Annotated in this window: 64 protein-coding genes (2 of these 64 only partly in view); 30 read left to right on the top strand and 34 right to left on the bottom strand. The window is 44.4% G+C overall.

Annotated elements, in window-relative coordinates; genetic code table 11:
- On the bottom strand, window positions 1-150 hold the 5' portion of the coding sequence (locus AC0S1O_RS02225; protein ID WP_475394139.1) for a transcriptional regulator. 150 nt of this gene lie to the left of the window's left edge; 150 of the gene's 300 nt are visible here — the first part of the coding sequence; its start codon is at window positions 148-150; the stop codon falls past the left edge of the window.
- The gene (locus AC0S1O_RS02220) at window positions 150-749 is read right to left on the bottom strand and encodes a hypothetical protein (protein ID WP_475394138.1); all 600 of its coding nucleotides are present in this window, start codon (window positions 747-749) and stop codon (window positions 150-152) included. The genes AC0S1O_RS02225 and AC0S1O_RS02220 overlap by 1 nt, the downstream gene beginning before the upstream one ends.
- Before the next feature lie 101 nt (window positions 750-850).
- Between AC0S1O_RS02220 and pdxT the strand changes: the two genes are divergently transcribed.
- Both pdxT and gcvT read left to right on the top strand, forming a co-directional pair.
- A complete protein-coding gene (gene pdxT / locus AC0S1O_RS02215; protein ID WP_475394137.1) occupies window positions 851-1,429 on the top strand; it encodes a pyridoxal 5'-phosphate synthase glutaminase subunit PdxT in 579 nt (192 codons plus the stop codon).
- Between the two features lie 70 nt (window positions 1,430-1,499).
- Window positions 1,500-2,615 carry a glycine cleavage system aminomethyltransferase GcvT gene (gene gcvT / locus AC0S1O_RS02210; RefSeq protein ID WP_475394136.1) on the top strand — a complete coding sequence of 372 codons (1,116 nt, stop codon included), beginning with the start codon at window positions 1,500-1,502 and terminating at the stop codon, window positions 2,613-2,615.
- 27 nt (window positions 2,616-2,642) lie between these two features.
- On the opposite strand, the gene AC0S1O_RS02205 is transcribed toward gcvT, so the two are convergent.
- Together AC0S1O_RS02205 and AC0S1O_RS02200 are read right to left on the bottom strand one after the other, a co-directional pair.
- Window positions 2,643-3,272 (bottom strand): zinc metalloprotease, encoded by a 630-nt coding sequence (locus AC0S1O_RS02205; RefSeq protein WP_475394135.1) that lies wholly within the window; start codon window positions 3,270-3,272, stop codon window positions 2,643-2,645.
- The gene (locus AC0S1O_RS02200; protein ID WP_475394134.1) at window positions 3,269-7,156 is read right to left on the bottom strand and encodes a tetratricopeptide repeat protein; all 3,888 of its coding nucleotides are present in this window, start codon (window positions 7,154-7,156) and stop codon (window positions 3,269-3,271) included. The genes AC0S1O_RS02205 and AC0S1O_RS02200 overlap by 4 nt, the downstream gene beginning before the upstream one ends.
- Before the next feature lie 147 nt (window positions 7,157-7,303).
- Here AC0S1O_RS02200 and AC0S1O_RS02195 point away from each other — a divergent pair, with 147 nt between their 5' ends.
- Both AC0S1O_RS02195 and AC0S1O_RS02190 read left to right on the top strand, forming a co-directional pair.
- Window positions 7,304-7,540: an H/ACA ribonucleoprotein complex subunit GAR1/NAF1 gene (locus tag AC0S1O_RS02195; protein ID WP_475394133.1), complete on the top strand. Its 237-nt coding sequence runs from the start codon at window positions 7,304-7,306 to the stop codon at window positions 7,538-7,540.
- Window positions 7,524-8,462 (top strand): transcription initiation factor IIB, encoded by a 939-nt coding sequence (locus AC0S1O_RS02190; protein WP_475394132.1) that lies wholly within the window; start codon window positions 7,524-7,526, stop codon window positions 8,460-8,462. The genes AC0S1O_RS02195 and AC0S1O_RS02190 overlap by 17 nt, the downstream gene beginning before the upstream one ends.
- Here the strand turns inward: AC0S1O_RS02190 and AC0S1O_RS02185 are convergent, their stop codons facing one another.
- Window positions 8,463-9,107, bottom strand: coding sequence for an N-glycosylase/DNA lyase (locus AC0S1O_RS02185; protein WP_475394131.1), 645 nt, complete (start codon window positions 9,105-9,107; stop codon window positions 8,463-8,465).
- A 73-nt stretch (window positions 9,108-9,180) separates the two neighbouring features.
- Between AC0S1O_RS02185 and twy1 the strand changes: the two genes are divergently transcribed.
- From twy1 to rpe, 6 genes are read left to right on the top strand one after another with little or no spacing between them, the layout of a single operon-like run.
- Entirely contained in the window at window positions 9,181-10,110 is a 930-nt protein-coding gene (gene twy1 / locus AC0S1O_RS02180) for a 4-demethylwyosine synthase TYW1 (protein WP_475394130.1), read from the top strand.
- Window positions 10,111-10,150: 40 nt separating this feature from the next.
- A complete protein-coding gene (locus tag AC0S1O_RS02175) occupies window positions 10,151-12,658 on the top strand; it encodes an ABC transporter permease (RefSeq protein ID WP_475394129.1) in 2,508 nt (835 codons plus the stop codon).
- Window positions 12,658-13,320, top strand: coding sequence for an ABC transporter ATP-binding protein (locus tag AC0S1O_RS02170; protein WP_475394128.1), 663 nt, complete (start codon window positions 12,658-12,660; stop codon window positions 13,318-13,320). The genes AC0S1O_RS02175 and AC0S1O_RS02170 overlap by 1 nt, the downstream gene beginning before the upstream one ends.
- Entirely contained in the window at window positions 13,301-13,708 is a 408-nt protein-coding gene (locus AC0S1O_RS02165) for a GIY-YIG nuclease family protein (protein ID WP_475394127.1), read from the top strand. The genes AC0S1O_RS02170 and AC0S1O_RS02165 overlap by 20 nt, the downstream gene beginning before the upstream one ends.
- Window positions 13,709-13,728: 20 nt before the next feature.
- Window positions 13,729-14,571: a carbohydrate kinase family protein gene (locus AC0S1O_RS02160; RefSeq protein ID WP_475394126.1), complete on the top strand. Its 843-nt coding sequence runs from the start codon at window positions 13,729-13,731 to the stop codon at window positions 14,569-14,571.
- Between the two features lie 21 nt (window positions 14,572-14,592).
- A complete protein-coding gene (gene rpe, locus AC0S1O_RS02155; protein ID WP_475394125.1) occupies window positions 14,593-15,240 on the top strand; it encodes a ribulose-phosphate 3-epimerase in 648 nt (215 codons plus the stop codon).
- On the opposite strand, the gene purN is transcribed toward rpe, so the two are convergent.
- The 3 genes from purN to dph2 are packed head-to-tail and all read right to left on the bottom strand — an operon-like array spanning window position 15,237 to window position 17,433.
- Window positions 15,237-16,172 (bottom strand): phosphoribosylglycinamide formyltransferase, encoded by a 936-nt coding sequence (gene purN, locus AC0S1O_RS02150; protein WP_475394124.1) that lies wholly within the window; start codon window positions 16,170-16,172, stop codon window positions 15,237-15,239. The genes rpe and purN overlap by 4 nt on opposite strands.
- Window positions 16,169-16,462, bottom strand: a complete 294-nt coding sequence (locus AC0S1O_RS02145; protein WP_475394123.1) for a hypothetical protein — start codon at window positions 16,460-16,462, stop codon at window positions 16,169-16,171. Before AC0S1O_RS02145 ends, purN begins: the two co-directional genes overlap by 4 nt.
- Complete coding sequence (gene dph2 / locus AC0S1O_RS02140; RefSeq protein WP_475394122.1) at window positions 16,462-17,433, bottom strand: diphthamide biosynthesis enzyme Dph2; 972 nt, start codon at window positions 17,431-17,433, stop codon at window positions 16,462-16,464. Before dph2 ends, AC0S1O_RS02145 begins: the two co-directional genes overlap by 1 nt.
- Before the next feature lie 132 nt (window positions 17,434-17,565).
- Here dph2 and AC0S1O_RS02135 point away from each other — a divergent pair, with 132 nt between their 5' ends.
- Window positions 17,566-17,934 carry a hypothetical protein gene (locus tag AC0S1O_RS02135; protein ID WP_475394121.1) on the top strand — a complete coding sequence of 123 codons (369 nt, stop codon included), beginning with the start codon at window positions 17,566-17,568 and terminating at the stop codon, window positions 17,932-17,934.
- Here the strand turns inward: AC0S1O_RS02135 and guaA are convergent.
- From guaA to AC0S1O_RS02090, 9 genes are all read right to left on the bottom strand, one after another.
- On the bottom strand, window positions 17,918-18,856 hold the full coding sequence (guaA, locus tag AC0S1O_RS02130) for a glutamine-hydrolyzing GMP synthase (RefSeq protein ID WP_475394120.1): 939 nt from the start codon (window positions 18,854-18,856) through the stop codon (window positions 17,918-17,920). The genes AC0S1O_RS02135 and guaA overlap by 17 nt on opposite strands.
- A complete protein-coding gene (gene purE / locus AC0S1O_RS02125) occupies window positions 18,840-19,319 on the bottom strand; it encodes a 5-(carboxyamino)imidazole ribonucleotide mutase (protein ID WP_475394119.1) in 480 nt (159 codons plus the stop codon). Before purE ends, guaA begins: the two co-directional genes overlap by 17 nt.
- A 30-nt stretch (window positions 19,320-19,349) precedes the next feature.
- Window positions 19,350-19,673 carry a hypothetical protein gene (locus AC0S1O_RS02120; protein WP_475394118.1) on the bottom strand — a complete coding sequence of 108 codons (324 nt, stop codon included), beginning with the start codon at window positions 19,671-19,673 and terminating at the stop codon, window positions 19,350-19,352.
- A 9-nt stretch (window positions 19,674-19,682) separates the two neighbouring features.
- The gene (locus AC0S1O_RS02115) at window positions 19,683-19,916 is read right to left on the bottom strand and encodes an Lrp/AsnC ligand binding domain-containing protein (protein ID WP_475394117.1); all 234 of its coding nucleotides are present in this window, start codon (window positions 19,914-19,916) and stop codon (window positions 19,683-19,685) included.
- Between the two features lie 59 nt (window positions 19,917-19,975).
- Entirely contained in the window at window positions 19,976-20,995 is a 1,020-nt protein-coding gene (fen, locus tag AC0S1O_RS02110; RefSeq protein ID WP_475394116.1) for a flap endonuclease-1, read from the bottom strand.
- Between the two features lie 32 nt (window positions 20,996-21,027).
- A complete protein-coding gene (gene radB / locus AC0S1O_RS02105) occupies window positions 21,028-21,714 on the bottom strand; it encodes a DNA repair and recombination protein RadB (protein ID WP_475394115.1) in 687 nt (228 codons plus the stop codon).
- A gap of 142 nt (window positions 21,715-21,856) precedes the next feature.
- Window positions 21,857-22,369 (bottom strand): tRNA (cytidine(56)-2'-O)-methyltransferase, encoded by a 513-nt coding sequence (locus AC0S1O_RS02100; protein WP_475394114.1) that lies wholly within the window; start codon window positions 22,367-22,369, stop codon window positions 21,857-21,859.
- Window positions 22,366-22,851: a hypothetical protein gene (locus AC0S1O_RS02095; protein ID WP_475394113.1), complete on the bottom strand. Its 486-nt coding sequence runs from the start codon at window positions 22,849-22,851 to the stop codon at window positions 22,366-22,368. The genes AC0S1O_RS02100 and AC0S1O_RS02095 overlap by 4 nt, the downstream gene beginning before the upstream one ends.
- Window positions 22,851-23,348, bottom strand: a complete 498-nt coding sequence (locus AC0S1O_RS02090) for an ArsR family transcriptional regulator (RefSeq protein WP_475394112.1) — start codon at window positions 23,346-23,348, stop codon at window positions 22,851-22,853. The genes AC0S1O_RS02095 and AC0S1O_RS02090 overlap by 1 nt, the downstream gene beginning before the upstream one ends.
- A gap of 103 nt (window positions 23,349-23,451) precedes the next feature.
- Between AC0S1O_RS02090 and AC0S1O_RS02085 the strand changes: the two genes are divergently transcribed.
- The 6 genes from AC0S1O_RS02085 (at window position 23,452) to AC0S1O_RS02060 (ending at window position 28,699) form a co-directional block, all read left to right on the top strand.
- Complete coding sequence (locus AC0S1O_RS02085) at window positions 23,452-24,813, top strand: dihydrolipoyl dehydrogenase (RefSeq protein WP_475394111.1); 1,362 nt, start codon at window positions 23,452-23,454, stop codon at window positions 24,811-24,813.
- A gap of 241 nt (window positions 24,814-25,054) precedes the next feature.
- Complete coding sequence (gene speD, locus AC0S1O_RS02080) at window positions 25,055-25,468, top strand: adenosylmethionine decarboxylase (protein ID WP_475394110.1); 414 nt, start codon at window positions 25,055-25,057, stop codon at window positions 25,466-25,468.
- Complete coding sequence (locus tag AC0S1O_RS02075; protein ID WP_475394109.1) at window positions 25,404-26,444, top strand: bis-aminopropyl spermidine synthase family protein; 1,041 nt, start codon at window positions 25,404-25,406, stop codon at window positions 26,442-26,444. Before speD ends, AC0S1O_RS02075 begins: the two co-directional genes overlap by 65 nt.
- Window positions 26,441-26,986, top strand: coding sequence for a pyruvoyl-dependent arginine decarboxylase (locus AC0S1O_RS02070; protein ID WP_475394108.1), 546 nt, complete (start codon window positions 26,441-26,443; stop codon window positions 26,984-26,986). Before AC0S1O_RS02075 ends, AC0S1O_RS02070 begins: the two co-directional genes overlap by 4 nt.
- A gap of 106 nt (window positions 26,987-27,092) precedes the next feature.
- The gene (locus tag AC0S1O_RS02065) at window positions 27,093-28,454 is read left to right on the top strand and encodes a DEAD/DEAH box helicase (RefSeq protein ID WP_475394107.1); all 1,362 of its coding nucleotides are present in this window, start codon (window positions 27,093-27,095) and stop codon (window positions 28,452-28,454) included.
- 47 nt (window positions 28,455-28,501) lie between these two features.
- Window positions 28,502-28,699 carry a hypothetical protein gene (locus tag AC0S1O_RS02060; protein ID WP_475394106.1) on the top strand — a complete coding sequence of 66 codons (198 nt, stop codon included), beginning with the start codon at window positions 28,502-28,504 and terminating at the stop codon, window positions 28,697-28,699.
- Here the strand turns inward: AC0S1O_RS02060 and AC0S1O_RS02055 are convergent.
- The 3 genes from AC0S1O_RS02055 to AC0S1O_RS02045 all read right to left on the bottom strand — a co-directional run bounded on the left by AC0S1O_RS02055 (window position 28,696) and on the right by AC0S1O_RS02045 (window position 30,548).
- Window positions 28,696-28,938 (bottom strand): hypothetical protein, encoded by a 243-nt coding sequence (locus AC0S1O_RS02055; RefSeq protein ID WP_475394105.1) that lies wholly within the window; start codon window positions 28,936-28,938, stop codon window positions 28,696-28,698. The two genes, AC0S1O_RS02060 and AC0S1O_RS02055, sit on opposite strands and share 4 nt — an antisense overlap.
- 64 nt (window positions 28,939-29,002) lie before the next feature.
- Window positions 29,003-30,094, bottom strand: a complete 1,092-nt coding sequence (locus AC0S1O_RS02050) for an SPFH domain-containing protein (RefSeq protein WP_475394104.1) — start codon at window positions 30,092-30,094, stop codon at window positions 29,003-29,005.
- Between the two features lie 10 nt (window positions 30,095-30,104).
- On the bottom strand, window positions 30,105-30,548 hold the full coding sequence (locus AC0S1O_RS02045) for an NfeD family protein (protein WP_475394103.1): 444 nt from the start codon (window positions 30,546-30,548) through the stop codon (window positions 30,105-30,107).
- Between the two features lie 300 nt (window positions 30,549-30,848).
- On the opposite strand from AC0S1O_RS02045, the gene AC0S1O_RS02040 reads away from it, so the two are divergent.
- Window positions 30,849-32,153, top strand: coding sequence for a replication factor C large subunit (locus AC0S1O_RS02040; protein WP_475394102.1), 1,305 nt, complete (start codon window positions 30,849-30,851; stop codon window positions 32,151-32,153).
- A gap of 26 nt (window positions 32,154-32,179) precedes the next feature.
- Here AC0S1O_RS02040 and AC0S1O_RS02035 read toward each other — a convergent pair whose 3' ends face one another.
- Window positions 32,180-32,302: a hypothetical protein gene (locus AC0S1O_RS02035; protein WP_475394101.1), complete on the bottom strand. Its 123-nt coding sequence runs from the start codon at window positions 32,300-32,302 to the stop codon at window positions 32,180-32,182.
- A gap of 241 nt (window positions 32,303-32,543) precedes the next feature.
- Here AC0S1O_RS02035 and AC0S1O_RS02030 point away from each other — a divergent pair, with 241 nt between their 5' ends.
- The 5 genes from AC0S1O_RS02030 to AC0S1O_RS02010 all read left to right on the top strand — a co-directional run bounded on the left by AC0S1O_RS02030 (window position 32,544) and on the right by AC0S1O_RS02010 (window position 34,930).
- Window positions 32,544-32,750 (top strand): type II toxin-antitoxin system HicB family antitoxin, encoded by a 207-nt coding sequence (locus tag AC0S1O_RS02030; RefSeq protein ID WP_475394502.1) that lies wholly within the window; start codon window positions 32,544-32,546, stop codon window positions 32,748-32,750.
- Entirely contained in the window at window positions 32,747-32,983 is a 237-nt protein-coding gene (locus tag AC0S1O_RS02025; RefSeq protein ID WP_475394100.1) for a type II toxin-antitoxin system HicA family toxin, read from the top strand. The genes AC0S1O_RS02030 and AC0S1O_RS02025 overlap by 4 nt, the downstream gene beginning before the upstream one ends.
- A gap of 125 nt (window positions 32,984-33,108) precedes the next feature.
- Window positions 33,109-33,306: a hypothetical protein gene (locus tag AC0S1O_RS02020; RefSeq protein WP_475394099.1), complete on the top strand. Its 198-nt coding sequence runs from the start codon at window positions 33,109-33,111 to the stop codon at window positions 33,304-33,306.
- 261 nt (window positions 33,307-33,567) lie between these two features.
- Complete coding sequence (tpiA, locus tag AC0S1O_RS02015; protein ID WP_475394098.1) at window positions 33,568-34,239, top strand: triose-phosphate isomerase; 672 nt, start codon at window positions 33,568-33,570, stop codon at window positions 34,237-34,239.
- A 1-nt stretch (window position 34,240) separates the two neighbouring features.
- Window positions 34,241-34,930: a hypothetical protein gene (locus AC0S1O_RS02010; RefSeq protein WP_475394097.1), complete on the top strand. Its 690-nt coding sequence runs from the start codon at window positions 34,241-34,243 to the stop codon at window positions 34,928-34,930.
- On the opposite strand, the gene cca is transcribed toward AC0S1O_RS02010, so the two are convergent.
- Together cca and AC0S1O_RS02000 are read right to left on the bottom strand one after the other, a co-directional pair.
- Complete coding sequence (gene cca / locus AC0S1O_RS02005) at window positions 34,902-36,221, bottom strand: CCA tRNA nucleotidyltransferase (RefSeq protein ID WP_475394096.1); 1,320 nt, start codon at window positions 36,219-36,221, stop codon at window positions 34,902-34,904. The genes AC0S1O_RS02010 and cca overlap by 29 nt on opposite strands.
- The gene (locus AC0S1O_RS02000; RefSeq protein WP_475394095.1) at window positions 36,218-36,556 is read right to left on the bottom strand and encodes a nascent polypeptide-associated complex protein; all 339 of its coding nucleotides are present in this window, start codon (window positions 36,554-36,556) and stop codon (window positions 36,218-36,220) included. The genes cca and AC0S1O_RS02000 overlap by 4 nt, the downstream gene beginning before the upstream one ends.
- An 87-nt stretch (window positions 36,557-36,643) precedes the next feature.
- Between AC0S1O_RS02000 and AC0S1O_RS01995 the strand changes: the two genes are divergently transcribed.
- Genes AC0S1O_RS01995 through AC0S1O_RS01985 form a run of 3 tightly spaced genes read left to right on the top strand, consistent with a single transcriptional unit; the run spans window position 36,644 to window position 38,732 of the window.
- Entirely contained in the window at window positions 36,644-38,149 is a 1,506-nt protein-coding gene (locus tag AC0S1O_RS01995; RefSeq protein WP_475394094.1) for an MFS transporter, read from the top strand.
- 9 nt (window positions 38,150-38,158) lie between these two features.
- Window positions 38,159-38,527, top strand: a complete 369-nt coding sequence (locus tag AC0S1O_RS01990) for an ion channel (protein ID WP_475394093.1) — start codon at window positions 38,159-38,161, stop codon at window positions 38,525-38,527.
- A 34-nt stretch (window positions 38,528-38,561) separates the two neighbouring features.
- Window positions 38,562-38,732, top strand: coding sequence for a hypothetical protein (locus AC0S1O_RS01985; RefSeq protein ID WP_475394092.1), 171 nt, complete (start codon window positions 38,562-38,564; stop codon window positions 38,730-38,732).
- Between the two features lie 5 nt (window positions 38,733-38,737).
- On the opposite strand, the gene AC0S1O_RS01980 is transcribed toward AC0S1O_RS01985, so the two are convergent.
- The 10 genes from AC0S1O_RS01980 to AC0S1O_RS01935 all read right to left on the bottom strand — a co-directional run bounded on the left by AC0S1O_RS01980 (window position 38,738) and on the right by AC0S1O_RS01935 (window position 51,841).
- Complete coding sequence (locus tag AC0S1O_RS01980; RefSeq protein ID WP_475394091.1) at window positions 38,738-39,226, bottom strand: hypothetical protein; 489 nt, start codon at window positions 39,224-39,226, stop codon at window positions 38,738-38,740.
- A gap of 16 nt (window positions 39,227-39,242) precedes the next feature.
- Complete coding sequence (locus tag AC0S1O_RS01975) at window positions 39,243-39,968, bottom strand: carotenoid biosynthesis protein (RefSeq protein ID WP_475394090.1); 726 nt, start codon at window positions 39,966-39,968, stop codon at window positions 39,243-39,245.
- 1,075 nt (window positions 39,969-41,043) lie between these two features.
- Window positions 41,044-42,297, bottom strand: coding sequence for an AAA family ATPase (locus tag AC0S1O_RS01970; RefSeq protein ID WP_475394089.1), 1,254 nt, complete (start codon window positions 42,295-42,297; stop codon window positions 41,044-41,046).
- Window positions 42,298-42,461: 164 nt separating this feature from the next.
- Window positions 42,462-45,983, bottom strand: a complete 3,522-nt coding sequence (locus AC0S1O_RS01965) for a helicase-related protein (RefSeq protein WP_475394088.1) — start codon at window positions 45,981-45,983, stop codon at window positions 42,462-42,464.
- A gap of 26 nt (window positions 45,984-46,009) precedes the next feature.
- Window positions 46,010-46,144: a hypothetical protein gene (locus AC0S1O_RS01960; protein ID WP_475394087.1), complete on the bottom strand. Its 135-nt coding sequence runs from the start codon at window positions 46,142-46,144 to the stop codon at window positions 46,010-46,012.
- Window positions 46,134-47,243: a hypothetical protein gene (locus tag AC0S1O_RS01955; protein WP_475394086.1), complete on the bottom strand. Its 1,110-nt coding sequence runs from the start codon at window positions 47,241-47,243 to the stop codon at window positions 46,134-46,136. The genes AC0S1O_RS01960 and AC0S1O_RS01955 overlap by 11 nt, the downstream gene beginning before the upstream one ends.
- Window positions 47,240-50,920, bottom strand: coding sequence for an Eco57I restriction-modification methylase domain-containing protein (locus AC0S1O_RS01950; RefSeq protein WP_475394085.1), 3,681 nt, complete (start codon window positions 50,918-50,920; stop codon window positions 47,240-47,242). The genes AC0S1O_RS01955 and AC0S1O_RS01950 overlap by 4 nt, the downstream gene beginning before the upstream one ends.
- 50 nt (window positions 50,921-50,970) lie before the next feature.
- Entirely contained in the window at window positions 50,971-51,150 is a 180-nt protein-coding gene (locus AC0S1O_RS01945; RefSeq protein ID WP_475394084.1) for a hypothetical protein, read from the bottom strand.
- Between the two features lie 77 nt (window positions 51,151-51,227).
- Complete coding sequence (locus AC0S1O_RS01940) at window positions 51,228-51,545, bottom strand: hypothetical protein (protein ID WP_475394083.1); 318 nt, start codon at window positions 51,543-51,545, stop codon at window positions 51,228-51,230.
- Entirely contained in the window at window positions 51,542-51,841 is a 300-nt protein-coding gene (locus AC0S1O_RS01935; protein WP_475394082.1) for an LSm family protein, read from the bottom strand. Before AC0S1O_RS01935 ends, AC0S1O_RS01940 begins: the two co-directional genes overlap by 4 nt.
- 231 nt (window positions 51,842-52,072) lie before the next feature.
- Here AC0S1O_RS01935 and AC0S1O_RS01930 point away from each other — a divergent pair, with 231 nt between their 5' ends.
- Genes AC0S1O_RS01930 through AC0S1O_RS01915 form a run of 4 tightly spaced genes read left to right on the top strand, consistent with a single transcriptional unit; the run spans window position 52,073 to window position 55,171 of the window.
- The gene (locus AC0S1O_RS01930) at window positions 52,073-53,935 is read left to right on the top strand and encodes a ribonucleoside triphosphate reductase (RefSeq protein ID WP_475394081.1); all 1,863 of its coding nucleotides are present in this window, start codon (window positions 52,073-52,075) and stop codon (window positions 53,933-53,935) included.
- Between the two features lie 5 nt (window positions 53,936-53,940).
- Window positions 53,941-54,624: an anaerobic ribonucleoside-triphosphate reductase activating protein gene (locus AC0S1O_RS01925; RefSeq protein ID WP_475394080.1), complete on the top strand. Its 684-nt coding sequence runs from the start codon at window positions 53,941-53,943 to the stop codon at window positions 54,622-54,624.
- Between the two features lie 24 nt (window positions 54,625-54,648).
- Complete coding sequence (locus AC0S1O_RS01920) at window positions 54,649-54,816, top strand: hypothetical protein (RefSeq protein ID WP_475394079.1); 168 nt, start codon at window positions 54,649-54,651, stop codon at window positions 54,814-54,816.
- A 58-nt stretch (window positions 54,817-54,874) separates the two neighbouring features.
- Window positions 54,875-55,171, top strand: coding sequence for a hypothetical protein (locus AC0S1O_RS01915; protein WP_475394078.1), 297 nt, complete (start codon window positions 54,875-54,877; stop codon window positions 55,169-55,171).
- Between the two features lie 3 nt (window positions 55,172-55,174).
- Here the strand turns inward: AC0S1O_RS01915 and AC0S1O_RS01910 are convergent, their stop codons facing one another.
- Window positions 55,175-55,726, bottom strand: partial view of an HAD family hydrolase gene (locus tag AC0S1O_RS01910; protein ID WP_475394077.1) — the 3' portion only. 15 nt of this gene lie beyond the right edge of the window; the window shows 552 of its 567 coding nt (coding positions 16-567); its start codon lies off the right edge, out of view; its stop codon occupies window positions 55,175-55,177.

Here is a 55,726-nt window from a genome sequence, read left to right as displayed (position 1 = left end):
TTTGAGATGAGAGTCCAGATTGCCGGGAGTTGTCCCAATAGCATTCAGGAGTTCCTTAAAAAGCGCTCTTCTGCGGGGCAAAAGATAAATGAGAATTGATAATCTTATGGGATTTCCCACCACTGAATTCTTTGCAATATCCCTCAGCATCACTGTTCACCCACCAGAGTGAAAGCGCCAAAGAGATAAAGAAGAGTGGAGAGGGCATATCCAACCAGAACGAATCCTGCCGCCAGAGACCAGCCCAAGTATCCTGAACCTGCATTTACCCAGAATAACAGGGGAGCGGCCAGAGCGGATGTGAACACGGGCATTAGGGGGCGATAATCCCTTATTGCTATTGATATGCCCATGTTTCCACAGATTATGAATATCAGAAATCCGAGTATGTAAGACCTTGGATTCCAGAGAATAGGTATAATGGTCCATATTACTCCGCCAATAACCCATCCTATGAGCATAACGCTCCACATCCCTTTCCTATGATTTTCCCTCAGATGTTTCATCTTCTTCCAAACTATCGTGTTTATGTAAAATATGAACACAATGGCCAGTGCCCAGAATACGCCTATAATGTACCCAAAATATCCTGTCGTTGGGCAGCAGGAATATATTATGGTCTCCAAAGCGAGATATATTCCGAGCATTATTGTCCAAGATGCGTAATTCAATGCTCCGTAAACATAGGAACTTGCTATCAATTTCCTCTCTATCCTTTCAAGGGCCTCAACCATTTCTTCCATACCCATCACCAATTACCCATATACATCACCAAATATAACAGGTGCAGTTATTCTGAATTTCAGAACGATTATTGCAAATTTTTTATACACCATTCCCATGCTTCACTATGCGTATCGGTGTGCTTGCAATTCAGGGAGATGTCAGCGAGCATGTTGAAGGTGTTAAGAGGGCACTTGATTATTTGGATATGAAGGGTGAAGTGGATTATGTGAGAAAAAGGGAGCAAATCTCAGGTCTGGATTATCTCATCATACCTGGGGGGGAGAGCACCACAATTTCAAGGCTTATGATTCGAAGTGGAATATACGATGAGATAAAGAAAAAGACGGAAAAAGAGGATCTGGCCGTCATAGGCACCTGCGCCGGATCTATTCTTATGGCCAGGGAGGTTATTGATGATTCCCGTGTTAAAACCCTTGCTCTTATGGATATTGCCGTTAGAAGGAATTTCTTCGGCAGGCAGAGGGAAAGTTTTGAAACGGATCTTGAAATTAAGGGTCTGGGCTCCTATCACGCAGTGTTCATTCGCGCTCCCGTTATCGAGCGTTGCTGGGGGGATTGTGAGATACTTGCAAAGATAGGGGATAAAATAGCCATGGCCAGGCAGGATCGCTTCATTTCTCTGATTTTCCATCCTGAACTCACGGAGGATTATCGAATCTACAAACTTTTCTTTGAACTCTGAGACCCCCCATCATTTCCACTGGAGGATAAGTTTTAATTCTTATCAAACCTTTATCCCCCCGGTGATTATGATGAAATACACAGCCTTGCATGATGTGCACGTAAAGATGGGTGCGAAAATGACAGTGTTTGGGGGATATCACATGCCCCTTTGGTACACAAGCATTATAGAGGAGCATAGAGCCGTACGCGAAAGTGTTGGAATTTTCGATGTTTCACATATGGGAGATATCCTTGTTGAAGGGCCAGATGCCACAGAGTTTCTGAGTTACATACTTCCAACAGATTTCTCAAAGGTTAAGGTTATGAAGGCCACATACACGGCCTTTATGAATCACCGGGGTGTACTGATAGATGATACCATAGTTACAAAACTTGGCAATGATAGGTATCTCCTCGTGCCAAATGCAGCCACTGCAGAGCAGATATATCATTTCATGTACTCCATGGCCGGAGGGTATGATGTTGAGATAAAGAATTTCACCCAAGAGCTTTCATGTATGGCTGTACAGGGTAGGAACGCCCAGAATACTTTACAGAAATTAACGGATTACGATCTGAGCAGTATAGGGTTCTTCGAGGCTGCCTATATAGATTTGAAGGGTGTGAATATCAAGGATAACGAGTTGGCCGGAAAAAAGGCGTTCATATCAAGAACCGGCTACACGGGGGAGGATGGTTTTGAAATTGTGGTACCGAATGAGAATGCCGAGGAAGTATGGTACAAGATACTTGATGCTGGTGAGGAGTATGGCATTAAGCCCTGTGGGCTTGGTGCAAGGGACACTCTTCGCATGGAAAAGGGATTTCTGCTGAGTGGCCAGGATTTCCATCCACTCCACGAGCCCAGAACTCCCCTGGAAGCGGGAATATCATGGATCATAGATTGGGATCACGACTTCATGGGCAAGGAGAGATTAGTCAAGATGAATGAAGAGAAAAAATACGACCTGTTCCGGGGCATATTACTAAGGGGGAAGGGAATCCCCAGGCATGGTTATGAGATCTACAAGGATGGTGAGAAGATAGGATACCTAACAAGTGGAACCATGTCCCCCATTCTGAATGTGGGTATTGGTCTGGGCTATGTGAGGAGACCCTACATAAAGGTGGGCACAGAGGTGCAGGTGAATATACGGGGAAGAATGGTGCCTGCCGAAATAAGAAAGCCAAAATTGGTAAAATGATCTCCAGAGGAAATCATGGGGTCTCTCTCAGTGGATGAAGAAGGGAAGATAAAAGAAGCCAATTCCTGCAATGGAGAGTACGAAGAGAAACACGTACACGGGAACATTCCATCTCAATATTTTTAGTCCATCCATGGGTCCTATGGGCAGAAGGTTGAAGAATGCGAGAAAGAAATTCAGGTACGCTATTTGGAGCAGAATTTGTGTTATAAGGGAATTTTGAATCAATAGGGCTCCAGCAAATAGGGAGAAACCTGCAATTAAATTTGTTGCTGGACCTGCAGCGGAAATTTTTCCGTTCTCTTTCACAGAGGGGAATCCATATATGTAAACGGCTCCTGGAGCGGCAAAGAGAAATCCTATGAAACTGCTGAAAAAAGCTATTAGAAGCCCCGTTTTCCAAGCTTTGAATGCTGCCGGATAGCCATATTTTATGGCCACGTATTTATGTGCCATCTCATGGAGAAAGAAAGCAATGAGCACAGAAAGGAAAGCGGTTATTAAGGTTAAAAACAACACGCCATAGTTTCCATTAAGGAAAGCCCCCCTAGACATCAAAATCCAGAAGGATAGGGTTAAGATGCCCAGGGCAAGGAGAATATCCCTAAACTCGTCAGGATAGATTTTGAATTTGGGTTTTGAGTAATAATAGGTCATAGAAATTCCTCCCCATCCTCCTCGATTCTCTCCACTTTTTCCACGGGCTCTTTTTCCTCCCTATCCGGATGTTCATCCACTGGAGTTTCCGTATCCTCCTCCAGTTCTAGGAGTAAATTACGCAGGAATTTGGCGCGGCATAGGCCGATTTCTAGGTTTATCATTAGGTTCAATACTGATTTGTTTTTAAGATCCATATCCAAAACCTTGCGCAGCAGAATCTCATCTTCCTTCGTGGGTTTGCGATTCAGGTCCTTCTTGAAGCATTGCTCTATGTACCTTAACAGCCTCTTGGAGGATTTCACATCCATATTTGTATTTGCCACAATTTCGGCAAGGGTCAGATCCTTTATTCTTTTCAATTTTTTTGCCAGTGTATAGGTTTTTCTCTCTAAGTCTTCCATCTCCTTCTCTGTGAGTTTATCGATGTTCAGAGGCTCCTCCAATTTTATGTAGTCAAACACCTTGGATACCATGGCAAGTGGAACGTTTAGATCCTTGAAAGCCTCCTTCTTTGTAACCCTCTTTCCCGTTCTATATTCGTGAAGCAGAATTTTTCTAGCGTATTTTTCAAGTTCTCTGTTCTCTATTATTCTCTCACACTCCATTTTACCCTCCTGTGCTGAGCTCAACTCGGGATTTATCTCAAGAGCCTTTTCAAAGGATTTTAAGGCTCTCTCAAGATCATCCATTTTTATGAGAACAAATCCCCTTGAGGTCCACATATGGGCATCGTCAGGGGCTATCTCAATGCCCTTATTCAGGTACTCAAGGGCCTTTTTGTAATCACCCGCACTCTGGTACGCGAATGCCAGGGACTTGTAGGTTTCTGGGTCCTTTGGATCGAGGAGATGGGCGCGCTCGTAGGCCTTTATTGCATTTTCATAATCCTTTAGGGCAAGGGAGCATCTCGCTATACCGAGCCAGGAGTTTTTGTCCCTCTTGTCAATATTAACAACCCTCTGATAGGTCTTCAGGGCATCCTCAAATCGACCATCTGCCTCTAGGGCCCTTCCCAAAACCCGCAGGGCATTTATGTTGTTTTCCTTGGCCAGTGGTTTTAAAAGTTTGATTATTTCATCGTACTTCTCCATCTCCAGCAGAATGTTTGCAAGGTTAATTCTTGTGTCTTCACTGTCCTCAATCTCAAAGGCCTTCTTGGCATGCTCATAGGCCATGTCAAGGTTATCAATTCCCAGATAGATACGGGATGCCAGAAGATAGAACCTTGCCTCTTTACCCAGCTGGATCGCCTTCTGTATGGAGTTTATGGCCTCATCAATGTCTCCATTTCTATAGTACGCCTTTGCCAATTTATGGTACAATTCTGGCCTCTCCTCAAGATTTATGGCCTCAATGTAGTTTTCTATGGCCTCATCGTATTTTTTCAAATTATAATTTGCATCGCCAAGAAGCTCCAGAACTCTAGAATTCTTGTTTAATTGTGCAGAACGAAGAAGGTACTCCTTCGCATCTTCATACTTTTTGAGATTTATAAGCGCCTTGCCCAGGTCCATAAGGTTTTTGTAATCTTCAGGTGATACGCTTAGTATGTTTTTACATATTTCAACGGCATCAGCATATCTCTCATGCTTCATTAGCAGATCCTTCAACTCGTAGAGGAGAACCTCATTATCGGGGTATATTTCCAGGGCCTCCCGGTAGGTGGCAATTGCACTGTCTATTTTCCCCACATGATCGTACGCGTAGGCAAGGTCTCTCCAGGCGGCGAGGTTTTTCTTGTTCATTGTTATAATTTCCTTGGCAGTTTCAATCACGCAATCAAAGTCCTTCTGTGCTTTGCAAATATCCTTCTTCAACTCCATGTACCGCTCCCTTCTCTCATAGTTGAGGGCAAGATTCACATCCTTTAATGCTGCCTCATATTCCTTCTTTCTGAATCTTGCATAGGCCCTTTTGTATATGTATTTTGAGTTTGTTGGCTCTATCTTCACAAGGGTATTGAAAATTTTAATGGCATCTTCGTATCTTTTCATCTGTAGAAGAACATCTCCCTTCTCAAACATGGCCTTTGTGAAATTCTCGTTGATCTTCAGGGCCGAATCAAAACTCTCCAGAGCATCCTCATATCTCTTTATTTTTTTCAAACAGAGCCCACGCTCGTACCAAAGTCGCATATCATTTGGATCAAGTTTAAGCGCCTCATCATAGTATTCCACGGCCTCATCAAATTTATCAAGTTTTTCCATTGTCCAGGCGAGGTTTTTCCAGTATTTCTTCTCGTTGGGATTGATCTCTGTGGCCTTCTTGAATGAGTATCTCGCGTTCTCAAGATCTCCCAGTTTGTAGTATATCATTCCAAGGAGGTTCCAACCCTCGTCATCATCCTCCTTCATCTTCAATCCTTTTTCAAGGGTCTTCTTGGCCTCATCGTACCTGCTTGAAGTGTAGTAGGCCCGTGCAAGATCCCTGTAGGTCTCAAAATCTCCACCCATGGATATGATCTGGGTTGATGCGGTTATAATCTCCTGGGGCTTGTTGAGTTCCTTTGCAATCTCCTTCCTCAATTTCCACAACTCTATGTTTGCCCCCTCAATTTCGGTTGCTCTGATTATAAAATTCAGAGAACTCTCCAGTTTTCCCAGATTCCTGTATGCAATTGCTTCATTCACAAGGGATTCAACATCATTTGGCTCAATTTTCAGAATCTCCTCACAAACGGAGATAACCCGATCCCACTGCTCCTCCTTCTTAAGAATATCTCTTTGCAATTTCAAACTTGGAAGATGTTTTGGAAATTCCTTCAGTATATTTTGCGCGATTTCGAAGGCCCTGTCAAGTTTATCAAGTTTGAAATACGCGTATGCAAGATCATACATAATGTCCAGATCGTTATTTCCCAAATCCAGGAGACCAACGCAGGCATCTGCCAGATCGGCGTGATTCTTCAATTTTTTTGCCAGTTCCCTTTTAAGGGCAAGGGCATCCAGATACCTTTTGTCGTGCTCGAGGGCCCTGTTGACCGCCTTGAGAGCCTCCGCATCCCTCTCCATAAGGTGGAGAATGGAAGATTCGAGGTACCATGATTTCTTATCATTGGGATCTATCTTAATGGCCTCTCTTATGCACCTTAGGGCCTCCTCGTACTCACCCCTCTTCTTGTGCAGTATGGACAGGTTTATCCAGGAGCGTTTATCATTTGGATCTATGCTTATCGCCTTTTTGAGTGCGTTTATTGCATCAACCATCCTGTCCATCTTCGCATACGCGGCGCCAAGGTAAACCCACGCCTGCTGGTACTCTGCATTTATGTTGACAACATCCTTCATAACCCTTACACATTCGGCATAACTCTGAATTTTGTACAATTGCACGCCCATCTTGAAGAGAATTTCTATATCCTTGGGCCTGTATTCAAGGTATTTTTCATAGTATTTCAATTCCTCCGGGTATAGATTTATGAGTTTTTTGTATATATCCAGGGCCTCATCTATATCGCCCTTCAACTGATAGATCTCTGCCTTTGTCTCCCAGGCGTTCCTGTTCTGCAAGTCAATCTGAAGGGCTTTTTCCACGAGAAATATGGCCTTTTTGTAGTCCTTCTGCAGAGCGCGGATCATTGCATAATTAGTGTAGGCATCCACGTTCTCCCTATCCATATTTATGGCCATCTTGAATGCATCTGCCGCATTTTTTATATCTCCTGCTTTTTGAAATGTGAGCCCTATATTTACAAGAAGTTTTGAGAACTCATCATTTTTTAACTTAACCAATCCCTTATTTTCCCTTATATTTTGAAGGGCCTTGAGCAGATACTCCTTCCCCTCAGGGTCACCTTTGTTTATGAGTTTCAAACCCTTTTCGTACAATTTTTCGGAACGACGATACACCTTTGATTCCTTATTTCCAAACTGTAGGGCCACAGCCTCTCACCCATTCAGTATTCTCAAAGGTATTATTAAAATTTTCTAAACCCACGGGGCTCTGCAGCGAAATCTATAAAAATTTTACACAGAAAAATTTTTAATGTTTACGAAAAGTTTAAATAGTGTGATGTGCATTTCATTTTTATGAGCAGAATTAAGGGAGATGTGGTCTGCATTAGGGGCGATTACCTAATAGCCCGGGCCCCTTTGCGAGGAGGTAGGTACAAGGTCTACACGCCTTCAGGTAAGTATGTGGGCCATGTGGTTAGGGTATTTGGCCCCGTTGAGCGACCTTACATAAAGGTAAAAATTGAAAGAAAATGGGGAAGGAAGGTTGGGGAGATTGTAATAAGAGGTGATAGAGGTGGCAGAAAAAGATAAGAAGAAGTGGATTGATGAGATAACTCGGTGCCCTGAATGCGGCTCCACGCACCTTGTTAGGGATTATGAGCGTGGGGAACTGGTATGTATGGATTGTGGACTCGTTATTGATGAGGCCTATATCGATCAGGGGCCAGAGTGGAGGGCCTTTGATTCTGAGCAGAGGGATTCCAGGTCAAGAACGGGTGCGCCAATGACCTACACGATTCACGATAAGGGCCTGAGCACTGAGATTTCGTGGAAAAATAAGGATTCCTATGGCAAGAGCATTCCCACGAGAAGCAGGGCTCAGCTTTACAGGCTTCGCAAGTGGCAGAAGAGGATACGGGTGAGCAACTCGGCAGAGAGGAATTTGAGCCAGGCATTGCAGGAACTTGAGAGAATGGCATCCAATTTGGGATTGCCAAAGGACGTGCGTGAAACTGCCGCTGTAATATATCGCAAGGCTGTTAAGGAGAATATGATCCGTGGGCGCAGCATTGAGGGGGTGGTAGCGGCCAGCATATACGCTGCCTGCAGGATGCTGGGAATACCCCGCACCCTTGAAGAAATATCCACGGTCACAAGAATAAAGAAGAGGGAGATAGGTAGGGTTTACAGGATAATGAGCAGAACATTGAAACTCAACATATATCCCACAAAACCTGAGGACTATATAGATCGTTTCTGTTCAAAATTGAAGTTGAGTGGTGAGGTTAAATCCAAGGCCTACGAAATTATCAAGATGGCCAGGGAGAGGGATATAATCTCCGGCCGCGGTCCAACTGGTGTGGCGGCGGCTGCAATTTACATAGCGGCCATCCTCATGGGAGAGCGCAGAACCCAGAGGGAAGTTGCCGATGTTGCCGGCGTGACGGAGGTTACCATAAGAAATCGTTACAAGGAACTCGTGGAGAAGTTAAATTTGCCTGTGGAGGTTTAATCATTTGAACACGAAACCCGTCTGTCTGTACCAGAGCACCAGGTCTAGATGAGCCATTGGTATGCCCATGGCCCTTGAGAACTCTTTCATCCTCTCCTCTATTTCCAGATACCTTCTTTTCGTCAGCCCCTTTGGAATCTCATCTATCACTCCCAGCCAGAGCAGGTTTTTTAGAATGTGTCTGTCAAGGATGGCGAGACCCTCTCCGAGCCCCACATTTCTTAGAAAATGGCTTGCCTCCTTGTAGCCCATACCCCTGACATTTCTGACCAAAAAATCTCTCATATCCTGTGGATCTGAGAATTGGGACAGTGTTTCCCTTATTTTGAGTTCCCCATTTATGGTGAAGAAGTCCCTTGCCCTGACAATGTTCTGGGCCTTTGTGTATTTGAAACGTACGCCTTTAAGATAATCTGTGATACTTTCCGCATTTCCAAACCACAGAACTCCAGAGTCACGCAGATTTTCAATGGCTCTCCAGCAAATGGTGGCCTTTGACTGAGGGGTTAGAAGGCAAAAGGCTAGTTCTGCAAATATTTCCTCCTCCGAGCCATCTTCCCACAATTTTTTGAACTCCTTTAAGCGTGAATCTATGGTGTCTCTCTGCTCCTTCCATATTTCCCTTATCTCAGCAACGGGATCCATGATGCATAATGGCTTTCACGATATAAAAATGCCCCTGGAGTATTTTTATATGATATCTTCCTTAGGGTTTCGTATGGATCCAGAGATTGAGAGAATTCTACGCAAGCAGGGCTACGCCATCGTGGGAAAGCACAGCGCCGTTAAACTATGTCACTGGCTTCGCGAATCCCTGCTTCACAACAGGCCGTGCTACAAGCAAACCTTCTACGGCATAAGAACCCACAGATGCCTTCAGATGACCCCGGCGGTGAACAACTGCACCCAGAACTGCCTCTTCTGCTGGAGATTTCAGGGATTCAGCGAGGTTTATATGAAGGATGTGGACGAGCCAGAGTTCATAGTTGAGGAGAGCATAAGGCAGCAGAGAAGATTGCTCACGGGGTACAAGGGGGATCCAAGGGTTGATCTTGGGAAGTGGAAGGAAGCAATGGAACCAAGGCATGTGGCCATATCCCTTACAGGGGAACCCACCCTTTACCCGAGATTGGGGGAACTCATTGAGGAGTACCACAAGAGGGGATTCACCACATTCCTCGTTACCAACGGTACTATGCCCGAGGTACTTGAAAATTTAGATCCCCTGCCCACACAACTCTACGTGACCGTGGCGGCTCCCAACGAGGAAATATACAAGAAATTGCTGGTTCCCCTGATAAGAAATGGATGGGAAAGGCTCAGGAGAACTCTGGAACTTTTACCCTCTCTCAACACCCGCAAGGTCATAAGGCACACCCTGGTAAAGGGGTGGAATATGGGATATGAGGAAGAGTATGCCAAACTTGATTTGCTGGCCGAGCCGGATTTCATTGAGCCAAAGGCCTACGTGTTCGTGGGCTACTCCAGGGAGAGGCTCACCATAGAGAACATGCCGAGACACGAGGAGATAAGGGAATTTGCAAAGAGGATGGCAGATATTACAGGTTATAGATATGAGGATGAGCGGGAGGATAGCCGTGTTGTTCTTCTTATGAAGGAAAACGCGCAGAGATTTTTATCTTATTAATTCAAAAATTTTTTATATTCATTTACCCTACAAGAAATTGATGATTCCCGTATCCAAGAGAAGACTTATAACCACTACGGTTGGAATAATTCTGGCCATAGCCATAATTTTCACCTCCTACACTCTTGGGAATAACATGGCCAAGATGCAATTTTATTATGAGATTGAGAAAAATCCTTACGCGATCGCAAGGGGTGTTAGCGGTAATTTTAGTAATATGATGAGGGCCTACAATCAGATTGAAAACCTTACCCACGTTAGAAGTGTGGTTTTTTCCATAATGGCCTTTGGGAGGTATGGGGGAAATTATACCGCACCATCGATACCTGTGCTCTACATGAAGGGATACAAACTCACCCTGCTCAACGGCACAACTCCAAAAAATTCTAAGGAGGTGCTTGTAGGAGCCTATTATTCTAAGATGTTAAACCTGAGCCTTGGTGAAAATCTGAGTATTTTGTTTTACACGCCCGGGGGAATATTGAGGGAGAACTATACAATAGTGGGCGTTGCAAATGTAAAGATACCCCTTGGAAATTTTGAAGAAGCAGGTAATGGGGTAGGCAGGGGCATTTTTGTGAGTGAGGAGGAAATGCAATATTTGAACAGATCGGGCGTTGAGATTAATGGATACTTGGGTGTGGCACTTGATCCAAAATATCTGCTGAATTCTGCAGATTACAATGAAGCATACAGAAAAATTATGGCCGTTGGAAACGAGATTAATTTCATACTTTACGATGATAACCTTTCTATAACGGAAAACCAAGAGAGCTTTTACGGAACCTTCGGGCCATCCTACCTTTTAGAGGCCATATTCTTTTCCCTGCCCGTTATCATAATGGGTATATATCTGAGCAAGGTGGGTATAGAGATAGAATTTTTGGAAAGAAGGAGAGAGTTTGGTATATTGAAAATAAGGGGCTTTACGGGTAGGAGTTTGAGCAAGTTCATATTCATTGAGGCGGTGGTGTACTCTCTGATAGGGGGTGCAGTTGGTTATGCCCTGGGGGAAGCCCTTGCCTCTCTATCCAACGTGGTGTTTTTTAAAATACCATATTTCTTCCTAGACTGGAACGTATGGAATCTTATTGCATCAATAATCATAGCCAATCTTTTATTTTTGGTAGCCCTTTACTCTCCCTGGAAGAAGATAAAAAAAGAACCCATAATAAACCTGATATCCCATTACAGCCAGGCGTTTAAGAAAACAGAGTACACGGGAGGTATGAAGGATCTGATAATCTCCGCACTTTTCTGGGTCTATCTCGCCCTTGTGATATGGCTTTCAAGGAGTGTGAACATAAGTGGTGGATTTAACATTCTGGTTATCATCGCCTACATTCTTCTAAGCACGATAATCTTCTTCTTTCCCGTGGTTCTCATAGTACTTCCATTGACGATGAGTCGCCTGCTCACCATGGGCACCACAAGGATTTACAGATTCGTTGCCTCATGGATTGCAAAATTATTCAAAACCTCAGGTGAACTGGCAGAAAGAGGCATAGAGAGAAGCCCCAAGAGGGCGGCATATCTCGCATTCATACTGGCATTTATTCTTACTCTTTCCTCTTTCCTTGCGGTGGCCATGGAAAGCGCAAATCAGCTTGGTGAGATTGAGAGAGAGGCGGATGTTGGAGGAGATCTGGAAATTGTTGTGGATAATCTAAAAATTCCCTGGAAAATATTGAACAATAGCAAAAATGTGGCCAGCTACGTGATCGTTTACAGAACCAACATATCGGGATACGGAGAATTCGGTGTGCCCGACTATGGGGTGGATATGGAAAAATATATAAAAACAATATACAACGGCAATCTGTTTCTGAAAGATGGAAGATTAAATCATATGGGGATTGTTGTAACCACATCCTATGCGAGAAGTAACAATATACAGGTGGGTGACATAATACAGATAGATTCAAAGAGCGGATTGAAGGCGTATCCCGTGGAGGCGATAATGTACTCATTTCCAGGCATAGGCGATGCTGATCTTCTTTTTGATCTCAAAAACCCTAGGGGAATGCCCCATATTGTTATTGTGAGAGCAAAAAATCTTGGCGCTCTGGAAAGTGAGTTGAACGATAGCGGATACAATTACAATGTTAAGCCACCAAGGGATGAGATGGAAGAGCAGCAAATCTCCCTCATAAACACCCTGCTCATCTATCTTGTAATACTTGGGGCAGCGTCAATATTCATAGTTCAGTACTCTTCCCTGTTGAATAGGCGCGGTGAGATTGCCCTTTACAAGGTTCGTGGTGCAAGAAACAGCCAGATAGCGGCAATGCTTATGACAGAGGGGCTAACGGTAATTGTCATATCCCTCTCCATTGGTGTGACAGTTGGCATAATTCTCGCCTATGCTATGTCTTCCTTGGTCATGCTCTCAGGCACCACGCCACCCGTGTTTGTTATAGGTTCGGCATTTGCCCTCTACACGGCGATTCTGGTTGTGGCATATATTCTTTCTCAGTATGTCCTATCCTACATTTTTGCCAGAACGAAGCCCAGCGAGGTTATAAGAGGATTGGGAGGTGAGATGTGATGATTGAAGTGGAACATTTGATAAAGGTTTACAGAAGAGGTGAAATTGAGGTTATTGCAATAAGGGATGTAAGCCTGAAAATTGATAGGGGTGAGTTTGCCCTTCTGATAGGTCCAAGCGGATCAGGTAAAACTACATTTCTCCATCTTCTTGGTGGAATTGACAGACCAACGGCTGGTAAGATATTGGTGGAGGGCAGAAACATAGCCCTTTTCAACGATAAGCAATTAACAGAGTATAGAAGAAAGGAGGTGGGAATGGTATTTCAATTCTTCAATCTCGTGCCCACATTGACTGCCCTTGAGAACGTTATGCTTCCAATGCAGTTTAAGGGAATGGGCAAGGCGGAGAGGAAAAAGAGAGCGGAGAAACTTCTGGAAGAGGTTGGTATGTTGGAGCGCGAGAACCATTATCCAGATGAGATGAGCGGTGGAGAGCAACAGCGCGTTGCGATAGCGGTTGCCATGGCCAACGATCCCCCAATAATTCTTGCAGACGAGCCCACAGGAGAACTTGATACGGAAACAGGGATGGAGATCATAAAACTCTTCAAGAAACTAAACGAAGAGGGTAAAACGGTTATTATAGCAACCCATGATATGCGGTTGAAGGAATATGCCACCAGAATACTCGAGATCAGAGATGGAAAAATTACCGGATAGTGGAGTTTATCTCCTCCTCATAAATAATTTGGAGAGAAGGGAAATTGAAGTGGGGGCACTGGGCAACGTGCTTTTTTCCCCTGGATACTACGTTTATGTGGGATCCGCCCAGAGAAATTTGAGAAGTAGAATTGAGAGACACATGAGGAAGGAGAAGAAACTGAAATGGCACATTGATTATTTCCTTCAATATTCTCGTGTGGAGGAGGTTATTGCATATTCTTTACCGAAATCATACGAGGGGAAAATAGCCAGGATACTCTCTCAAAAGTATCCCTTCGTACCCAACTTCGGTTCAAGTGATACCAAAGCACGCTCACATTTATTTTACATAGGGGTGCTGGGTGAATGGGAGCGAATCAAGGAAATTTTGAAAGAGGTTAAATAAAATAAGGGTATAGTGAGTTTATGTCCTTCCTTCTTTACTTCGGCCACGTGAACATGGACATCTTCCTGAGTGTTGAAGATTTTGGAAATGTGGGCGAGAGCAGGGAAGTGCATTCCCATTTTGCAAGGATCGGTGGCACCGCCTATAATGCATATAAAGGACTTCGTGCCTTAAACGTACCTGCGGAGATATTCTCGGTTGTAGGCCCCGATTTTGAGGAGGATATAGAGGGTCATCTTGTGAGGGATGATCGCACCCCAACATGCTGGATAATAACCAACGGTCAGGAGCAGATGGCATACGTGTATCAGGGATTGTGGAAGGAACTGCACAAAATGAATATTGATTTACCCCTTGAAAAATATGAATATCTGCACTTTTCCACGGGCAATCCAGAATTTTATATGAAAATTGCAAGAGAGGCCAGGGATCTTGGCAAGAAAATTGCATTTGACCCATCTCAGGAAATACACTACATTTACACACGAGAAATCTTTGAAAATATGTTGCGTCTCTCCGACATGTTTTTCTGCAACCTTCAGGAATATCAGAGGGCGAGGGAGTATGCTCCATCTCTTTTGGAAGAAAAGATTATTGTTAGAACTGAAGGTTCCCGGGGAGCAAGTTTTTACACACCCCAGAATGGATGGGTTCATGTACCCACATCTCCTGCAAGGGTTGTTGATACCACGGGGGCAGGAGATACCTTTAGGGCAGGATTTTATGCAGCCCTTTACAGGGGATACGACATTCTTGATGCGGTGAAATATGGGAACCTGGCCGCCCGTAGAGTTGTGGAATCATCAAAAACGTATTATGATGGCACATGGGAATCTCTTGAAAATATGGGAAATAAGATATAGGGGAATGGGTTATGGGCAAGCATGGTAAGGATATCACCTTCAATACTGTCAGCAGATTTTTCAAGATTGTGCGATGAGATCAAGTTCTGTGAGAAGGGTGGAGCCGATATGCTGCATCTGGATGTTATGGACGGGCATTTTGTACCAAACATAACATTTGGGCCTGTGGTGATAAAGAGCATAAGAAAATGTACAAAACTGCCCTTTGATGCGCATCTGATGATCGAGCGTCCGGACAAATACATTAAGGATTTTGTAAATGCGGGAAGTGATATAATAACCGTTCACAGGGAGATCAAGATCTCCATAAAGAATGTTCTGCGTAAAATACACAATTACGGGGCGGAGGCAGGCATTGCCATAAATCCGGAAACGCCCTTTGAAAGGGTGAAGGATTATATGGATCGGGTGGAGTACATTCTCATAATGAGCGTGCACCCCGGCTTCTCCGGCCAGAGTTTCATAGAGGACACTCTTGATAAAATAAGAGAGGCCAGGGAATACATAGATTCTGAGGGTCTTGAAGTTAGAATAGCAGTGGACGGTGGTGTAAAGCAGCACAATGCAAAGAGGATAATAGATGCTGGAGCGGATATACTCGTGGCCGCAAGCGCCATATTTAGAGGAAATGTGGAGGACAATATACGCAAATTCAAGGAAATATCTTAGGTTCTTATCACTCTCCTTCCCTCAATTTTTATTGAATTTGTGGAAATTAATTTTATTGCCTCAACAAGGGCCTCGTGCTCCCTTTCAAGAACCCTCTCTGCCAAGGATTCAGGAGTATCGTCGTCCTTCACCTCAACACACTTCTGAACTATTATGGGGCCATGATCAACCTCCTCGTCCACAAAATGCACGGTGCAACCGGAGACCTTGCATCCGTAATCTATGACTGCCCTGTGTACCCTCTCCCCGTATAAACCGCCGAAACTTGGAAGCAGGGCTGGATGTATGTTTATTATCCTGTTTTTGTATTTTCTAACAAACCAGGGGCTCAGAATTCTCAGAAATCCTGCCAGAACGATGAGATCCGGTGTGAAATTGTCAATTATTTCTGCAAGTCTTCTATCGTAACTCTCCCTTTTCTCTCCCTTCTTTGGTGGAAGTGCTATGGCCTCTATTCCATTTTCCTCTGCACGTTTCAGTGCGTAGGCATTTTTCTTGTTGGATATGACAGCCACGATATCCACATGCAACTCTCCGCTCCTCACTGCATCTATTATTGCCTGAAGATTTGTACCCCTGCCTGAGACGAGAACCACAATTTTGAAAATTTTCTTTTTGAAGGAACCCTCCTCGTAGTACACTCCCAATTTCTGGAGGTCCTCCTTGAACATGGACAAACTACCCAAATTCAGAATATCATTTAGTACGTTGAGAAAATGGTGCAGTTTTCTCTCCTCGTAAAATCTCAGGAATATGTAGTACCAGACCTCCCTGCTTATGGGTGCGTTTAATTGATATAATTTTTCAATGCTCTCATCAACTATGTTCAAATCCCTCATAACCCTGCGAACCCATTCTATATTTACCCTAGATCCGGGCCCCAGGGCTTTCAAATACGAGAAATCGGCAATTTTTTTGAGTTCTTCCCTCATTTATCCACCTCCAGAGGTATGTGCTCTTCCAAAAATTTTAGAATTTCATCCACTGCATCCTCATCCTCAGTTTCTGGAGTTATCTTGTGTATCCTTGTGGGAGTGAGGAGCATAACGTAATGCACGATTTTTCTCCCCTTCGGGTGATGATTTTTCCAGTAGCCACGGATCTCCTCCCTTGATATTTTTCCGTCCCAGTACTCAATATCACCCCTCCTTTTATCCACCACCAGTTTTTTGAATGCATTGAATCTGAATATCACCCTATCCTCCTGCTCCTCAACCTTCATCAATCCACCTCCACAATCTCGTCAAAGGGTATGTTTTCCATACTTCTCTTTCCAATGGCCATTAAAGCCTCCATGGGGGTCAATATTACTTTGTTGAATCTTGAAAAATCGTCGTAGGTGATTCTTGGGCATGCTGTGTTCACATAGGCATCCACCTTGTAGTAAAACTGCTCGGGCACAATGTTGTTTGTCATTATGAAATAGGCCCTCCTTCCCGAACTCTCAATCTCTTTAGCAACCATTTTTGCAAGTTTCCACCTCCTCTGACCAATCTTTGTGCTCAGAATTATTCCGAAGTTCTCTGCATCTCTCGCCCTCGCTATGGCTGCATACCTCTGCCTTATGAACCTATCAGCGTCGATTTCTGTCACCCTTTCCGAGTATGGATCAAGGACGTAAACATCCTTTCCTGTTGCAATTTTCACGCCTATTCCGTGGAATTCTCCTGTGCCAAGAAACACAAAACAATCCACATCACCAACCTCTCTGGCCGCTGAGAAATTGCAGCCCAAAACCTGTCCTGGATAGGTTATGCGGGAATCCCCGCGGCCAACTTTAACCATAAAACCACGATCTTCAAGGAATTTCTTTGCAGTTTCAATTGCCCTTACATGCTGAATTGAAGCCACCAATCCTATTTTTTTGCAGGATGTGCTTCGGGCAAAGGAATCAAGCACATTTTCAAAGGAAACACTGGAGAAAGATTCAACAAAAATAACATTTTCTGGATAATTTATGTTAGGTATCCTGCTGTGTCCAAATTGCACGGTGAGCATTCCCTCGTATGTTTCCACATCGCATGCTCCGTAGCATGGATTCGCGGATATAAACACTTCAAAATCACCAAGCGTATCCGCTATTTCCTGCGCGTATATCTGCATTCCCTCCGGCAATTGCAATAGGATCTTGGAGAAACCCATATTCCTTATTTTTCTGGATAGTGCGTTGAAATCTATGCTGTATGGAATCATTGGAGAAATAAGGGAATGGTGGTATAAAAATTTAGCCCACCGTGTGGTTCCCTCCTCATGGGTCGGAGGGTGCATGGCTAGTGGGCATCTATGCATGGAAACAATCTTATAAAAATTCTCCCTTCTAACCCCATGGACGCTCTGCTCTATCTATACCTAATCATCCTCTTTGCCATATTTCTCATTGCTTGGATGGTTTACCTTATAATCTCCAAGGGAACGCAGAAGAGGAGAATTCGTGAAGAGATAAGACATATCTTCAAGGCCAGGGATTATGAAGATGCCCTCAAATTTGAGTACAGGGGTTATACCATGCTGGCCACATTCAGACCTGAGGTGAAGATAAGCATATTTCACGAAAAGCAGGTGGAGGGCATAAAGCCCCCAAGGGGGATGAAACTCACGCCCATGTTCCTCATAATCAAAATAAAGCGCAGGGAAGAGATAAAGGAAAAGGTGGATGTGGCTGTTGATTTTCTCAACTCTATTCCCACTCAATAGTGGCAGGAGGTTTGTTTGTTATGTCGTAAACAACACGATTTACTTCTTTTATCTCCGTTGTGATTCTTGTGGCGATCCTGTCCAATAAATTATGCTCAGCGCGGAAATAGGCGGCGCTCATCCCATCAAGGCTATCAACCATGCGCACTGCCACAGTGTATCCGTAGGCACGCTTATCCCCGTGCACGCCCACGGAGCGAATGGGAAGAAGAACGGCAAAGTACTGCCAAGGCCGCATCTCAAAGGGATAGTGGCTTTCAACCTCTTCCTCAACAATGGCGTTTGCCCTTCGCACGATTTTCAACTTTTCCTCATCCACGGGACCAATTATGCGTATTGCAAGTCCGGGTCCTGGAAACGGCTGTCTCTCTTTAATGTCAAGGTTCAGGTACTCTGCAATCTCTCGAACCTCATCCTTGTAGAGATCGCGTAAAGGTTCCACAAGTTTGAGGTTCATCCTCTCCGGCAGTCCTCCAACGTTGTGATGGGATTTTATGGTATCCCGCAACCCTCCACCACTTTCAATCCAGTCAGGTGCAATGGTGCCCTGGATGAGATACTCTGCCCCGAAATTTTTTGCCTCCCTTTCAAAAACCTCTATGAATTTTGCCCCTATTATTTTTCTTTTCCTCTCAGGATCTTCAACATCTCGCAGGGCATCTATGAACTCTCTGGATGCATCAACTATCCTGTAATTGAAATTCAATTTGGAAAACAGCGCCTCTATGTTTTTTGCCTCATTTTCACGCATGAACCCCGTATCAACAAATACGGCCAGAAGGGCATCTCCTATGGCCATATGCGTGAGCACAGCTGCAGTGGTGCTATCCACCCCGCCTGAGCAGGCGATTATTGCCCTTCCCTTTATTGTTTTTTTGAGCTCTTCCACCTTCTCCTCCACGAATTTATCTGCCCTGAACATATTTACGAACCTCCTCATCATCCTTGGCAACCTTCTCTCTCATCTTTTTCCTGTAGTCCTCAATTTTTTTGCGCATATCCTCATCCCTCACACCCAAGATTTGAATGCACATGAGCGCTCCGTTTACCACATTGTCTACACCCACCACAGCAACGGGCACACCCTTTGGCATCTGAACCATGCTCAGGAGGGAGTCAAAGGGTACCCTGCCCGAGAGCGGTACGCCTATGACCGGCTTTGTGGTGAGTGCGGCCACGGCACCCGGCAGGGCTGCGGAGAGGCCTGCAAAGACGAGGAAGACATCATGTTCTGAGCTCTCCACGATCTCCTTCACCCTATCCGGTGTTCTGTGGGCTGAGGCTATGCGCACATCAAAATCCACACGAAATTCTCTAAAAATGCCAAAGGCCTTCTCTGCTTTTTCCAGATCACTCTTACTTCCCAGAAGAACGCAAACTCCCATAAAAAGAGATGGAAAAAGAATATAAAAAATTTAGGTCTTCATTATTATTCCCAGAAACACCAGGAATCCTATAATTATGCCTATCAGCGCTCCACCGATGTAGAGGAGCCCTGGAATCAGTATGTTGTTTGTGAAGTATCCTGCCTGGCATCTCCATTTTACAAAGTACATTATTATGGGTATTATGATGCCCACTATGAAGAGGGTTATGCCTGCAGCCCTGCTCTTCCCGCTTCCGAAGTATGCAGTCAGTGCCCCCAATACAAGGAAGGTCAGAGCAAGGAGGGATAGAATGATCTCTAGGAATATAGTCCAAGCTCCAGCATTGCTGATCACTGTCCAAATGAAGGGCATTGAATCACCTCAGAACTTTATGCCCGTTAGAGTCTTTGTGTCTATGACTCCCTCTATCATCCTTATTTTTTCTACCACAATCTCTCCCAACTCGTTAAAGTCCTTTGTTTCGAGTTTGGCTATGAGATCAAACTCTCCGAAGAGTGGGTGAAGCTCTATGATCTCGGGGATTTTCTTGAGTTCATTGTAAACTTCGTGTTCCTTACCGGGCGCGGTGCTTATCAACACAAATCCAATTGCCATTTTTCATCACCAATTCAGTAATATCTTCCAACCTATAAAATTTTTCCGCAGAGAAAGGTCTAAAACCAAGCGTCCAGACTTCTCTGCTCTCTGTACTTTTTGAACATTTTTATCTTTTCAATCGCTCCCATAACTCGCTCCCTGCTGAAATCGTGCTCCTCACACAGGAATTCAATCAATTTCTGCTCATCCATCTCTCTCCACTCCAATCCGTAGTCCCTTGTTACGGGTGGTTCCAGGAAAATCCTGCGTATTTCCTCGTAATTTTCAATCACAATGCCCTTCTCCTCCATAACCCTCTCCAGCGATCCGAACTTCTTTATGAGTTTCAGTGCCGTTTTTGGACCTATTCCCTTAACTCCCGGATTGAAATCGGTGCCAACCAGGATACCTATATCCACAAGTTGCTCCCTTGTAATTTCCAAATTCTTCAGGGTCTCGTTTAGAACGAGCATTTCGGGCTTTACCTCCACATAAACCCTTTTTCTGGGCAACTTTCTCTTTCCCGTTGTGGCCATGTTACGCACGAGGCGCGGGGTACCGAAGAGAAGTGAGTCAAAGTCCTGGGATGCGGAGGCGTATGCATCACCCCGCTGGGCCATAAAAGCCGCCTGCGCCTCCCCCTCGCTGGGTGCCTGAACCCAAGGAACGCCCATATGGTCCAGCAATTTTTTTGCCTCATCAACCATATCCTTGGTGAGAAATGAGGCCTGCTGTGCCCTTGTTCTGGCCTCTTCCAGATCGCCCCTCTCCAGGGCCTCCTCCCACTCTTGCAGAGCACGGGTTCTTACGTGCATTCTTTCCTGGAGAGTTCTCATTTTAAGTTCTGGAGGCCTGCCATCAAAAACATATACGGGCTTGATTCCCTCAGCCATGTAGTTGGCAGTTCTGTAAAGCAAACCGGATAGGTGGGATGTCACCCTGCCCATGGAATCTCGGAGTGGTGTGCCATCGGGCTGTCTTATTATGCTTAAAAATTGATATAGGGAATTGTAGGCATCTATGGCTACAACCCTTCCCTTGAGATCCCTCAGCGAAATCTCGTGCGCCACAACAATATCCGATAGGTTTACACCCATTTTTACCCATCAAGAAATTGCACAGGGAGTATTTATTCCTTTTCATCCACGGGATAGAGGCCATCACCCTTTATGACGAATCTTGCCACGAGCCCCTCCGGCAGGGAACGGTGCTTTACGAGCACGGCCTCTCTGAATCCGTTGCCGATCTTTTTCAGAAATATTATTGTCTTTGCATTGTGGTGCAGGGTATGTCCTCCAATGGGTTTTATCTCCCTGGTTGTGGTGTCCATATACACCTGGTTTGTTATGAGCACGGCCAGATTTTTCCTTCTCGCCACACTGTTCAATATGCTCAACTGCCATGCGAGACTGCTTCTCTTCCTGGATGAGAGGTCCTCCTCCACCCCCCGCTCAGCCCTGTAAAATTCGGTCATGGAATCAACTATGAGGAGGGCAATATCGTTTCTCTTCTCCACGAGGTTTATGGCTCTCTCAATAATCTCTCCCTGCTGGGAGAATTTGTAAACCTTGTAAAAAAGAATTTTTTTTGAAAGTTCCTCATCTCCACCCAGTTGCTCAAACCTCTCCATGGACACACCCTCGGTGTCTATGTATATCACGTAGTATCCCTGGCGGGCAGTGTTTATGGCCGTTGAGAGACATATGTTGGTCTTTCCGCTTCCCGCCTCCCCGTATATTTCCGTGATGCATCCCCTTTCAAAACCTCCATTTAGCATGGAATCGATGCTCCCGCAGCCGCACATTATTCTATCCACAGATGGAAAAGTGAGCCACAATTAATAAATTTTTTCAAAGGAAAAAAGTAATGGGTGGGGTCAGCGTGATTCTTAATGGCATGCATTCTTTCTCTTGCAAATATTTAAATTGTTCCTTCTGGCTATCAAAAAAGATAAAATATCATTCCAGGCGAATTGCCTTTTTGCCCCTCTCCTGGGGCACGATCTTCACCTTTGCATTGGAGAACTCTCTCTGCAGTTCCCTTCCCTCAAAGTACCTGTCAAGAAATATTGCAAGGGCGGCCACCTCGCTGTGGGGCTGGTTACCAACCGCAACGTTGAAATCCGCAATATCGTAAACTTCCCGGGGGACCTTCTCTGCACCCACGATTATCAGCATATTCCCTTTTTTGGGAATTCTCCTCACAGCATCATCCACAGGAATCCCGTACATTGTGAGGTGCACGATAATTCCCTCAAAATCGCGCAGTACCCTTTTCATGGGCACACCAGAACGAATTCTGAAATTTCCACCGAACCTGTCTGTAACGTCCCTGACGGTCTCTTCAACCTTCCTGTCCAGGGTTGTTATTATGATCTCATCTGCGCCAAATGCCCTGGCCACCAGGGCAACATGGGTGGTTATTCTTTTATCTCTCTGGGGCCTGTGTCCTATTCTCAACACCGTTATCATAGGCGATCGATAAAATCATCATCTTCCTTAAATTCTTTCACTCCCCTCTTTACCGCTTTGCCTTTTTTATCTGGCACGAGTGGTTTGCTCTCTGGAGGTGTCAATGCAAGAATCAGAAATCCAAACCCGAAAAATGCTGAGATTAGAAGCCCCATCGTTAGCCCGGCAATCTCGCCCATCCTTGTCCAGCCCTCGGGGGGAATTAGAAATAGAAGATATCCCCAGAATATTATTGAAAGTCCGAGGGTTATTCCTCCAACGAATGTGCTTACACCCGGCCTGATTCCCCTGATCCTTGGCAGTTGGAAAAACAGGGATGTTAGCGCTGAGAACACGACAATCAATATTGCCAGAATGATGATTTCAACTGGTGGCTTCAGGATGTAAATCAGGTATGCGAACAGTCCCAGAAGCACGAAGAATATGCCTCCCACAAGTCCGAGTTTCTCCTCGTCCCACCCGTGGAAGTATTCAAAGATCATCACAGAACCTCCACACGCATACCCCTAATGTCTATCTTGGTGCTCCTCCTTATGAGTCCACGAAGCATTATCTGGCTTATTCCCAGCTTTTCAACGAGATCCCCCAGGAACATGCTCTTTTCAGGACCTATTGTTTCTATGATTTTCTTTTCCCATTTTTTGAACTCATCATCTCCCATGGTGACTACCCATATGACCTCGGCGGCTTCGAGAATAGGGAGCGAGAGGTTTATCTGAAATAAATCGTAATAGGTGTGGTACGCCTTTTTCACACCCTCGGTGCCCGTGACCCACTGGGTCTCCACCAGTTTGATTTTTTCAAGATACTTAAGGGCCTCAACGCCCTCTTCTCCGTATTTTTCCTCGATCTCCTCCAAGGTGCACCATTTCTTTGTGATCTCCATAAACACCTGCTTCTTTACCTCAGAATCACAAGCGTGAAAAACCGAGACCAGGTCCCCAATGTCCGAAATGACCTTTATCCTACTTGCTGGCATATGGAGGATATTGTTTTTCGCAAATATATATTTTTGCGTATGTGATTTCATTACACATTTTCGTGCAGTAAAATTAAATACCCACCATTATTTTTTCCCAAATATGAAAGAGTACGACATCGTGGCATTTGGCACGGGAAGCGCGATGAACATCGTTTCCGCGCTGCTAAACAATCCAAGATTAAAAGTGGCTGTGATAGAGAATGATAAAGCTGGGGGCATATGTCTCACCAGGGGCTGCATTCCAAGCAAGATGCTCGCCTATCCCGCTGAGCTCGTGGCGGATATAAATCGCGCGAAGGAATTCTTCATAGATGCAAGGATTCGCAGCATGGATGGTGATTCTCTGCTGCGCCGCGTGCAGGATGAGGTGGATAGGGAGAGCAAGATGATCGCTCAAAGTTTGCGCAGTCATCCCCGCCTGGATTACTATGAAACCACCGGAGTTTTCGTGGGGGATCACGAGATTGATGTTGGAGGCAAAGAGATATACGGGGATATGCTGCTCCTCTGCAATGGATCAAAGCCCTTCATTCCGCCCATAGATGGATTGAAGGAAACAGGATATATAACGAACCGGGAGTTCTTCTACTCCCTTAAAAAATTGCCGAAGAGCATCGCAATTATAGGCGGAGGTTATGTCGCTCTAGAACTGGGGCATTTCATGGCACGGTTCGGCACGGAGGTGCACGTCATAGAGATGCTACCAGATATAATAATGACCGAGGAACCTGAAGCTCGGGCCTTGGTGCGCAGGGAATTATCTTCCATGATGAACTTCCACCTGGGCTATAAGGCGAAGGAGGTTCGCAGGGGCATGGGTAAAAAAATTGTGGTTGCGGAAAATAAAGATGGTGAAACCATAGAAATTAAGGCGGAGGAGATAATGGTTGCCACGGGCCGTGCGCCCTGGAAGGAGACGAGATTTGAGAAGACGGGCGTGAAAACTGAAAAGGGATGGATTGTGACGGATGAGCATCTCAAAGCTGGAGACAACATCTGGGCCTGCGGAGATGCAAACGGTAAGCATCTCTTCAAGCATGTTGCAAATTATGAGAGTGAAATCGTGTATTACAACGCATTCCGCAACGCGAATGTGAAGGTTGATTACCATGCTGTCCCGCACGCGATCTTCACGCATCCCCAGGTTGCTGGCGTGGGGATGAAAGAAGAGGAGGCGAGGAAGAAGCACGATATTCTGATAGGAGAGTACAAGTACGAGAACACGGCGATGGGCGAGGCCATGCGCCTGAAGGATTACTTTGTGAAGGTGATTGTGGATCGCGATACCTATCAGATTTTGGGTGCCACCATCGTTGGACCCCAGGCCTCGATACTGATTCAGGAAATCATTAATTTGATGTACACTCGCGAACAGGCGGGAGCCATGTATCGGGCGATGCACATCCATCCGGCGATGAATGAAGTGGTGCAGAGAGCGTTTTACAACCTTCACGAACCATAGGAACCACCAGCGGGTTCCTATAACCTCCTGCAACCAGAAATGGCCACCAAGCCCTTTAAAAATGGCTTTACCTCACATGGGGTGGTGAGTTATATAAAATTTATTCCTCGTGTACATCCTTCTTAGGGAGGGGTGTAGAGAGGGGAACCGTAGGTGCCCCTTCTTGGCGTAACCTTCAAATAGGAAATGCTATTAAGCACCATCGCTTACACTCCATGGAGGTGAAAAAAGATGGAAGGTGATGAAGATGGCTGTCGGGATTCACATCATAGCGGACATGTATGGTGTGGATCCAGCGCTCCTGGCTAGGGTTGAAAGGATGAAGGAGATTTTTGAAGGTGCAGTTAAATTTGCAAAGTTGAGTAAGATTTCTTCTGATTATTATCAATTTCGCCCCGAGGGTGCCAGCGGGATTGTTTTGATAGCGGAATCCCATCTGAGTTTTCACACTTGGCCCGAGTACGGCCTCGTAACTCTGGACATTTACACCTGCGGCGACCCCCGGCAGGCGGATCTGGCCTATGAGTACATAAAGGAGAAGCTCAACCCTAGCCGTGTTGACCTTGTGCGTATGGAGAGAGGTGTGGAATTTGAGAACGAAGAATCAAATATTGAGGTACCTAAGAAGGGAAAGGAGCCCGTGGGAGTTAATTAAACTCGTGGATGCGGATCTGAACGAATTCGTGGAGACGCTGAAGACCCTTATGGATGAGGGATTAGTTGAGAGTAGAGATGGTATGCTTCATCTTACTCCCCGGGGCGTTGAAGAGCGTGAAGGTTTGAATCTCAAGGATTATGAGACCCGATGCCCGGGATGTGAGGGCCGGGGAATAATTGATGATCCCTTTGGAGTTCTGGATGAATACAAGAAAATAGCATCCAGGAGGCCCAGACCAACGGCCGATTACGATCAGGGATACATAAAGGAAGAGGATGTGATGCGCCGCATAGCGTTCATTTACGAGCGCGGAGATCTTGAGAATGCGGACATTCTCGTTGTGGGCGATGATGATCTCATAAGCCTCGGTATGGCCCTTACCGGCCTGCCGAGAAGAATCGTGGTTTTGGAGATAGATGATAGGCTCATAGATTTCATAAACGAGAATGCAAGAGAGTATGAATTTCCCGTTGAGGCGAGAAAGTTTGATGTTCGCAACGACATAGATGAGGATCTCCGTGGAAAATTTGATGTCTTCATCACCGATCCCGTGGAGACCATTGAGGGCATAACTCTCTTCCTATCCAGGGCAGCCTCCGGACTGAAAGGTAAGGGCTCCGCGGGCTATTTTGGACTCACACATCTTGAAGCCTCCCTGAAAAAGTGGCACGAGATAGAGAGAAGGCTGTTAAGCATGAATTTCGTCCTGACAGATATGCTGAGGGATTTCAACGTGTACCCCATGCGTGGGAATCTGGAGCTGGCCGCCGAGGATTACATAATTTACAGGCGTATAGCAGAACTCACGGGAAACAGGAGCATTGATGCAGATTTCTACCGTTCCACTCTCATAAGGGTGGAGGCCATTGATGAGGTTAAACCCCTTGTGCGCGGATCCGTGGAGTTGAGGGAAGAGGTTTATGTGGACGATGAATCTCTCGTGACGGCCATGGCAACGAGGCGGGGAAGATGATCGGATTCGTACCAACAAAGGTATTCTTCACAAGGGGTGTGGGCAGGCACAAGAGCAAACTCGGATCCTTTGAGCGCGCGCTTAGGGATGCCGGGATAGCCCAGTTCAATCTCGTGGAAGTGAGCTCAATTTTCCCTCCTAACGCGGAGATAATTTCCAGGGAAGAGGGTGTGAAACTCCTGAAGCCCGGGCAGATTGTTTTCGTTGTTATGGCAAAAAATTCAAGCAACGAGTTAAATCGTATGATCTCAGCCTCGGTGGGCCTTGCTGTTCCAAAGGACAGGAGTCGCTATGGATATTTGAGTGAGCACCACAGTTTTGGAGAAACGGCCAAGACCGCGGGAGATTACGCCGAGGACCTTGCCGCTGAGATGCTCGCCTCCACTCTTGGATTGCAGAGCCACTTGGAGTGGGATGAGGTAAACGAGGTCTGGAAACTCAACGACAAGATTTTGCTCACCTCAAACACAACGGCCACAGCGGTGGTTGAGAAGCCCGGTGAGTGGACCACCGTGGTGGCTGCGGCGGTTCTGGTGCCCTAAAATTCCAACCTTTTAAATACCAGAACCCATATGGGTACCCATCTGAAAGGAATGGGGCAGGTGAAAAGCACACAATGTTTTTTCAGCTGTCCAGTGCTAAAAGGAGATGATAAGTATGAAATTTGACGAGATGGATATTTCCATTGGAACAAAGAGGGTCCTTGAACTTAATGGTTTTAAGGAGCCAACAGAGGTGCAGGAACGCGTCATAGGCCCTGCAATTGATGGAAGGGATTTGATAGTGCAGTCCAAGACGGGCTCGGGAAAGACCCTGGCCTTTCTCATACCCATGTTTGAGAAGTTGAACAAGGGATTGGAAGCAATAGTGCTCGTGCCCACAAGGGAACTTGCCCAGCAGGTTGATAGGGTGGCAAGGATTCTGGCCAAGGGTCACGGAAAGAGCACGGTTGTCATTTATGGTGGAGTGAGCATGGAAAATCAGATAAGGGGCCTCAAGCATGCCTCCGTGGTCATAGGTACCCCCGGAAGGGTAATGGACCTAATGCGCAGGGGATATCTTGATCTTAGCAGGATAAAGATTTTTGTGCTCGACGAGGCTGACAGAATGCTTGATATGGGATTCATAGAGGACATTCGCTGGATTTTGAGCAAGGTCCCCAGGGAGAAGCAGATGATGCTCTTCTCAGCGACCATGCCCCAGGAGATCATAAACCTTGCCAGACATTATATGAGCAGTCCCGAGAAGATAATCTTATCGGCCGATGAGATAACAACGGAGAACGTATCCCAGTACTACGTTGAGGTGGGGGAGATAAACAAGATAGCCAAACTATCCTCACTCATAATCAACGAGGGTGGAAAGTATCTGGTTTTCTGTAACACCAAGAGAAAGACGAAGAGCGTGGCTGAGATTCTGCAGAAGTACGGTTTCAGGGCCTTTGCACTGCATGGGGATATGCGCCAGGCATCGCGTAGCAGGACAATGGACGCCTTCAAGCAGGGGAAGATAAATATACTGATCTCCACCGATGTGGCTGCCAGGGGCATTGATGTGCATGGTATAACCCATGTTGTGAACTACGATGTGCCCCAGTACCCAAAGGATTACGTGCATCGTATAGGCCGCACGGGAAGGCTGGATGCCAGAGGTAAGGCCATAACCTTCGTGAGCAGGGAAGAGATGGAGTATTTCCGCAGAATAGAGGATTTCATAGGCAAGAAAATACCAAGGATCGAGATAAGGCAGGCGGGCAAGATAAAGGAGCGCACAGATTACAGGGAAAAGAGCGACATATTTGGAATGGTCAAATTCAAATTTGAACTGAAAGACGAGCTGAGTGAGTGGGAACTGGTGAAGATAGTGAGCAATGCGGGCATACATGAGGAGAGCATAGGCAACGTGACGATTCAGGGAAGGAGCGGAGAGTTGAAGGTTCACTACAGAAGCGCACCCAAATTGCGAAAAATACGGGTTTTCAGGCGCATAAGCCTGGTGGATGCTGGGTAGTTTAAATACCCAAAAATCTTTATTTATTGGCACCATATCTTCCTCAGATGGAGAACAGGTGTCTTATTTGTGGCAAGAAACTTCACGATCCATTTGCTCTTTACTGTGCAGAGTGCGAGTACGAAATCAAGCGTGCTCGCCTTGCAGATGAGGAAACCTTGGAGGAGTACATAGAGCGGGTGCGCATAAACGAGGAGGTAAAAATAGATTTGAAAGGCGTAAAAACCCTGGACTCCTGGTTTTAATCAACTTCAAACTCCACGCCGTACATTGATTTTATATAATCCACGATGTCTTTTAGATTCTTGCTGTGATATTCAACCTCGTTCTTTTTAGTCCTGAAATAGTGTCTGAACACCTCAAACCTCTGAAAGGTCTCGTTGTACCTTATTGAAATTCTAAAATTCCGTGGTGCGTTTCCATGTGAGGTTATATCAACCTCCTTGCCCTTCCTAAGCGATTCTGCGGAGATTTTTACTGCCATTTTTTCACACCAGCCAGAGTCTTATATAAAAAGTGATGTGAAAAAGGTATAAAAAGATTTCAAATCACTCCTCATCCTGCTGGAAGAGCCTTTTCTCATCGTCCTCGCTTAGATCCAGTTTTTTCTCCTCCTCTTCCTTCTCCTTCTGCTTTTTCAGATCGCTGGCTATTTCCTCGTAGGAGGGTATGGGTCCAAGTATGTCCTTCGCACTGCCCACAATCCTCTCAATGTCCCTGTAGGATAGGGGTGAGATCTGCTCCTCCTTCTGCTCTCCAGCCAGGTACCTTGCAGTGCTCTCTATGAGTTTTGATATTTCGAACGGGAATATTATCTTTGTAGCCTGGCCGTTTGCCACCTTTGTCAGGGTATCAAGAGAGATCACGCTCAGGGCCTTGGATGTGAGTGCTGCAGAACCGAGCGATATTATGCGGTACCTCTGGGCCTCGCCCTGCGCCTGGAGTATGGTTGCGAGCCTGAGACCCTGGGCCTCCAGAATCTGTGCCTGCCTCTTACCCTCTGCCTCCAAGATTCTCGCCCTCTTCTTACCCTCAGCCTCGAGAATCTGGCTGCGCTTTATACCGTCCGCCTTGAGTATTGCCGCCCTTCTTTCCCTCTCTGCGGCTGTCTGGGCCTCCATGGCCTGCTTCACACGGGCTGCCGGATCAACCTCCTTTATTTCCACTGCCTCAACCTTAACTCCCCACTTATCTGTGGCTTCGTCGAGTATATCCCGCAGGTGGGTGTTTATGTGCTCTCTGTTGTAGAGAATCTCATCAAGGTTCATGTTACCTATGACGCTTCTCAGGGTGGTTCTTGCAAGGTTTATAGTGGCGAGTTTGTAATCCTGCACCTCGAAGAATGCCTTCTTTGCATCCACCACGCGGATGTAAATGACCGCATCCACCGCTGTGGGCGAGTTATCCCTCGTTATGACCTCCTGCTTGGGCACGTCCCATGTCTGGGTTCTCATATCCATCCTTATTACCTGCGAAAATGGCCAGACAAAATTCAGGCCCGGGTTGAGCACTCCCCTGAACCTGCCAAGGAATATGTATATGGTTCTCTCATAGGGCCTTATTATCCTTATTGCTGAGGTTAGCAGGTAGATTATTATTATGGCAATGAATATGGCCACTCCTATCAATACACCATCCATATTTTTCACCTCATTTTATCTCTCTCACCACCAGATGAACCCCCTCACCCTTAATGACCTCAACCTTCTTTCCCACATCAATTTCCCTGTCTGCCGTGGCGCTCCACACATCGCTGTCTATCCTAACCTTTCCCTTCAGGCTGTTGGGCTCAATCTTTGCTATGACTATTCCCCTCTTACCAACCATCTGGTCGATGGTACTCGTTGTGGGAAGTTGCGGTTTTGCAAGAACCCTGTAAAACAGCATAACCCCGAGAGTTGCAACAACGGCCGTTGCAAGGGTTATAACCACGGCTGGCACAACACCGATGTTTCCCAGGAAGAGGTACACGAGCCCAAGGATAACAAGCACCGTGCCAGGTACGGCGATGAAAAACCCGGGTATTGCCAGCTCTGCCAGAACGAGCATGGAGCCGAACACTATCAGTATTATGCCCAGGGTGAAGAAGTCCATACGGCAAAAGCATGGTTTTACTCTTATTTAAGTGTTTGTAAGAATTGTGATTATTTCTGGACATAATTGTACCGCAAGATTTATATTTTCATATTCTCATATATGCACTGAGGAGGTAATGGAAATGGTACCTCACAAGAAAAGGGAAGAGTATGGTTTGGAAAGAGATATTGAGAGGGAAGTTGAAGCAATTTTGAAGGGTGAGGAGGACCTGGAGTTTCCGTCTCCTGAAGAGTGAATTCTTTAAACCCTCTTTCTTTTTTTGTAAGTATTAAATAGGAATTTGCGCATGCTAATTCCATGGACATTCCCTGGGTTGAGAAGTACAGACCCCGACGTTTTCGGGACATTGTGGGAAACAACAAGGCAATAAATGAAATTTTGAAATGGGCCCAGGACTGGGAGAGGGGCAGGCCCAGGTACAAGGCCCTCGTTCTGGTTGGAAAGCCAGGATGTGGTAAGACCACGGTTGCGAAGGTTCTCGCCGAGGAGATGGATTGGGGAGTAATAGAACTCAACGCTTCTGATATACGCAATGAGCAGAAGATAAAGGAGATAGCCCTTCGCGGGGCGGTTTACGAGACATTCACCGATGATGGAGAGTTCATATCCACAAAAAAAGGGGGCAGAAAGCTCATCATATTTGACGAGGCGGATAATCTGTATGAGGGGGTTAAGGATGGAGATCGTGGTGGTAAGAAGGCAATAGTTGAGACAATAAAGAACACAAGGCAGCCCATAATCCTCATTGGCAACGATTATTACTCCCTCTTCAGCGGAACCTGGGGTAAAGCGCTCAAATCCCTGGCCTACGTTATCAGGTTCAAGGCCCTAACCCGGGCCCAGATAATGAAGGTTCTGAAGAGGATATGCATGGCCGAGGGTATAAAATGCCAGGACGCTGCCCTCGCCTACATTGCGGGAAGGTCGGGAGGAGACCTGCGCGCGGCCATAAACGATCTCCAGGCGGTTGCCCAGGGAAAGAAGATTCTGACGGAGGATGATCTTGGGGCAGTGGGATACAGGGATGTCAAGAACGAAATCTATAAATCAACCCTGGTAGTGCTTCACACGGAGTATTTCTGGGAGGCCAAGAATGCCCTCATGAATCTTGACGAAACTCCCGATTACGTTCTCTTCTGGATTGAGGAGAACATGCCTCTTGAGTACACAAAGCTCGAGGATCTTGTGAGGGCCTACGAATACCTTTCCAGGGCGGATATTTACCTCGGTAGGGTCAAAAGAAGGCAGCAGTACGCCCTGTGGGCCTACGCAATGGATATGATTGCAGCCGTTAGCGTGGGCAAGGAGGAGAAGTACAAGCACCATGCCCGCAGGTACCAGTTTCCTTCCTGGCTATCTCAAATGTCAAGGAGCAAGAAGGTTCGAGGTATTCGCGATAGCCTGGGCATGAAACTGGGAAGGATATACCACACCTCCAAAAACGAGATTCTTGATAATGTTATCCAGGATTTTTCCGTCCTGTACGATATGGATGAGGAAATCAGAAGGCTTTACACGAGCATTCTGCATCTGAGCGAGGATGAAATCTCGTATCTCACAGACAAGGATCCCCGGGAAATATTGAAGGAAATCAAAAAATAAAAAAGGGTGAAGGTGGGTCAGTGTGATTATGCAGGCGCCATGGCCATGTTCTGAGCTTCCAGCAGCACCTCATCCCCCATTATCTCCTCAAGCTCCGCGATCATGGCGTCCAGTTCTTCTATTATCTCCTCCAGATCTTTCTCGCTCATTTCCATCACTTATCAGACATATGTCTGACAATTGTCATATATAACAAGGAAGTATATAAACTTTTCTTTTCTGAGTACTATGTTACATAAATAATGGTGGGGGAGAAGGGATGATGGGGGATGAAAAAGAGGTTTAAAGTATTTGATAGATTGAAGGAAAATTTCCAGAAGGGGTTTTGCGGCGGGGTGGAATAAAAGGGAAAGCATTAAGTAAAACGAGAAACATGAGATAAATATGGAGATGAGGGAGTACACAATAATAATAGAGAGAGACGAAGATGGATATTATGTGGGGGAAGTAGTGGAATTGCCCGGGTGTTTCACGCAGGCAAAGAGCATAGATGAGTTGTTGAATCGGATAAAAGAGGCAATTGAGTTATATTTGGAAGAAGTGGGAGATATAGAAGTAAAAAATGAATTTGTGGGGATACAGAGGGTACACGCATGAGCCCAAAATTGCAGTTAGTGGATGCAGAGAGAGTAATCAAAGTATTGTGTAAATTAGGGTTTGAAGTGAAAAGGCAAAAGGGATCGCATGTAATATTGAAGAATAAAGAGGGAAAAGTGCTCGTTGTTCCTGTACACCGAGGAGAGAAGATAGGCAGGGGTTTGTTATTGAAGATCATCAGAGAGGCAGGAGTTACAAAAGAAGAATTTTTAAAATTACTTGAGGAAGTATAAGAAATTCAATATATCTCCATAGAGTTGAATATTTTGTGAAATTTTGCAAAGGCCACAGCGAAGCTCTCTGGAATGAGAGGGTTTGATAGATTGAAGGCAAATTTCCAGAAGGTGTTTCGTGGCGGATGGAGAGGTATGGATTGAGAGATCGTGTGTATTATGAAGCGACATTTGATCTTGAGATACTCAAAAAATACAAAGGTAAGAGAGATGAGTATGGCAGAGTGGTGCACATGGACAGTAAGACGCTGGGCAAGATAAAGAATGTTCTGGAAGAAGTAGGCGATTTATTACTCCCGAAGAAGTATTCGGGAGACTATTAATGGGTATGGTACACCGGGGCGTTTTTCAAGGTTTGAGGGTGATGCACTTTTTTCTACGAAATACTCTTTCATGTCTTCTACTTAATTTATGAGACAGAGCACGATCCAAAAGATTTTTATATAATTCAAATGGGTAGTGACTATCCATAGAGGCTTTTCCTGCATGTATTCCGGCTCTTCTCTTCTTAATTCTGCAAATACAAAACAAAAACCTCCGGAGTTCCAGAAAAATTTATTTAAAAGGCATCCTTACAGCCAAGTATGTGGAAACTGCCCTTGATAATTGTGAATTTCAAATTGTATCAATCTGGCTCTGGAGAAAGGGCCCTGAATCTCGCAAGGATCCTTAATAGGGTTGCTGAGGAGAGGGGTGCGAGTATTGCCATCGCCGTGAATCCTCTTGATCTCCCAAGGATTCGGGAGGAGGTGAGCATACCCGTTATGCTCCAGCACGTTGATCCCGTGGCTTATGGAGCCCACACTGGCAGGATAAATATGGAAATTGCCAGGGAAAGTGGTGCTGATGGTCTGCTGATCAACCATTCCGAGCGAAGGCTCACCATTGCGGATATAGATTATCTGATCCACAGGGCAAGGGAACTGGATATGGTTTCTGTTGTATGCACAAACAATGCCCGAGTTTCTGGAGCAATTGCATTCTTAAATCCTGATTTTGTGGCCATGGAGCCCCCGGAATTGATCGGTGGAGATGTATCTGTGTCCACAGCCAGGCCAGAGGCAATAGTTGAGACAATAGAGGCTGTAAAATCTGTTCGCGATATACCCGTGCTTGTGGGTGCGGGCATAAAGAACGGAAACGATGTGAAAAAGGCCATAGAGCTTGGAGCAAAGGGGGTTCTGGTTGCATCCGGCATAGTTAAGGCCAAGGACCCCGAAAGGGCCATAAACGATTTGGTAGATGGGATGATGTGATATGGCAAAGAGAAGAAAGACTCCTGAAGAGGAGGAAAAGGAAATATTTCAAGAGCCCGAGTTTGACGAGCGCGAGTTCTTGGTAAGTGAGATTAAGAAGGCCAAGGGCATAATTTTCATATTCTCCGTTGCCCTGATTCTTGGCCTCATATCCGGGTACCTTCAGGTCTATGTGAGTGTTTATCTTGGAGCCATTTTGGGATTCGGTTTCCTTCTGATTCTAAAGCCCATACTTGGAAAGCTGCATGCTGAGTTCAAGGACAAGAAAACCTGGTTCTATGCAATAACGATGTTCCTCCTTATCTGGTTCCTTGGATGGACTGTGGCCCTTAATCCTCCACTAAACGATGTATCTCCACCCCAGATAAGAAATGTGGAGGTTTACAATGGCACTGCATGGGTTGTGATCTACACCTATTCTCACGGTGTGTACGATAAAAACATAGATAAATTGAAGTGGGGTAATAAAATAAGTGTTCGGGCCTTCGTATCGGATAATGTGGGGGTTGATCAGGTCAAGATAAACGGGCACCTTGCCAAACGGATAAATGGATACTATGTCACGTACAACATAACCAATAACGGAAAAATCACCGTGGAGGCATGGGACGTGAATTATGTGAATTCCCCTGAGCCACAGGATCACTATTCAAAGGTTGAAATTACCGTTCCCATGGGAAAGCAGCCATGAAAAAATTGGTCAGGGCTTGCGCATCAATTTCACCCATAAAATCATAAATGGTGCCCAAAACAAGTTCCTTTTTTATTTTTTCAAATTCCTTTCCCAATTTGTATTTTTGTATATTTTTGAAAAAGACCTCGCTCACTGTGCACGCATCTCTCTCAATATCCGCATACCACCTGTTACCTCCTATGTAGGGGCCCCTGAGTGCTCTGCCTCTCCATCTTTTTATGAAATTATCCGAGTTTTCGTGCCATACGGGGGGACCCTCATGCACTCTAACTCTGGGCAGGCGATCCCTGGCCACCTCAATGATGAAATACACATGATCCTTTTGTACAATGTAAAAATGTGAAACAACATCAAAATCTGAGAGGATTTTCAGAAAGGAATCCATACTTCTCTCTATCTGGGGATAAAGATTGTCCTCTATGATATCCGGTCTTGGAGCCCTGATAACGATGAAATTTGTCCCTCTTTTTGAAATGGCATCCCTTATTTCCTGCCAATCCATTGGCCTGAGAGGTTTTGGAAAGAAAAATTCGAGTTTGGGATTTTCCATATAGGATTTTGCAGCATAGATGAATAGACTTTTCCTCTCCTCGCTGACTGCAGAGGCGGCGTTTCTCTCAGGATCCACAGGATCTATGAACACAACAGGCGCTCTGAATCTGGCGCCTCTTTCTTCAAGATAAAGGTAAACTCTCATTCTCCATTTCGCCACATTTTTCAGGGTGTTCATAAAGTCCCCGTACTTCAAAATGAGCAGTTCTGCCAGGTATCCTGAAAATCCCTGTATTTTTGCCTCTGCACCGTAGGCACCTATGCCCTTGAGAAAGGCCTTCAAGAGACGTACTTCATCCTTCTGCCAGTCCTTTATGTGGGATTTTATGTACTCCGTGTGAAATGGGGTTCTGTCCACCGCACTGATCTTCTCTTTCGGATCGTTGATTTTGTAGCAGGGCACTATGTCCACTTCGAATCCGTTGTAAGTGCCGCGCCAGTAGGGATGCTCTGCGTACTTGGCAAAGCCGTCGGGTATTATTGTCCTGCCCACCTCAATGCCCACCATTTTCAGGGTTTTTCTATCGGTATCGGGCGGAAGTCTCAGAAATATGTCTATGTCTGGATTCTTGAGGTAGGTGCCCTTGGCCACCGAGCCCACGAGAATGGCATCCTTCCCAAAGCCCCGCTTTGCAAGTTCTTCGTTGGCTCTGGAGAGCAGCTCATCTACCGTGCTCCACAACCTCTTCTCCTCATCCCTGTCGGGTTTGATTCTTCGTAGGATCTCCTCTCTCACTTCCTGCTCATTATTGATATGATCGCCTCCGCAGGCTCGCCATTTGCCTCTTCAAGTGCCTTCCTGGCCTCTTCCTCGCTGCATCCCGTTTGCTGCATTACAAGCTGCACGTCCTCGTCGGTGTATGGAAGTTCTTCCTTCTTCTCCTCCACTTCAATCTTCTTCATCTCTCCAACAACCTGGAGCATCTTCTGACCCTGAATTTCCATGTACATTACCTGGGGATCTTCAATAACGTAATCTCCGTCCCTGGCCTTGATTATGACCTCGTAGGCATCAACTTCCTTGGCCTTAAGTTGACGCATTAGCCTGCGCATTTCTCTGGGATTTATCATAATGGGCTATCTGTTTGAGGGTATTAAAATTTACCTTCTTCCGGCCTGTGGAAATTATTTATACTCCACACTCATACTTTTTTCACAATGAAGGAAGCGCACAAAACACGGGGCAGATGGGGAGTCCTCACAATGATGAGTTTTGCCATGTTCATTATGACCATTGATACAACGATGATGAACGTCTCCATATCTGCCCTTGTCCGTGATCTGAACACTACCGTGGATGGGATACAGCTCGCCATTGCCCTTTACGCTCTTGTTATGGCGGCGTTTATGATCATTGGGGCCAGAATTGCGGATTTCTGGGGCACGAAAAAGACCTTCACAGTGGGATTGATCATATACGGGGTGGGCACAACAACGGCTACACTGGCGCCCAATTTACCCGTTCTTCTGATAGGCTGGTCAATTCTTGAGGGCATAGGAGGGGCCCTGATGATGCCCGTGACGGTTACGTATCTAACCAAGGAGTATTCTGGCAGAGACAGGGCCTATGCCTTTGGAGTTTGGGGCGGAATTGCAGGAGCTGCTGCGGCCTTTGGTCCCATAATTGGAGGATTTTTCACCACCTACATAACCTGGAGGATGGGGTTTGGAATGGAGGCATTCATAGTGGCGGGCATGATCGCTAAGATAGGCATACTGCGTGATTATCCTCCCACGAAGAAACTGAAATTTGATATTGTGGGGGCTATTCTATCGGCCACAGGTCTGTTTCTCGTGACCCTCTCGGTGCTTCTCATAGATCCCCTGGGAGATTCTCCTGTTGTGGGTATACTTGCGCTTGGTGTGCTCATACTCGTGGTATTTGTGTGGTACGAGAGGAAGTTGGTGAGGGAGTTCAAGGCGCCCCTGGTGAATATGAACCTCTTCAAATCAAGGGTTTTCACTGTGGGGAACCTTGTGAGCATATTCTTCCAGATAACCCTGGCTGGCATAATGTTCACCATCCCTGTTTTCCTTCAAACTGTAACTGGGTACAACGCCATGGAAACGGGCATTGCCCTGATTCCCCTGTCCTTGATGATGTTTATATTCTCCGTGTCAGGCCAGAGGCTAATGAAGTACCTCTCGCCCAGGTCCATAATCCAGCTGGGCATAGTTATGGCATTCATAGGGCTTTTTCTCTTCATGCAGGAGTTTTCGGTGAGTGCAACGGGATGGGATTTGGCCCCAGGCATGCTCTTTTACGGAACTGGTTTGGGGCTGATATTTTCCCAGATCACGAATCTTGCGATGTCCGGAGCAAAGGAGGATCAGGAGGCCGAGGCCTCGGGCGTGTTCAATTCCCAGAAACAGCTTGGGATGAGTCTTGGAACAGCGTTCATAGGGGCAGTGCTCATACTGGGTATGATCAACTCCATAACCAGAATGATACAGACGAAGTTTCCAAATGTGGACAGGCACATGGTTATTGAGTGGGTTCTCAAGATAAAGCAGGGAGAGATAACCATACCTCCCGAATACATGCCCCAGATCAATCATATAATAAACGTGGCACTTGCAGAGGCCATGCGCTCGGCCATGATGTTTATGATGCTGTCCCTCATTATAGGTGGTGTGCTGACCCTGTGGCTTCCAAAAAGGTGAGTGGTGAAAATGAATGATGTGGAGAATGAGGAGATTCCGAACATAATAAGGTTCAAGGTATTTTTCAGGATATTTCTGAAGGTCATATACGTGGTGAGAAACATAATATCAACCCTGCTTCTTTTCATATTTCTGATGGGTATTCTGCTTGGCTACATTGAGGGCATAGGAATTGGAAATGGCATATACTTTGCCTTTGTGTCGGCCCTGACCCTGGGCTACGGGGATATTGTGCCCCACACCATACTCGGAAAGATAATAGCGGTGTTCATTCTCCCAATAACCGGAATGCTCATAACCGGCATTATAGTGGCCGCTGCCATAAATGCTATAGACAGGGGATTGAAGGAGTCGCAGAAACGACACAGGAACTCTTAAATACCTTGTCACCGCTGTTCATACGGTGAGAATTATGGGTGTTGAGATAGATGATGAGTATATTGACGAGCTTGTTGATTACCTTTATGAGCACGAAGTAAAGGAAAGGCCGGACCTTTTTGGTGTGGATAAGGAGGCGCTTCAGACGGTATTATACCTTGCATTTTTGAAAATGGAGAAGGATGGTCTCTTGATTGTTCGCTGATTGAATTATTTGTGAGCCTCACCTCTCTTTATTTTTGTGTGCGCAGCTCCAAGGAGAACGATGTCCAGGGTTATAAACAGCATGTAGAGCAAACCTGCCCCGCTCCACAGCACCAGATCTCCTATGAGTTTTACCGGACGCAGAATGTTTCCAGCCTCGTAGGCGAGCACAACAGTGTATGCGTAGGATACCGTGAATATGTGCAGAAGCGCAGAAGCGGTGAAAGATGCCATGGCACCAATGTCCCCCTGTCCGTGCCTGTAGAACTTCCACACGAAGAACATGCCGATGAGGAGGAACAGAAATTCAAAGGCCAGGCCGCTGCCATAGGCGAGCTTCATTCCGAATATGAATGCAGAAACAACATTCTTTGGTACGGCTATATCTTCGAATATTGCGTTGAATCCAAAGCCCGCTATGAACACTCCGAGAAGAAGGTTGATCAGAGAGATGGCCATTATGGATCTTTTGTAACTTTTCAATGAACCTTTCATACCAGGAGTTATCCTTTTAATTATATTTAAATCTGTGGAATTCTGGGTATAAGATCTTTGCCCTAAATAGTATGAACAGGGAGGATATGAAAGCAATGCCAAAAACGGTTGAGATCAGCACGGGGTACCTTGCCGCGGTTGGGGAGTAGATCAGGAAGGTGAGCATTTCTAGGATGTAGGTGGGAGGTCCAATTACGAGCATCTCTCTTTCCACATGGCCTCTCTGGAGTAGATGGTAGGAGGAAAATATGAAAAATGAGACTATGAACCACCCCGCATAGTTGGTCCAGGGTATGCCGAACCAGTTTATTGCAGTGTGGGTGCTCCAGACCCATGCCTTCCAGGAGGTCATAAGAGGATCCACTGCAAGGTCCAGAAGCACCATAAGAATGGATGCCAGCAGAACTCTTTTCCATCTGTTGTTTGTGAAGTATCCTGCTGCCAGATAGGTGAAGAACCCGAATATGCTCCAGGCAAAGGGGACAAACAGTCCCACACCCAGGATCTGGGGCTGTAAATTCACGTACCGGTAGCATCCAAATGGTATGCAGGTTCTCGTTCCGATGATCTCTGCCAGGAATCCTATTGAGAAGGCCAGGACGAAGAATTTTGGTAGATCTCTCCAGAGTCTCCAGGAGGCTATGGCCATGGCAATGAGGTAGAGGACCAGGTATATGGGGGAGGTTTTGAGTATGTTTGCAAGCACGATGAGCGCAACTACAACCCATATCTCCCTTCTCACAGTGGGTTTTTATCGTGGACATATAAAACGTTTTCTGTATTTGATTTGTCCCCTATTAGCCCCACATTTGTCCCATTAGCCCCAATTTGCACCCCTGCATTTTGAAGCGTGAGAGAATTCACGCAACTTAATGCGACTTGATGATTACCCACCTGACCTTATGAGATGACCCCCGACCGAGCACAACCAACCGAGGAGTTATGACCCATAACCCCACTTTTTGCCCCCATTTGAGGCTTCATTCGGCTTAATTCGGGTTAATTCGGCCTGATGATACCCCATGATACCTTATGTTATTAGCCCTATATTAGCCCTATTAGCCCCCTATTATCATGTATTATTAGCCCCATTAAAAACATGGGGCTAATGGGGCTAAACGGGGCTAAATGGGGCTAACGATGGGGCTAAACGGGGCTAACGATGGGGCTAACAAAAATTGGCATGGGGCTAACGGTAGGGCTAAAGATGCAAGCAGAGCCTGTGTAGTCCCATATTAGCCCCACGATTTTAGGGGGTAGGGCTAAATGGGGCTAAAGGATGTCAATTTGAACCCCAAATAGGGCTAAAGAAAAATGGCATGGGGCTAAAACAGGGCTAACGATGGGGCTAAAGATGGTCAAAACTTACAAACGGAGCCCGTGTAGAACTGGATTAGCCCCATCGTTTTGAGGCATGGGGCTAAAATGGGGCTAACAAAAATTGGCATGGGGCTAACGATGGGACTAATGGGGCTAATAGTGGTGTCAAATAGATTTGACATACAAGTTGGGGGTAAATGAGCATTAACAGGGAAAAGAGGTTAGTAGAAGTCGGAGAGATTGTGATCCGTATTACGTGACCTTCACGATAGCACGAGGTCAGATTGCAACCGCTGATGCAGGTGCTTATGCCCTTGAAGAGGGAGTTAAAATTTGCTCACTATACTGAGCATTTTTCCACAGATTTGCTCAGTTGAGTGAGTGATTTGACCTACTTGGCCATCACGACCACACTCTACTGTATGATTATAGCAGGCTGATATATCTTGCCAAACTGTCTCTACAGCACCCGTAGAAATGAGAGCAGTAAATAATTTTCACAAAAGCTCTCTTAGAAGTTCAGATTTTTCATTGCAAAGTGAGATGATGTCCCTTGCATCCAGCAAAACTGCGCCCTCTGGCTCACTTAGACCTGCCTTGTCCGGAACCACGATCACTCTTTTTGCATCAAACTTCATAAGAGTATCTCCAATCTTTCTGATTTGACCATCAGTTATATTTTTCCGCCACTTGACCTCCCCAACAAGCACCACCCTGTTGAATCGTTTGAGGGCAATATCTATCTCCGGGTTCTCAATCTTAACCTTCTTCAGCCCAAGCCTCTTGGCAAGCAAGTCCCAGATGAATTTTTCCATGTCTCTAGGAATACTCTCCTTCACAACATCATACACGTATCCCACGGGTACATCTGTCTCAACATAACCGTACTTCTCATCAAGGTAGAAGTGCAGGTTAAAAAGTGGAGAGGAATGCACATAGTAGAATCCTCTCTTTAAGGTCTCAATTTTCTCTATCAATCCCAGCCGTACCAGAACATCAAGATGTCTCTGTATTGCACCCGGATTGTCCTTTGGTATAAGTTTTCTGGAAAAGAGAAACGAGGATATCTCTCCGCTTTTACGCTTTCCAGAGGCAATGGCTCGAAGTATGCCTTCATAAACCTGTGAGATACGTCTTCCCTCTTCGGAGAATATCTCACCAATTATCTCATTCACAGTCAGCCTGTTTCCATGGAGATAGGTGGCCAGGTATCTCTCTATTGGCGCCCTGTAATTCATTGCCAGTATGGGCTCCCTTAGATATATTGCCGCCTTGAGTATATCGGCGGGGTTACCATCCAGAGATGCGATGACATCACATTCATTGGCTAACCCAAGGATGTACATGGAAAATAAACCAAGAAGCGGTGAGCCAGACCCCAAAAGCCTCTCCGATAACCAGAGTGTGGAAGATATGGCTATAAGTTCACCCTGCTTACCTGTGGAATGCAGGTAATCAAAAAACTCATCCGGAAGTCGGTGCATTTCATCAATAACTATTCTATCATGCCCAATGCTCTCCCGTACTATCTCAAAGAAAGTTTCATAACTGAGCTTTCTCCCATCTTCAGTGAACACGGTGCGGTCTCTATTCACAAAAAAGTACCTGTCATAGTGCATAAAATGCCTCACCAAGAAAGTCTTTCCCGTCTTTCTCCGACCGCAGATGTATACCCATCTCCCCAGGGTTTCTATGTTTTTAATATCATGATCTCTCTTTATTATGACCATGGTCATAATGATGACGGTCATAGATTTAAATCTTTCCCTACCGTTTAGGATGGTAAGTTACAGAGAGAGTAGGGGTTTTTCAAATAATGAATCTGGAAACAAACATGAATAGGCTTCTCCACAAAATCATTAATTTAATACCTCCGTATGTTGGTTTCAAAGCGTCCAGGAATCAATCCCATGCTTTATTTTTTGCTTTTTCCTTTAACTATTAAAGCTGCCGTGATGTGCGGTTTTAGATAGTTTTCACCCTTTTCAGTTAGCACCTTTTCTGCATCATTTTTCCTAGAGAATATAGAGTACATATCCAAAAGATATTTTACATCCTCCAAAAATTCTTCATCTTTCATTCTCCTCCAAGATCCTTTTTTAGCTATGTCATTAATTGATTTTCTAAATGGAGTTATGTTTTTATATCCCCAATTTAAAACATCATAGTAAATTGCAGCTAGTTCTCGGGTAGATTTAGGTTTATTAATGGATCTTGATATCCTTTTTAGCCTTCCTATAAAATCCTTAACATTCTTACTTTTGATATTTACCTTCTTTCCTTTTACCCCCTCTTTGCTTCTTAACATATCTTTATAATCTTTTAGTGCGATATTTAGAACTTCTCTGTACATATCCATATCACACTCCTGGAGGGGTGGTGTATCATAACTTATATCATCTCGTATAAAATAATCAAGAGATATGTACTCTCTTTTCCATTCTCCATCAAAATATTCATAAGTATAATATTGAGGTGTAATGCCATCAGAACATACTATAAATGCGATAGTTTTTGGTGATTCTACCCCCACAGCACTTCTTATACTCATGATATTTTTTAGATTTTCGTAGTCATTAGGATGCTCGTCTATAAATTTCTCAAGTGCGGTTTCTGCAGATGTTGTTATTGAAATAACACTCTTCTCTGCAAGTTTTTCAATATCCTCCACTTTACCTCCATAGATTGCCTCCATCGCTGATAAATTCACCTTATCTTCTTCTGTAACTATTTTACCATCCTCTCCCAGGGCCGTTGCAAACTCTTCCGCTCGAGCCTTAACCTTATCTATCAACTTTAAATTTTTCTCAAGACCTGTTTCTGGTAAAAAGTTAATAACATTAATGACCTCATGCTTACTCCCAATTCTATCAATTCTCCCTATTCTCTGTATTAACTTATAGGGAGTCCAGTGTATATCATAGTTTACAACATAATTTGCATCCTGAAGATTCATACCTTCACTCATAACATCGGTAGTTATTAGAATATCCAATTCTTCTTCCTCAGAGATTTGATGTGCCATCACTGAGGTCTTTGACATTGATTTGGGTGAAAATCTAGAGGCAATATACTCAACATTTTTACCCGAAGACGCATAGTCTAATTTATCCCTCCACAATTCAGGATGTTCAACTTTACCCTCTTCAATCATTTTTTTAAGTCCATTGTAAATCCATTTTACCGTATCTTCAAACTCACTAAAAACGAGGATTTTTCTTTCTTTCTCCTTATAGAGGATCTGATCTATAACATTAGCCAAAGTTCTTAGTTTTTCATCTTTCCAAGGTTCTTGAATCACGTTCTTATGCACACGCTCAACGATGTATAACATGCCCCTCATTTTTTCTATATCAAATTTTAAGTTCTGTTTAAGCTCCACAACCTTGAAGTTTCCAATTTTATATTTTCTCAAAGGCGATGTCTCATCTTTTCCAAATTCCTCAACTATTTTTTCAATTTCCTCATCAGTGAGTGGTCTGGGATTATCATCATCCACATAAAGGACATCATCAAACTCCTCTCCTATGGGAAGATATCCTCTCTCCACGAATTTAAGGAAACTTTCTGTTATGGCCAAACTCTTTTTAAGGGAAATGTAAAATGCATGAGATGAGCTTTCTAGACGCTTAAGATAATGGGTTTTCATTATACCCCTTAAATTGATTCCTGCATGCTTGAGATTCTGATATTCTACCTTGTTTTTAACATTCTCCTTCACATATCTGTATAAATCATAGCGAGTATAGAGCATAGTTCTTATACCTGCAACAAGGAGCTCGTAGATATTTTTGTAATCTCCAGGAGATTTGCTATTAAAATAAGTACCATCCGAATACCTTACTATTTCCTTTAATACACTATCTTCAATACCCTTTATTGAATATATTGAAGATATATTGTATCCTACAGTTTTAAGGACCCTTTTAGGGAAGCACTCTTTTTCTTTTCCTTTGTATATGCAATTCTCCTCTTTAGACTTCCCATAATACTTTATTATGTCCCTCCTCGTCCTTCTCACCATAATCTCCCTCAATATGTATGATGGGTCCAATAGTCCATTTTCAACCATTTTTATCACTTGACTCCATTTTGTGGGAGATATTGGAAATTTGTGGTGCTCTCCAGGCATGAAGAGCTGTATTTGGTGCACAATATCTCTAAAACTTTTTCTATAGGGCGTGGCCGTTAAAAGTATAACCTTTTTATTAGAGAGAAGAACCTGCAAATTACCATAAGAATTTGAGTTTGGATTAGAGAACTTGTGAGCCTCATCAACAAGAACAATGCCCACAGAATTCAGATACTCTTGCATCTCAGCCACCTTTGGGGATAACCTAATTTTACTCCCTTCCCTAATAACTCCAGAGAGCAATAACCCGGCAGAGAATACCTTCCCATTTAATTTAAACATTCTAAGATAGCCTTCCCACATAGGCACCAACTTGGGTGGTGCAATTATTGCAATTTTAGAGCGCCCAGTCTCAAACATCTCCATTAGGGAAAAATGCTCTAAAAGAGCCAAGCCTATGTAACTTTTTCCTAAACCCACGACATCACTTATTAGCACTCCACCATACCTGTTTATTGTAGATATTGCCCTTTTTACCGCATCTTTCTGGAAATCGTATAACTTCTCCAGGGCCGTAGGCATTAATAGCCCCTTCTCTCCCTTATCCACCTGAGGGTACAACTCCATCAATCCGCGCATAAGAGCAAAGTACGGTTTGGGAAAATTACCCGGCGTTTGGGATGCCCAACAGGAAGCAATTATTTCAAGTAATTTAGGATTGAAATCCTCCGATGCATTCCATATCTTCTCAAACCATTTCTCCAGATTGGCAAAATGAGTTGATGTTACAATTGAATTAAGTTCTGTATTTCCCCACAGACCTGCCAGAGAGAAATTTGAAGAGCCAACAGATCCTATAGGCGATACTGCACTCTCCTTAGGCTTGAAAAGATAGGCCTTGGCATGCATAAACTCCTTTGTATAAACCCTTACTTCTAGATTTCCACCCTCAATCCACTCCCTTAACTTTTTTATATATTCCTCATTTTTTGCATTTTGCTCCATAACTCCCAAAGTCTTGGCGTAGGTGTCCATCTCTTTCTCCACACCAGAATTTGAGAAAGTTCTCCTGCTTAATTCCTCTTTTAAGTCCTCCAGAGAATGATACATTGATGCCAGAACCTCATAGGTCTCTTTGTTTGTGATGCTTCCCATAACAATCCTCATCTTCCCGCCATTTTGGAAAAATTCATCCATCTCATCCACAATACTATGAAGTCCACTTAAAAATAGAAAGCCCACCGTTATGTCTATCTCTCCATAATATCCAGAGGTCATAACCTCTTTCAATACGCTCAGCAGCTGGACCTCTTGGTTGTCTATCAAGCCATATTCGTTGAATTTCTGGATCGGGCTAACGGGCATTTTTTCACCTTCTTTCTAATGAGTTTTCATAATATACTCCCATCTAAATCCACAGCAAATAAATCAATCTTCTTATTGCGTTTGCATTTTATATGTGAGATGGTGAATCTGCCTTTTATGTAGCGAACATACGCCTCAACTATCTGCTCTTCAATTCTCACCAAGAGACACCTCTTTCTTAACTAATTTGTATATGAGTTTTGTTTTTTCAATCATCTTTATTTTGTCGTATTCATCCCACACCAAACTTGAGTTGTGAATTAGCTTATTGGCTTTATCTATGATATAGTTTAAGTCATTGTAAATATTCTCTCCAAAGGAATCCTTAATAGGGGCCTCTATGCTTCTTAATAAAGAGCCTGCTGTAAAAGACTCCGGAGCATCTGCGTTTTTATACCATGAATATAACACCCGAAGCATTTCTTCTATACTTTGCCGAATTATGAGAATTGATGTTGTTTCAAAAGATCTACATGCATCCAAATCTTTAATTAAACGATTTATATTGTTTATCCTCACAGCATGATCATACAATCTTAAAAAATCAAACCGCTGATATAACCTTTTTTTAACCTCTTCTTTAATTTTTGAACTCCAATCATTGTTTATATTTTTTATTTCGTCATCACTTAGTCCAACAAAATCATGTAAGAATTCTTCAACGCTATAAATGTTCTCATACCTGTCTCTCAGAGACACTATGTCTTTCTTAAATAGATGATAAGTTATGGGTTCCACAACAGCAATGCAATTTTTATGATTGTTGAATATTTTCTCTATTTTATCATTTAAATTCTTATAAATCAATTTTCTCTCATATACAGACAATGGTAAAGGTATAACCCTTATCACACACACTGTTATTTGCTCCCCTGTTGCAATATTCGTGTATTCGTCACAATCACCAGCAGGTTCTTTATCCATAGACTCCAATAAATAGTCTATAAATCCCTTTGCTATATCTTCAGGGGATTCCGACTCGTGATCTTCATAAAACGCAGAAAGCACATACTTGTTGTGGCCACTCAACAAAGCAAACGACAAATAGGCCTGGAATGCATTATGAAATAAAGCTTCAACATACCTGTAAAATAGAGAGACCTCCATTAGAGTTCCATATGGCAAATACTTTGCATCCATAGTTAGCCACTTGAGAATTTCTCCATAGATGGGGTAGGATCTTCTTAGTTCTTCCAAGTATTTATCCAACGATATTTCATTTATATCAATAAATGGTCCTGCATCAACCTCTCCACTCATTTCTTCCACCTCCCAAACTTCTTGGCCTTCACCAGCCGCTCTTTCACCAAACTCACCACGGCGCGGTAAACCTCCAGCTGCTCCTCCTCAGTCAGGCCGAGTGCTTCAAAAATTATCCTGTCCAGTTCTCTTCTATCGGGCATCACACCCTCCAGCGTAACATCCTCGGGCTTGATGTTGCTGAAATCTTTGTTTGGCTTCGGCAGGCCGAGTTCTTCGAAGATGGACTTGATTTCGCGGTTGGCAATTAAATTAAGTGCATTCTTTAGTTTGTGGGACCGAATATAATTATCTAAAATTTTGGGATTTAACAATATTTGATTCTTGAGTTCGTATACCATGATACTTCTTGGTCCACCGCCTCCGCCTAACTGGCGTGCTAACATTTCATCAATAAAGTAAGAAAGACTAGAATTTAGAATACCTTTCAATTTGATACTGGTTGAAGAAACATACAATCTACAATCTGCAAATAATTTTTCATCTGAAAAGAATACTGCAATACGTTGTCTTAGTTCTTTACCCCAAAATGTGTCGCCCATTTCCTTAGGGACTTCCCACCATAATTTCCGCCCAGTTATGGATGCATTATTATGATATTTCCTCTTCTCACCCCATTCAATATACTTCAAAGCATGCTTTTTATCTTGATTTTTCAACTCTTTCTTGGATAGATTGCACAAAAACACCTCATACTTCAAATCTTCAAGCCTTATCTTGTATGTTTTTATCTCCTGCGGGCTCTTCACCACAGGCCTCAAAAACTCCTCCTCAATGTATCCTTCCCACCCCGCCTTGTTCTTCACAGCCACGAGCCCTTCATCTGGCCTGTGCACCCTTCCGCAAATCTCGCACACGGGCCACTCATCAGGGTTCTTTATTGGCTCAAGGTAAAAGAACTCATTGGCACCAGTTTTAATTCCAAATCTAACCTCAGCAATCTCCCCAAGCCTCACAAGTTTTCCTTCGCCCTTTTTAAGTATTGTATAAAATATGGGCGGTGCTCTTATCAATATCCCACCCCATTTGGCACCCTCGTATCCGGGAATTATTATCTTATCTCGCTTTTGTTCTGTTCTTGTCTCAGTGGCACCGCCCAACTTTGCCAGATTGACCTCATCCACCACCCGATACCTTGCGGCTCTGCCATCAACGGAAACAACCGTTGCTCCAAATACCTTCACCTCGGTGCCATCTCTAATATCTCCAAGAATCTCGGCAAAATCCTCATACTTCAACTCTCCAATGCTCTTCTTCAATTTTGTGAACTTGACCTTTGCGTTGGAATCAAGCATAATGTCTCCCTTTCTCTCCATCACGGTGATTATCGTGTTTACATCCGCCTCCTCAAAAGTCCTGTGAGGATAGTCAATCACGAACTTAAGGTGCGTCTTCTTCAAGAACTCCTCCTGCATCCAGGCACCATAATCCACATCAAGCCAAGAATTGGATGTGATAAACACAAGCGTACCGCCCCCTTTCAGTATATCAATACCTTTCATAAAGAAATACGCATATATGTCTGAGCGCTTACTTATCTTAGTATCCACAATCTTTGCAGTATTTTCAATCACCGCTTTTTTGTAAGCGTCTTTCAATTTATCCCTGTCCACAGATAGAAGCTCCAGTTCATCTGGATCAAAGAACTCGGGATATATATTCTCCTGCCTGACATAGGGTGGATTGGCAATAACAATATCAAAACCGCCGCTTCTCATAACATCCGCAAAATCAATATTCCAGAAAAACGGGATCTTTATCTCCTTTCCCTCATTGTATGCATCAATAATTTTCTTTATCTCCACATCCTTTATTTGGTCACTATCTATATAGCTTTGAAGTCCATATTCTTTCAGTGCTTTTATAAATATATCAACAAGTTTATTTTCCAACTCAACAACACCCTTGCTGCCAGTGAACACTTCTTTCTTTATTTTCTCTATTTCCCCACTATACTTTTTCAAATTCACAAAAAATTTATCCTTGAGCTCCAGGGCCACAGGCGTACCTTCTATGCGAACTCCTCCCACCACAAAATCGCCTATCTTAATTCCCTCAGAAACTAAAGAGTCACCAACCCGCAAATTTGGAGTTAGATTAGGCAGTAATGGAACAAAATTCGGAGGATTGTCTTCATCTTCAATAAGAGCAAGCCACAACCTTAACTCAGCCACTCTAACTGCCCACTCCTTCACATCAACCCCGTGCAAATTTTCAAGAATTATCCTTCTCTTTCTCTCAAAATCCACCCGGATTCCCGCTTTTTCATAAATTTCCCTGATCACATTGAACATCCCAACCAAGAAAGCCCCAGATCCGCTTGCAGGATCTATAATTTTAATTTTTTCAAGTTCGTCTAGTATTTGGTGAGGAACCCTAAGATTTCCATCCAGCTCTCTAAATAGAATATCCATAACAATCCCTTTATCAAATCGCTTGGACAAGTGATTGAATAGAGCCATCCTGCACATAAAATCAACTTCTTCCCTAGGAGTGTAGAATATACCTGCAGAACCTCTCTCCTGCTCTGCAATTAGGGATTCGTAGATATAGCCTAGCATTGCAGGATCAACTGCAACTTCCACCTCAAATGGAGACTCCTCCGTTATTGTGAAATTATAACTGTGTAAGAACTCCATTATTTCCCCTATAATCTGTCTGCCATTATCATCTTCAAATGATGTTATAATCTCATCGATATCAACCCCAAACTCCCTAAGATGATTGAAAAGGCCACCATTAAAGTACATTATTTCCTTATAAATCTCTTTAACTTCTGGAGGCAGGGACAAGTTTTCCACAATTTCTTCTTTCTCATTTTTGGGCCTATTCATGACCTCCAAGAACAAGGGCCTCAGGTACTCTCCATAGAAATCAGAAGAATATTTCCCATAATTCTCATAGAGCCAGGCAAGAAAATCTTTTTTCCCACCAATCCATCCTTTCTTCTGAAGGAAAATGGTAAATATCAACCTGTTTAGAAGAGTGTGAGCAAAACTCTTGGCACTTCTATGCACAAACAAGTTTATATCAACTCCTGCTGGAGCATGCATTTCCAAATCTTTGCGATACTTACTTTTCAAATAATCAATAAGATGATCGATCACTTCCTTGTACTTCTCATAGAATTCCTTAGTTACAGGCTCTACATTGAAAACCTCTTCAATCAATCCTGCAACTTCAGTTCTGGTGATATTCGGAGACTCTAGATTAAGCTTTGAGAGATTCTCTGATATTGTTCTGTGTGATTCTCCAGGACCTACTCTGAATATCTTGAGTTGCAACTTACCAAATAATGAAGCGTAAGTTATAATTTCCCAAATCTTTAATTTCCTATCTTCTAATATTAGGATAAAAGAAGCCTCCTCAAAGGGAGATAACTCCTCTGTGATTTTCTTTACAATTTTTCTTCTAGCTGTTTTTCTTATCCTCTCCATTGAGCCGTAAAATATGTAAAAACCCTCTCCTAGTGGGGGAGTGGTCTTGGCAATGGCGACAAGTGGCTCATCAAGTAATTCATCCACACCCTCTATTGAAAATATCTGATTTGCATAATCAAAATTCAATATGCTGCAAAACAATTTTCTGAAAACATCCTTGGGTTCCTTTTTGCCCAACTCCTTCTCCAGCAACTCCTTAATCTCAGCTGAAACATCTCTTAAAATAGGAGGGTTCATAGAAAAAGATTAGTGAATGGGTGAATATATATTTTTTGTCGAAATGATGTTTATGCTCTAACATACCAGCTTTTCTTTTCACCCATTGAATCCACATACAAATTGAATTTACTTCCACACTCTGGACATTGAAACCTGGATACGTTCCACCTGCCAAATTTCCAAGTCTTCAATGGTTCAGCATTTATCTCTGCACCACATATCGGGCATTTTACCTTATTTTCTCCCATTCATATCACCTTGTTTAGATACTTTAAATAAATATTTAAAGGTTTATCCCGAAGATTTGTTAAATCACCAAATCAACCTACCCAAGCCCAAACCAAAACAAAAGAATTGCCGCCCCAAAGAAAGCTCCGATAATTAGAGTGAAGTAATCATACGTCCTTCTCTCAACGGCAATCTCACGGACCTCCTCGGGTTCGGAATTCTCAACGCTCTTTATTTTATCCTTCCTCAATACAGTTCTTCCGTGTGAGTATGTCTTTCCATCTGGAGTGACTTCAAGTGAGTTCTCAATGAGTATGAATCCAGAATCTTCCTCCTCTATCTTTCCATATATAAGCGTGGAATCATCAAGCTCTACAAGCACCTTTGCACTGGAAAACTTCTCCATGTATTTCAAGATAACCACCTCACCACGAGTCCAATCAGAGCACCGCAGGCCATGATCGCCAGGCACGTTGCAGCATAAACGAGTTTGACGTGCCTCAGCTCCCTCCGCAGCTCCTCGTCCTTGTACTCCTTCCTATTCTCCGCTATGAACAGTACCGTATCCCAGGGAATGATGTACTTCTCTCCATCTTCCTCCACAAAAAGTGCCTCTTCATCAAGGTCCGAAATTCTCCCAGTGTAAAGGGCATCCCTCGTGCTGACCTTCACCTTCCGACCCATGAGAGTTTGAGGAATCACATTTCTCATTTTCACAGGCAGGTGTATAAAATCATCTCCGAACAATAGGTAATTTCCCTTTTTCCACGGAAAAAATATCTTACCGCATAGCAGGTAGATCAGCACGAAGCTATAATCCGCAACATCCAGCAGTCCTGAAGAATTAAAGTAAACTTGATTTTTTTAAAGTTTATTTTACCATGTTTCTTATCATCTCTGTTCAAAAAAATTAATTTATATTGCAGGGGTATGCATTATTTTATGCAGGTGAAGGATGTTGTTGAGGGATATTTAACGCAGAGTGACTGGAAGGTGAAGGAGAACAGCAACACGGGGTACTCCTACTCAGGGCTCATGCTCCATGTTGCTGGGGAGGTTATGAGCGAGTATACTTTGGAGCATGTGTATGATAGCAGGATTGCAGAGGCACACAGGAAGGGGTATTTCCATATACATGATTTATCCTTTGGTATCATTCCGTACTGTGCGGGGTGGTACCTGAAGGATCTCCTGCTCAGGGGATTCGGTGGGGTTCCTGGAAAGATCAATGCCCGGCCACCGAGGCATCTGGACACGGCAGTGGCGCAGATCATAAATTTTCTGGGCACCATGCAGATGGAGTTTGCAGGGGCACAGGCATTCAGCAGCGTTGATACCTATCTTGCTCCGTTCATACGCCATGATAAATTGAATTATAGAGAGGTTAAGCAGAATATGCAGCGTCTCATCTATGGACTCAACATTCCATCAAGGTGGGGTTCTCAGACACCATTCACGAACTTCACATTTGACCTGGTCCCTCCCGAGGACCTTGGCAGGGAGCATGCCATAGTTGGAGGTGAAGAGCTCAGCACAACATATTCCGATTATCAGGAAGAGATGGATATGCTGAATCGGGCATTTATGGAGATAATGATGGAAGGTGATGCCAACGGGCGAATATTCACATTTCCAATACCGACGTACAATCTTTTACCTGAATTTGACTGGGATGGGGAGATCGCATCTCTTTTATTCAAAATGACTGCAAAATATGGTACTCCTTATTTCCAGAATTATATAGGAAGTGATCTGGATCCAAGGAGCATACGGGCAATGTGCTGCCGTTTGCAGCTGGATATGAACGAACTTCGTGCTCGGGGAAACGGGCTTTTTGGCTCTGGAGAATTGACGGGATCAATTGGAGTGGTTACAATAAACTTGAATCGTCTTGGATACGAGGCTCGTGATGAAGATGAGTTTTTTGAATTGCTGAGACACTACATGGATCTTGCGAGAGACAGTCTGGAGATAAAGAGAAAAATTGTGAACGAAAACATGCGCAGGGGACTGCTGCCCTTCACCAAGATTTACCTTGGTCACTTTAACAACCATTTCTCAACAATAGGGCTAATAGGCATGCATGAGGCACTTGTGAATCTGTTCGGATACGGAATTTACGAGAAAGATGGGTTGATATTTGCCATAAAAACCCTGAAATTCATGCGCGAGGTCCTAAAAATTTATCAGGAGGAAACGGGAAATCTTTACAATCTTGAAGCCACACCTGCAGAGGGAGCATCGTATCGCCTTGCCAGACTGGATAGGGAGATACATCCGGATATATACACATCGGGAGAGGAGGAGCCGTATCTCACAAATTCAACCTGGCTACCTGCAGATTATAAAGTGAGCATAATAGAGGCCCTGGCACATCAGGAAGTGCTTCAGACCCTTTACACAGGTGGCACTGTTTTTCACACGTACATTGGAGAAAGGGTAAGTGAAGAAAGTGCAAAGGCTCTTGCACGTAAGATTGCAACCAACACGAAGATTCCATATTTCACGATAACGCCCACATTTTCAATATGTCCGGAGCATGGTTATATTCCCGGAGAGCATTTTGAATGTCCGTACTGTGGAAGGCAAACTGAAGTTTATTCACGGGTGGTGGGTTATTTCAGGCCAGTGAATGCGTGGAACAACGGTAAGAGGGAGGAATTCAGAATGCGTCTTGATTTCAACCTCAACGCCATGGAAGGGCGCTGGAAGGTTTACAGGGATATAGCTCAGAGCGTTACAGCTCCTCAGGTGGAGAGTGAAGAGGTTGAAAGGAAGGAAAAGGTGCAGCTGATACTGATGTGATTTCCATGCTGATTGGGGGATTCATGCCCGAATCATTTGTGGACTGGCGTGGCAAGATGGTGGCAACGGTATTCACCTACGGCTGCAATTTTCGCTGTCCCTTCTGCCACAATTACACCCTTGTCACAGAAGCCCTTGAGACGAGCATTTCGCCTGAAAATGTTCTGGATAGAATAAGAGAGCTCAGGGAATGGATAGATGGAGTTTGCATAACCGGTGGAGAGCCAACCATACATCCGGATCTGCCAGAGTTTGTGAGAGAACTATCCAAAATTGTGCCTGTAAAACTTGATACCAATGGCACAAATCCTGAGATTCTCAGAAAATTAATGCCCTATGTTGATTATGTGGCCATGGACATAAAGGCTCCAAGGGAGAGGTACAGTGAGCTTGCAGGCAGGCCTGTGGATATGGATAAGATAAATGAGAGCATCAGATTGATAATGGGGGAGGCCAGGGATTACGAGTTTAGAACCACCGCTGTTCCTGTTCTATCTGAGAGGGATTTTGAGAGCATATCTTCCTGGATCCGTGGTGCGAAGAGATACGTTATCCAGCAATACTCCACGGATGGTGGTACGCTGGACCCTAAATTCTCAGAGCTCAGACCCCATGATTCCAAATTTCTTCACAGCATATGCAATAGAATACGTGAAAATTTCGGAGAATGCATCGTTGCAAACATTTAAATCTTATATTTTCCTGGTGGCCCTATGGTACTGAAGATTGAGAATTCATACATAGAGAGGTTGATAGAGCAGATTTACGAGGAGGTGAAATGGAGACCCGATCTGGCGGGGCTTGATTATGAATCTCTTGAGGCCGTGGTTCGCCTGGCCATGCTGAGGATGGAGAGGGATGGAAAGATCGTGATTGATTAACCTTGAAGTGCCAAGCATTATATAAAATGCTCCATTACGCTTGATAGGAGGTATCTGAATGGATCCCATGATGGAAGTGTTTGAAAAGGCAAAAAACAATCCGAAGATGAGAAGGAAGTTGAGGTTGAAGGCAGCGTACTCTTTGGTTCTCTTCATCGCTTTTCTCGGAGTGATATTCATAACGATCGGAACGATTATAACTGCAAAGCATGGCATGTTTCTAGGAATGACACACCTGGACTTTCTCAAACTTCGTGCCAACTACGGGCTAATAATGATGACCCTGATAATAATACACCTGGCCATGAACTGGAAAATATTTGCCAGAGAGTTCAGATTTCTCGGGGGCAAGTGATTCTCAAACTCTCTCCTCTAAAATTTTTAAGATCTCTGCAAGGTCCTTTATTTTATAATCTGCATCCCAGTCCCCTATGCACACCGTGATGCATCCCGCATCCTTCCCGGATCTCATATCGTACTCGTAATCTCCAACAACAAGGCACTCCTTACCACACACGTTGAATTTTTTGAGAAGATGCAGCAGGGCATCCGGGCTTGGCTTTGGCTCAAATCCATCGTCCCGGGTTATCACGCAGTCAAACTTGGATGCATAATCTCCAAGTGCAATCTCTGCGGCCCTGCGCGAGTTTCTCGTGAGCACCACTTTCTTTATCCCTCTTGAATCCAGGTACTTTAAAATCTCGGGAAGCGAGGGATGGATCTTCGCCTGTCTTGCTCTCCATATTTCCTCCTCTTCCAGAATTTTCACATACTCCTCTCCCATATCGCGAAGAAACTCGTAAAGATGTTTTGGACCCTTCTCGATTCCTATCTTTCTGAATATTCTCTCCCTTATCTGGGAGAATGGAACGGTGTTTATGACTATTGTATCGTCCAGATCAAACACAAC

It is taken from the genome of Candidatus Aciduliprofundum sp. HYA1 (genome assembly GCF_056175085.1).
This window is presented reverse-complemented; position numbering and strand designations above follow the sequence as displayed.

Bases quoted from the DNA above. Each gene is read 5' to 3' on its own strand.
- AC0S1O_RS02220 (WP_475394138.1), bottom strand. From the start codon at position 749: ATGGGTATGGAAGAAATGGTTGAGGCCCTTGAAAGGATAGAGAGGAAA.
- pdxT (WP_475394137.1), top strand. From the start codon at position 851: ATGCGTATCGGTGTGCTTGCAATTCAGGGAGATGTCAGCGAGCATGTT.
- gcvT (WP_475394136.1), top strand. From the start codon at position 1,500: ATGAAATACACAGCCTTGCATGATGTGCACGTAAAGATGGGTGCGAAA.
- AC0S1O_RS02205 (WP_475394135.1), bottom strand. From the start codon at position 3,272: ATGACCTATTATTACTCAAAACCCAAATTCAAAATCTATCCTGACGAG.
- AC0S1O_RS02195 (WP_475394133.1), top strand. From the start codon at position 7,304: ATGAGCAGAATTAAGGGAGATGTGGTCTGCATTAGGGGCGATTACCTA.
- AC0S1O_RS02185 (WP_475394131.1), bottom strand. From the start codon at position 9,107: ATGGATCCCGTTGCTGAGATAAGGGAAATATGGAAGGAGCAGAGAGAC.
- twy1 (WP_475394130.1), top strand. From the start codon at position 9,181: ATGGATCCAGAGATTGAGAGAATTCTACGCAAGCAGGGCTACGCCATC.
- AC0S1O_RS02175 (WP_475394129.1), top strand. From the start codon at position 10,151: ATGATTCCCGTATCCAAGAGAAGACTTATAACCACTACGGTTGGAATA.
- AC0S1O_RS02170 (WP_475394128.1), top strand. From the start codon at position 12,658: ATGATTGAAGTGGAACATTTGATAAAGGTTTACAGAAGAGGTGAAATT.
- AC0S1O_RS02165 (WP_475394127.1), top strand. From the start codon at position 13,301: ATGGAAAAATTACCGGATAGTGGAGTTTATCTCCTCCTCATAAATAAT.
- AC0S1O_RS02160 (WP_475394126.1), top strand. From the start codon at position 13,729: ATGTCCTTCCTTCTTTACTTCGGCCACGTGAACATGGACATCTTCCTG.
- rpe (WP_475394125.1), top strand. From the start codon at position 14,593: ATGGTAAGGATATCACCTTCAATACTGTCAGCAGATTTTTCAAGATTG.
- purN (WP_475394124.1), bottom strand. From the start codon at position 16,172: ATGAGGGAAGAACTCAAAAAAATTGCCGATTTCTCGTATTTGAAAGCC.
- AC0S1O_RS02145 (WP_475394123.1), bottom strand. From the start codon at position 16,462: ATGAAGGTTGAGGAGCAGGAGGATAGGGTGATATTCAGATTCAATGCA.
- dph2 (WP_475394122.1), bottom strand. From the start codon at position 17,433: ATGATTCCATACAGCATAGATTTCAACGCACTATCCAGAAAAATAAGG.
- AC0S1O_RS02135 (WP_475394121.1), top strand. From the start codon at position 17,566: ATGGACGCTCTGCTCTATCTATACCTAATCATCCTCTTTGCCATATTT.
- guaA (WP_475394120.1), bottom strand. From the start codon at position 18,856: ATGTTCAGGGCAGATAAATTCGTGGAGGAGAAGGTGGAAGAGCTCAAA.
- purE (WP_475394119.1), bottom strand. From the start codon at position 19,319: ATGGGAGTTTGCGTTCTTCTGGGAAGTAAGAGTGATCTGGAAAAAGCA.
- AC0S1O_RS02120 (WP_475394118.1), bottom strand. From the start codon at position 19,673: ATGCCCTTCATTTGGACAGTGATCAGCAATGCTGGAGCTTGGACTATA.
- AC0S1O_RS02115 (WP_475394117.1), bottom strand. From the start codon at position 19,916: ATGGCAATTGGATTTGTGTTGATAAGCACCGCGCCCGGTAAGGAACAC.
- fen (WP_475394116.1), bottom strand. From the start codon at position 20,995: ATGGGTGTAAACCTATCGGATATTGTTGTGGCGCACGAGATTTCGCTG.
- AC0S1O_RS02100 (WP_475394114.1), bottom strand. From the start codon at position 22,369: ATGATAACGGTGTTGAGAATAGGACACAGGCCCCAGAGAGATAAAAGA.
- AC0S1O_RS02095 (WP_475394113.1), bottom strand. From the start codon at position 22,851: ATGATCTTTGAATACTTCCACGGGTGGGACGAGGAGAAACTCGGACTT.
- AC0S1O_RS02090 (WP_475394112.1), bottom strand. From the start codon at position 23,348: ATGCCAGCAAGTAGGATAAAGGTCATTTCGGACATTGGGGACCTGGTC.
- AC0S1O_RS02085 (WP_475394111.1), top strand. From the start codon at position 23,452: ATGAAAGAGTACGACATCGTGGCATTTGGCACGGGAAGCGCGATGAAC.
- speD (WP_475394110.1), top strand. From the start codon at position 25,055: ATGAAGATGGCTGTCGGGATTCACATCATAGCGGACATGTATGGTGTG.
- AC0S1O_RS02070 (WP_475394108.1), top strand. From the start codon at position 26,441: ATGATCGGATTCGTACCAACAAAGGTATTCTTCACAAGGGGTGTGGGC.
- AC0S1O_RS02065 (WP_475394107.1), top strand. From the start codon at position 27,093: ATGATAAGTATGAAATTTGACGAGATGGATATTTCCATTGGAACAAAG.
- AC0S1O_RS02060 (WP_475394106.1), top strand. From the start codon at position 28,502: ATGGAGAACAGGTGTCTTATTTGTGGCAAGAAACTTCACGATCCATTT.
- AC0S1O_RS02055 (WP_475394105.1), bottom strand. From the start codon at position 28,938: ATGGCAGTAAAAATCTCCGCAGAATCGCTTAGGAAGGGCAAGGAGGTT.
- AC0S1O_RS02050 (WP_475394104.1), bottom strand. From the start codon at position 30,094: ATGGATGGTGTATTGATAGGAGTGGCCATATTCATTGCCATAATAATA.
- AC0S1O_RS02045 (WP_475394103.1), bottom strand. From the start codon at position 30,548: ATGGACTTCTTCACCCTGGGCATAATACTGATAGTGTTCGGCTCCATG.
- AC0S1O_RS02040 (WP_475394102.1), top strand. From the start codon at position 30,849: ATGGACATTCCCTGGGTTGAGAAGTACAGACCCCGACGTTTTCGGGAC.
- AC0S1O_RS02035 (WP_475394101.1), bottom strand. From the start codon at position 32,302: ATGAGCGAGAAAGATCTGGAGGAGATAATAGAAGAACTGGACGCCATG.
- AC0S1O_RS02030 (WP_475394502.1), top strand. From the start codon at position 32,544: ATGAGGGAGTACACAATAATAATAGAGAGAGACGAAGATGGATATTAT.
- AC0S1O_RS02025 (WP_475394100.1), top strand. From the start codon at position 32,747: ATGAGCCCAAAATTGCAGTTAGTGGATGCAGAGAGAGTAATCAAAGTA.
- AC0S1O_RS02020 (WP_475394099.1), top strand. From the start codon at position 33,109: ATGGAGAGGTATGGATTGAGAGATCGTGTGTATTATGAAGCGACATTT.
- tpiA (WP_475394098.1), top strand. From the start codon at position 33,568: ATGTGGAAACTGCCCTTGATAATTGTGAATTTCAAATTGTATCAATCT.
- AC0S1O_RS02010 (WP_475394097.1), top strand. From the start codon at position 34,241: ATGGCAAAGAGAAGAAAGACTCCTGAAGAGGAGGAAAAGGAAATATTT.
- AC0S1O_RS02000 (WP_475394095.1), bottom strand. From the start codon at position 36,556: ATGATAAATCCCAGAGAAATGCGCAGGCTAATGCGTCAACTTAAGGCC.
- AC0S1O_RS01995 (WP_475394094.1), top strand. From the start codon at position 36,644: ATGAAGGAAGCGCACAAAACACGGGGCAGATGGGGAGTCCTCACAATG.
- AC0S1O_RS01990 (WP_475394093.1), top strand. From the start codon at position 38,159: ATGAATGATGTGGAGAATGAGGAGATTCCGAACATAATAAGGTTCAAG.
- AC0S1O_RS01985 (WP_475394092.1), top strand. From the start codon at position 38,562: ATGGGTGTTGAGATAGATGATGAGTATATTGACGAGCTTGTTGATTAC.
- AC0S1O_RS01980 (WP_475394091.1), bottom strand. From the start codon at position 39,226: ATGAAAGGTTCATTGAAAAGTTACAAAAGATCCATAATGGCCATCTCT.
- AC0S1O_RS01970 (WP_475394089.1), bottom strand. From the start codon at position 42,297: ATGACCGTCATCATTATGACCATGGTCATAATAAAGAGAGATCATGAT.
- AC0S1O_RS01965 (WP_475394088.1), bottom strand. From the start codon at position 45,983: ATGCCCGTTAGCCCGATCCAGAAATTCAACGAATATGGCTTGATAGAC.
- AC0S1O_RS01955 (WP_475394086.1), bottom strand. From the start codon at position 47,243: ATGAGTGGAGAGGTTGATGCAGGACCATTTATTGATATAAATGAAATA.
- AC0S1O_RS01950 (WP_475394085.1), bottom strand. From the start codon at position 50,920: ATGAACCCTCCTATTTTAAGAGATGTTTCAGCTGAGATTAAGGAGTTG.
- AC0S1O_RS01945 (WP_475394084.1), bottom strand. From the start codon at position 51,150: ATGGGAGAAAATAAGGTAAAATGCCCGATATGTGGTGCAGAGATAAAT.
- AC0S1O_RS01935 (WP_475394082.1), bottom strand. From the start codon at position 51,841: ATGAGAAATGTGATTCCTCAAACTCTCATGGGTCGGAAGGTGAAGGTC.
- AC0S1O_RS01930 (WP_475394081.1), top strand. From the start codon at position 52,073: ATGCAGGTGAAGGATGTTGTTGAGGGATATTTAACGCAGAGTGACTGG.
- AC0S1O_RS01925 (WP_475394080.1), top strand. From the start codon at position 53,941: ATGCTGATTGGGGGATTCATGCCCGAATCATTTGTGGACTGGCGTGGC.
- AC0S1O_RS01920 (WP_475394079.1), top strand. From the start codon at position 54,649: ATGGTACTGAAGATTGAGAATTCATACATAGAGAGGTTGATAGAGCAG.
- AC0S1O_RS01915 (WP_475394078.1), top strand. From the start codon at position 54,875: ATGGATCCCATGATGGAAGTGTTTGAAAAGGCAAAAAACAATCCGAAG.